Origin of the sequence: Bradyrhizobium sp. NDS-1 (assembly GCF_032918005.1) — a bacterium.
GTDB classification, from domain to species: domain Bacteria; phylum Pseudomonadota; class Alphaproteobacteria; order Rhizobiales; family Xanthobacteraceae; genus Bradyrhizobium; species Bradyrhizobium tunisiense.
Window position 1 is genome coordinate 395,567 of record NZ_CP136628.1, and the last position, 56,700, is coordinate 452,266.

General features: G+C 65.1%; 51 protein-coding genes and 1 tRNA gene (2 of these 52 only partly in view). 23 read left to right on the forward strand and 29 right to left on the reverse strand.

Going from position 1 to position 56,700, the window contains the following annotated elements:
* The 8 genes from sucC to RX330_RS01935 all read left to right on the forward strand — a co-directional run.
* Positions 1-707 carry the 3' portion of an ADP-forming succinate--CoA ligase subunit beta gene (gene sucC / locus RX330_RS01900; RefSeq protein WP_212082061.1) on the forward strand. The gene continues 493 nt to the left of window position 1, outside the view, so the window shows 707 of its 1,200 coding nt (coding positions 494-1,200); the start codon falls outside the window, past its left edge; its stop codon occupies positions 705-707.
* Positions 708-711: 4 nt separating this feature from the next.
* Positions 712-1,191: a DUF1579 family protein gene (locus RX330_RS01905; protein ID WP_212082053.1), complete on the forward strand. Its 480-nt coding sequence runs from the start codon at positions 712-714 to the stop codon at positions 1,189-1,191.
* Positions 1,192-1,224: 33 nt separating this feature from the next.
* On the forward strand, positions 1,225-2,109 hold the full coding sequence (gene sucD, locus RX330_RS01910; protein WP_212082051.1) for a succinate--CoA ligase subunit alpha: 885 nt from the start codon (positions 1,225-1,227) through the stop codon (positions 2,107-2,109).
* Positions 2,110-2,246: 137 nt separating this feature from the next.
* Entirely contained in the window at positions 2,247-5,204 is a 2,958-nt protein-coding gene (locus RX330_RS01915; protein WP_212082049.1) for a 2-oxoglutarate dehydrogenase E1 component, read from the forward strand.
* A gap of 179 nt (positions 5,205-5,383) precedes the next feature.
* Entirely contained in the window at positions 5,384-6,622 is a 1,239-nt protein-coding gene (gene odhB / locus RX330_RS01920; protein WP_212082047.1) for a 2-oxoglutarate dehydrogenase complex dihydrolipoyllysine-residue succinyltransferase, read from the forward strand.
* A 52-nt stretch (positions 6,623-6,674) separates the two neighbouring features.
* Complete coding sequence (locus tag RX330_RS01925; RefSeq protein WP_317241888.1) at positions 6,675-7,436, forward strand: SDR family oxidoreductase; 762 nt, start codon at positions 6,675-6,677, stop codon at positions 7,434-7,436.
* A 56-nt stretch (positions 7,437-7,492) separates the two neighbouring features.
* Positions 7,493-8,893: a dihydrolipoyl dehydrogenase gene (lpdA, locus tag RX330_RS01930; RefSeq protein WP_317241889.1), complete on the forward strand. Its 1,401-nt coding sequence runs from the start codon at positions 7,493-7,495 to the stop codon at positions 8,891-8,893.
* A 35-nt stretch (positions 8,894-8,928) separates the two neighbouring features.
* Entirely contained in the window at positions 8,929-9,459 is a 531-nt protein-coding gene (locus RX330_RS01935; protein WP_317241890.1) for a hypothetical protein, read from the forward strand.
* Positions 9,460-9,628: 169 nt separating this feature from the next.
* Here RX330_RS01935 and RX330_RS01940 read toward each other — a convergent pair whose 3' ends face one another.
* From RX330_RS01940 to RX330_RS01960, 5 genes are all read right to left on the reverse strand, one after another.
* Positions 9,629-10,222, reverse strand: a complete 594-nt coding sequence (locus RX330_RS01940; RefSeq protein ID WP_212082035.1) for a DUF4337 domain-containing protein — start codon at positions 10,220-10,222, stop codon at positions 9,629-9,631.
* A gap of 139 nt (positions 10,223-10,361) precedes the next feature.
* Positions 10,362-11,900 carry a sulfatase-like hydrolase/transferase gene (locus RX330_RS01945; protein WP_317241891.1) on the reverse strand — a complete coding sequence of 513 codons (1,539 nt, stop codon included), beginning with the start codon at positions 11,898-11,900 and terminating at the stop codon, positions 10,362-10,364.
* 1 nt (position 11,901) lies between these two features.
* Positions 11,902-13,311 (reverse strand): class I SAM-dependent methyltransferase, encoded by a 1,410-nt coding sequence (locus RX330_RS01950; RefSeq protein WP_317241892.1) that lies wholly within the window; start codon positions 13,309-13,311, stop codon positions 11,902-11,904.
* On the reverse strand, positions 13,304-13,552 hold the full coding sequence (locus RX330_RS01955) for a hypothetical protein (RefSeq protein WP_317241893.1): 249 nt from the start codon (positions 13,550-13,552) through the stop codon (positions 13,304-13,306). Before RX330_RS01955 ends, RX330_RS01950 begins: the two co-directional genes overlap by 8 nt.
* Positions 13,553-13,709: 157 nt before the next feature.
* Positions 13,710-14,675, reverse strand: a complete 966-nt coding sequence (locus RX330_RS01960; RefSeq protein WP_212082024.1) for a tyrosine recombinase XerC — start codon at positions 14,673-14,675, stop codon at positions 13,710-13,712.
* 111 nt (positions 14,676-14,786) lie between these two features.
* Here RX330_RS01960 and RX330_RS01965 point away from each other — a divergent pair, with 111 nt between their 5' ends.
* Positions 14,787-16,997 carry a primosomal protein N' gene (locus tag RX330_RS01965; RefSeq protein WP_317241894.1) on the forward strand — a complete coding sequence of 737 codons (2,211 nt, stop codon included), beginning with the start codon at positions 14,787-14,789 and terminating at the stop codon, positions 16,995-16,997.
* Positions 16,998-17,245: 248 nt separating this feature from the next.
* On the opposite strand, the gene RX330_RS01970 is transcribed toward RX330_RS01965, so the two are convergent.
* The gene (locus tag RX330_RS01970; protein ID WP_317241895.1) at positions 17,246-17,749 is read right to left on the reverse strand and encodes a septal ring lytic transglycosylase RlpA family protein; all 504 of its coding nucleotides are present in this window, start codon (positions 17,747-17,749) and stop codon (positions 17,246-17,248) included.
* 707 nt (positions 17,750-18,456) lie between these two features.
* Between RX330_RS01970 and RX330_RS01975 the strand changes: the two genes are divergently transcribed.
* The 5 genes from RX330_RS01975 (at position 18,457) to RX330_RS01995 (ending at position 23,586) form a co-directional block, all read left to right on the forward strand.
* Positions 18,457-19,017: a F0F1 ATP synthase subunit delta gene (locus RX330_RS01975; protein WP_212082011.1), complete on the forward strand. Its 561-nt coding sequence runs from the start codon at positions 18,457-18,459 to the stop codon at positions 19,015-19,017.
* On the forward strand, positions 19,017-20,546 hold the full coding sequence (atpA, locus tag RX330_RS01980) for a F0F1 ATP synthase subunit alpha (protein WP_212082009.1): 1,530 nt from the start codon (positions 19,017-19,019) through the stop codon (positions 20,544-20,546). Before RX330_RS01975 ends, atpA begins: the two co-directional genes overlap by 1 nt.
* A 172-nt stretch (positions 20,547-20,718) precedes the next feature.
* Positions 20,719-21,594, forward strand: coding sequence for a F0F1 ATP synthase subunit gamma (locus RX330_RS01985; RefSeq protein ID WP_212082007.1), 876 nt, complete (start codon positions 20,719-20,721; stop codon positions 21,592-21,594).
* Between the two features lie 51 nt (positions 21,595-21,645).
* On the forward strand, positions 21,646-23,091 hold the full coding sequence (gene atpD, locus RX330_RS01990) for a F0F1 ATP synthase subunit beta (protein ID WP_212082005.1): 1,446 nt from the start codon (positions 21,646-21,648) through the stop codon (positions 23,089-23,091).
* 87 nt (positions 23,092-23,178) lie between these two features.
* Positions 23,179-23,586, forward strand: a complete 408-nt coding sequence (locus tag RX330_RS01995; protein WP_212082003.1) for a F0F1 ATP synthase subunit epsilon — start codon at positions 23,179-23,181, stop codon at positions 23,584-23,586.
* A gap of 259 nt (positions 23,587-23,845) precedes the next feature.
* Here RX330_RS01995 and RX330_RS02000 read toward each other — a convergent pair whose 3' ends face one another.
* The 10 genes from RX330_RS02000 to proB all read right to left on the reverse strand — a co-directional run bounded on the left by RX330_RS02000 (position 23,846) and on the right by proB (position 33,478).
* Positions 23,846-24,346 (reverse strand): RNA pyrophosphohydrolase, encoded by a 501-nt coding sequence (locus RX330_RS02000; protein ID WP_317241896.1) that lies wholly within the window; start codon positions 24,344-24,346, stop codon positions 23,846-23,848.
* A gap of 60 nt (positions 24,347-24,406) precedes the next feature.
* Positions 24,407-24,913, reverse strand: a complete 507-nt coding sequence (locus tag RX330_RS02005; protein WP_212081999.1) for an RNA pyrophosphohydrolase — start codon at positions 24,911-24,913, stop codon at positions 24,407-24,409.
* A gap of 73 nt (positions 24,914-24,986) precedes the next feature.
* On the reverse strand, positions 24,987-26,213 hold the full coding sequence (locus tag RX330_RS02010) for a divergent polysaccharide deacetylase family protein (protein ID WP_317241897.1): 1,227 nt from the start codon (positions 26,211-26,213) through the stop codon (positions 24,987-24,989).
* Positions 26,214-26,375: 162 nt separating this feature from the next.
* Positions 26,376-27,734 carry a S41 family peptidase gene (locus RX330_RS02015; RefSeq protein WP_212081995.1) on the reverse strand — a complete coding sequence of 453 codons (1,359 nt, stop codon included), beginning with the start codon at positions 27,732-27,734 and terminating at the stop codon, positions 26,376-26,378.
* The gene (locus RX330_RS02020; protein WP_317241898.1) at positions 27,731-29,077 is read right to left on the reverse strand and encodes a murein hydrolase activator EnvC family protein; all 1,347 of its coding nucleotides are present in this window, start codon (positions 29,075-29,077) and stop codon (positions 27,731-27,733) included. The genes RX330_RS02015 and RX330_RS02020 overlap by 4 nt, the downstream gene beginning before the upstream one ends.
* Before the next feature lie 30 nt (positions 29,078-29,107).
* Entirely contained in the window at positions 29,108-29,590 is a 483-nt protein-coding gene (rlmH, locus tag RX330_RS02025; RefSeq protein ID WP_317241899.1) for a 23S rRNA (pseudouridine(1915)-N(3))-methyltransferase RlmH, read from the reverse strand.
* Between the two features lie 94 nt (positions 29,591-29,684).
* Positions 29,685-30,041: a ribosome silencing factor gene (gene rsfS, locus RX330_RS02030; protein WP_317241900.1), complete on the reverse strand. Its 357-nt coding sequence runs from the start codon at positions 30,039-30,041 to the stop codon at positions 29,685-29,687.
* A 213-nt stretch (positions 30,042-30,254) separates the two neighbouring features.
* On the reverse strand, positions 30,255-30,899 hold the full coding sequence (locus RX330_RS02035; protein WP_212081989.1) for a nicotinate-nucleotide adenylyltransferase: 645 nt from the start codon (positions 30,897-30,899) through the stop codon (positions 30,255-30,257).
* A 19-nt stretch (positions 30,900-30,918) separates the two neighbouring features.
* Positions 30,919-32,214, reverse strand: coding sequence for a glutamate-5-semialdehyde dehydrogenase (locus RX330_RS02040; RefSeq protein ID WP_317241901.1), 1,296 nt, complete (start codon positions 32,212-32,214; stop codon positions 30,919-30,921).
* A 142-nt stretch (positions 32,215-32,356) separates the two neighbouring features.
* Positions 32,357-33,478: a glutamate 5-kinase gene (proB, locus tag RX330_RS02045; RefSeq protein ID WP_212081984.1), complete on the reverse strand. Its 1,122-nt coding sequence runs from the start codon at positions 33,476-33,478 to the stop codon at positions 32,357-32,359.
* A 192-nt stretch (positions 33,479-33,670) separates the two neighbouring features.
* On the opposite strand from proB, the gene RX330_RS02050 reads away from it, so the two are divergent.
* Positions 33,671-34,660, forward strand: a complete 990-nt coding sequence (locus RX330_RS02050; protein ID WP_317241902.1) for a Bug family tripartite tricarboxylate transporter substrate binding protein — start codon at positions 33,671-33,673, stop codon at positions 34,658-34,660.
* Positions 34,661-34,909: 249 nt separating this feature from the next.
* Here the strand turns inward: RX330_RS02050 and RX330_RS02055 are convergent, their stop codons facing one another.
* From RX330_RS02055 to RX330_RS02065, 3 genes are all read right to left on the reverse strand, one after another.
* Positions 34,910-36,544, reverse strand: a complete 1,635-nt coding sequence (locus RX330_RS02055) for an alkaline phosphatase family protein (protein ID WP_317241903.1) — start codon at positions 36,542-36,544, stop codon at positions 34,910-34,912.
* Between the two features lie 224 nt (positions 36,545-36,768).
* Complete coding sequence (gene obgE, locus RX330_RS02060) at positions 36,769-37,809, reverse strand: GTPase ObgE (RefSeq protein WP_317241904.1); 1,041 nt, start codon at positions 37,807-37,809, stop codon at positions 36,769-36,771.
* An 85-nt stretch (positions 37,810-37,894) separates the two neighbouring features.
* Complete coding sequence (locus RX330_RS02065; RefSeq protein ID WP_212081969.1) at positions 37,895-38,377, reverse strand: MaoC family dehydratase; 483 nt, start codon at positions 38,375-38,377, stop codon at positions 37,895-37,897.
* Between the two features lie 255 nt (positions 38,378-38,632).
* On the opposite strand from RX330_RS02065, the gene RX330_RS02070 reads away from it, so the two are divergent.
* Positions 38,633-39,547 carry a DMT family transporter gene (locus RX330_RS02070; protein WP_317241905.1) on the forward strand — a complete coding sequence of 305 codons (915 nt, stop codon included), beginning with the start codon at positions 38,633-38,635 and terminating at the stop codon, positions 39,545-39,547.
* 170 nt (positions 39,548-39,717) lie between these two features.
* Here RX330_RS02070 and RX330_RS02075 read toward each other — a convergent pair whose 3' ends face one another.
* The 3 genes from RX330_RS02075 to rplU form a co-directional block, all read right to left on the reverse strand.
* Positions 39,718-40,311, reverse strand: a complete 594-nt coding sequence (locus tag RX330_RS02075; RefSeq protein ID WP_317241906.1) for a GNAT family N-acetyltransferase — start codon at positions 40,309-40,311, stop codon at positions 39,718-39,720.
* Positions 40,312-40,459: 148 nt separating this feature from the next.
* Positions 40,460-40,729, reverse strand: a complete 270-nt coding sequence (gene rpmA / locus RX330_RS02080) for a 50S ribosomal protein L27 (RefSeq protein ID WP_011083253.1) — start codon at positions 40,727-40,729, stop codon at positions 40,460-40,462.
* Between the two features lie 103 nt (positions 40,730-40,832).
* On the reverse strand, positions 40,833-41,219 hold the full coding sequence (gene rplU, locus RX330_RS02085; protein WP_317241907.1) for a 50S ribosomal protein L21: 387 nt from the start codon (positions 41,217-41,219) through the stop codon (positions 40,833-40,835).
* Between the two features lie 322 nt (positions 41,220-41,541).
* On the opposite strand from rplU, the gene RX330_RS02090 reads away from it, so the two are divergent.
* Together RX330_RS02090 and RX330_RS02095 are read left to right on the forward strand one after the other, a co-directional pair.
* Positions 41,542-42,675: an ROK family protein gene (locus RX330_RS02090; protein WP_317241908.1), complete on the forward strand. Its 1,134-nt coding sequence runs from the start codon at positions 41,542-41,544 to the stop codon at positions 42,673-42,675.
* A 716-nt stretch (positions 42,676-43,391) separates the two neighbouring features.
* Positions 43,392-43,481 (forward strand) — tRNA-Ser (locus RX330_RS02095).
* Positions 43,482-43,574: 93 nt separating this feature from the next.
* On the opposite strand, the gene RX330_RS02100 is transcribed toward RX330_RS02095, so the two are convergent.
* The 5 genes from RX330_RS02100 to RX330_RS02120 all read right to left on the reverse strand — a co-directional run bounded on the left by RX330_RS02100 (position 43,575) and on the right by RX330_RS02120 (position 48,909).
* Positions 43,575-45,848: a xanthine dehydrogenase family protein molybdopterin-binding subunit gene (locus tag RX330_RS02100; RefSeq protein WP_375848035.1), complete on the reverse strand. Its 2,274-nt coding sequence runs from the start codon at positions 45,846-45,848 to the stop codon at positions 43,575-43,577.
* A 41-nt stretch (positions 45,849-45,889) separates the two neighbouring features.
* A complete protein-coding gene (locus RX330_RS02105) occupies positions 45,890-46,876 on the reverse strand; it encodes an FAD binding domain-containing protein (protein WP_317241910.1) in 987 nt (328 codons plus the stop codon).
* Positions 46,873-47,382: a (2Fe-2S)-binding protein gene (locus RX330_RS02110; protein ID WP_317241911.1), complete on the reverse strand. Its 510-nt coding sequence runs from the start codon at positions 47,380-47,382 to the stop codon at positions 46,873-46,875. Before RX330_RS02110 ends, RX330_RS02105 begins: the two co-directional genes overlap by 4 nt.
* A 75-nt stretch (positions 47,383-47,457) precedes the next feature.
* Positions 47,458-47,820 (reverse strand): MarR family winged helix-turn-helix transcriptional regulator, encoded by a 363-nt coding sequence (locus tag RX330_RS02115; protein WP_317241912.1) that lies wholly within the window; start codon positions 47,818-47,820, stop codon positions 47,458-47,460.
* A 186-nt stretch (positions 47,821-48,006) separates the two neighbouring features.
* Entirely contained in the window at positions 48,007-48,909 is a 903-nt protein-coding gene (locus tag RX330_RS02120; RefSeq protein WP_317241913.1) for a LysR family transcriptional regulator, read from the reverse strand.
* Positions 48,910-49,001: 92 nt separating this feature from the next.
* Between RX330_RS02120 and RX330_RS02125 the strand changes: the two genes are divergently transcribed.
* From RX330_RS02125 to RX330_RS02145, 5 genes are all read left to right on the forward strand, one after another.
* Positions 49,002-50,063, forward strand: coding sequence for an aldo/keto reductase (locus tag RX330_RS02125; RefSeq protein ID WP_317241914.1), 1,062 nt, complete (start codon positions 49,002-49,004; stop codon positions 50,061-50,063).
* 89 nt (positions 50,064-50,152) lie between these two features.
* Positions 50,153-50,668, forward strand: a complete 516-nt coding sequence (locus RX330_RS02130; protein ID WP_317241915.1) for a nuclear transport factor 2 family protein — start codon at positions 50,153-50,155, stop codon at positions 50,666-50,668.
* A 280-nt stretch (positions 50,669-50,948) separates the two neighbouring features.
* Positions 50,949-52,220, forward strand: a complete 1,272-nt coding sequence (locus RX330_RS02135; RefSeq protein WP_317241916.1) for a DUF2157 domain-containing protein — start codon at positions 50,949-50,951, stop codon at positions 52,218-52,220.
* Entirely contained in the window at positions 52,217-52,813 is a 597-nt protein-coding gene (locus tag RX330_RS02140; RefSeq protein ID WP_317241917.1) for a GDYXXLXY domain-containing protein, read from the forward strand. The genes RX330_RS02135 and RX330_RS02140 overlap by 4 nt, the downstream gene beginning before the upstream one ends.
* Positions 52,814-52,919: 106 nt before the next feature.
* Positions 52,920-53,780, forward strand: coding sequence for a DMT family transporter (locus tag RX330_RS02145; protein ID WP_317241918.1), 861 nt, complete (start codon positions 52,920-52,922; stop codon positions 53,778-53,780).
* A gap of 10 nt (positions 53,781-53,790) precedes the next feature.
* On the opposite strand, the gene RX330_RS02150 is transcribed toward RX330_RS02145, so the two are convergent.
* Entirely contained in the window at positions 53,791-55,005 is a 1,215-nt protein-coding gene (locus tag RX330_RS02150) for an EAL domain-containing response regulator (protein ID WP_317241919.1), read from the reverse strand.
* A 625-nt stretch (positions 55,006-55,630) separates the two neighbouring features.
* Positions 55,631-56,700: the 3' portion of a hypothetical protein gene (locus RX330_RS02155; protein WP_317241920.1), read on the reverse strand. It continues 94 nt past the right edge of the window; 1,070 of the gene's 1,164 nt are visible here — the last part of the coding sequence; its start codon lies off the right edge, out of view; its stop codon occupies positions 55,631-55,633.

Sequence of the window (56,700 nt, forward strand, 5' to 3'; positions counted from 1 at the left end):
TCATGGGCCATCACGGCCGCACCGTTGCGAAGGCGCTGAACCTGTCGGGCGACCTTGCCAAGCAGGCCGAGAAGCTCACCGCGCAGCTCTACTCCGCCTTCGTCGCCAAGGACATGTCGATGCTGGAGATCAATCCGCTCGTCGTCACCAAGGAGGGCGAGCTCCGCGTCCTCGACGCCAAGGTGTCGTTCGATGACAACGCCCTGTTCCGCCATCCCGAGATCGCGGTGTCGTTGCGCGATCTGACCGAGGAAGACGCCAAGGAAATCGAGGCGTCGAAATACGATCTCAACTACGTCACCCTCGACGGCAATATCGGCTGCATGGTCAACGGCGCCGGTCTTGCGATGGCGACGATGGACATCATCAAGCTCTACGGCATGTCGCCCGCCAACTTCCTCGACGTCGGCGGCAGCGCCAGCAAGGAGAAGGTCGCAGCCGCCTTCAAGATCATCACCGCCGATCCCAACGTGAAGGGCATCCTCGTCAACATCTTCGGCGGCATCATGAAGTGCGACGTGATCGCCGAGGGCGTCACGGCCGCCGTGCGCGAAGTCGGCCTCAGCGTGCCGCTGGTGGTCCGCCTCGAAGGCACCAATGTCGAGCTCGGCAAGAAGATCATCCGTGAGTCCGGCCTGAACGTGGTGCCGGCCGACAATCTCGACGACGCCGCGCAGAAGATCGTGAAGGCCGTCAAGGGAGGCTAAGGCCATGGCCCAGGACCATCTTGCCGCATCATCTCCGCTCGCCGAGCACGCGCGTCTTTCCGCGTTCGCCGGCGAATGGGATGGCGAAGAGGTGGTTTTCCCGTCGCGCTGGAATGCGGGCGGGCCGGCCACCTCGCGCACTGTCGCGCGCATGGATCTCAATGGATTTTACTTGATCCAGGACAGCGTCCAGATGCGCGACGGCAAGCAGATCTTCGCCACCCACGGCATCTTCACCTTCGATCGCGACGACCGGACCTACAAACTGTTCTGGTACGATTCGCTCGGTTACACGCCACCCTCGCCCGCTTCCGGCGGGTGGGTCGGCAAGACCCTGACGCTGGTGCGCGGCTCGCTCCGCGGCAATGCGCGCCACGTCTACGAAATCATCAATGAGGATTCCTACTCGTTGAAGATCCAGTTCTCGCCGGACGCGGAAGGCTGGGCCGACGTGCTCACCGGCGTCTACCGCCGCATCCACTGACCTCTCACTCGTTAGTTCGCGAAAGCAGACCTCATGTCCATCCTGATCGACAAGAACACCAAGGTCATCTGCCAGGGCTTCACCGGCAAGAACGGCACCTTCCACTCGGAGGCCGCGATCGCCTATGGCACCAAGATGGTCGGCGGCACCTCGCCGGGCAAAGGCGGCTCGACGCATCTGGGCCTGCCGGTGTTCGACACCGTGCGCGATGCGCGTGAGAAGACCGGCGCCGACGCGTCGGTGATCTACGTGCCGCCGCCGGGCGCGGCGGACGCGATCTGCGAAGCCATCGACGCCGAGATCCCGCTGATCGTCTGCATCACCGAGGGCATTCCCGTCATCGACATGGTGCGTGTGAAGCGCTCACTGGCCGGCTCCAAGTCGCGCCTGATCGGGCCGAACTGCCCGGGCGTCATGACCGCCGGCGAGTGCAAGATCGGCATCATGCCCGCCAACATCTTCAAGACCGGCTCGGTCGGCATCGTCTCCCGCTCCGGCACGCTGACCTATGAAGCCGTGTTCCAGACCTCCCAGGAAGGCCTCGGCCAGACCACCGCGGTCGGCATCGGCGGCGACCCGGTCAAGGGAACCGAGTTCATCGACGTGCTGGAAATGCTGCTCGCCGACCCCAAGACCGAATCCATCATCATGATCGGCGAGATCGGCGGTTCCGCCGAGGAGGACGCCGCCCAGTTCCTTAAGGACGAGGCGAAGCGCGGCCGCAAGAAGCCGATGGTCGGCTTCATCGCCGGCGTCACTGCGCCTCCCGGCCGCCGCATGGGCCATGCCGGCGCGATCATTTCGGGCGGCAAAGGCGATGCCGGTTCCAAGACCGAGGCGATGAAATCGGCAGGGATTACAGTGTCACCCTCGCCGGCGCGGCTCGGCCATACGCTTGCCGAAAAGTTGAAAAGCTAATTCACTTCTTCGTACTTTTCCGGGCGAAGTTTCGCAGCAAATAGGGTAAAGGGTGCCTGTCGCGCCGAGCCTCTGCCGGGGAGCTCGGCGTCAGCGCCGTTTGATATGCGCGAACCGAAATCGCCAGGAACTCCAGTATGTCTCGCCAGGACGCGAACGCAGCCTTTGCCTTGTCTTCCTTTTTGCAGGGCACCAACGCCACCTACATCGACGAAATCTACGCCCGCTACGAGAAGGACCCGTCCTCGGTCGACGCCGAGTGGCAGGAGTTCTTCAAGAGCCTCAACGACCAGCCGGCCGACGTCCGGAAGAACGCCGAGGGCCCGTCCTGGGAGCGCGACAACTGGCCGCTGACCCCGAAGGATGACCTGACCTCCGCCCTCGACGGTAATTGGGCTGAAGTCGAGAAGGCGGTCGGCGGCAAGATCGCCGCCAAGGCACAAGCCAAGGGCGCCGACATCTCCTCGGCCGACCTGCTCCAGGCCACGCGCGACTCCGTCCGTGCCCTGATGCTGATCCGCTCCTACCGCATGCGTGGTCACTTCCACGCCAAGCTCGATCCGCTCGGCATCGAAGCCCAGCGCAACCGCGAAGAGCTCGACCCGCGCACTTACGGCTTCAGCGAAGCCGATTTCGACCGCAAGATCTTCCTCGACCACGTGCTCGGCCTCGAATACGGCAGCTTGCGCGAGATCACCGCGATCTGCGAGCGCACCTACTGCCAGACGCTCGGCGTCGAGTTCATGCACATCAGCAACGCCGCGCAGAAGGCCTGGATCCAGGAGCGCATCGAGGGACCCGACAAGGAGATCTCGTTCACCCCTGAAGGTCGCAGAGCCATCCTGATGAAGCTGGTCGAAGCCGAAGGCTTCGAAAAGTTCTGCGACACCAAGTTCACCGGCACCAAGCGCTTCGGCCTCGACGGCGGCGAAGCCCTGATCCCCGCGCTCGAGCAGATCATCAAGCGCGGCGGCAATCTCGGCGTGAAGGAAATCGTGCTGGGCATGCCGCATCGCGGCCGCCTCAACGTGCTGACGCAGGTCATGGGCAAGGCGCACCGCGCGCTGTTCCACGAGTTCAAGGGTGGTTCGGCCAACCCGGACGCGGTCGAAGGCTCCGGCGACGTCAAGTATCACCTCGGCGCGTCCTCGGACCGCGAGTTCGACGGCAATCGCATCCATCTGTCGCTGACCGCGAACCCCTCGCATCTCGAGATCGTCGATCCCGTCGTGCTCGGCAAGGTGCGCGCCAAGCAGGATCAGCACGGCGATCCGCCCGACATGCGCATCTCGGTGATGCCTCTCTTGATGCATGGCGACGCAGCGTTCGCCGGCCAGGGCGTCGTCGCGGAATGTTTCGGCCTGTCCGACCTGAAGGGCTACCGCACCGGCGGATCCGTGCACTTCATCGTCAACAACCAGATCGGCTTCACCACCTATCCGCGCTACTCGCGTTCCTCGCCCTATCCGTCGGATGTGGCGAAGATGATCGATGCGCCGATCTTCCACGTCAACGGCGACGATCCGGAAGCCGTCGTGTTCGCGGCCAAGGTCGCGACCGAGTTCCGGCAGAAATTCCACAAGCCCGTCGTCATCGACATGTGGTGCTATCGCCGCTACGGCCACAACGAAGGCGACGAGCCGGCTTTCACCCAGCCTGTGATGTACAAGCGGATCGCAGCCCATCCCTCGACGCTGACGCTCTACTCCAAGCGCCTGATCGCCGAAGGCGTGGTCACCGAGGGCGAGGTCGACAAGCTGAAGGCCGACTGGCGCGCCCGGCTCGATGCCGAGTTCGAGGCCGGCACCTCCTACAAGCCTAACAAGGCCGACTGGCTCGACGGCAAGTGGTCCGGCTTCAAGATCGCCGATCAGGAAGAGGACGCCCGTCGCGGCGTCACCGGCGTCGATCTGCCTGTTCTGAAGGACATCGGCCGCAAGATCACCAAGGTGCCGGATGGTTTTCGCGTCCACCGTACCATCCAGCGCTTCCTCGACAATCGCGCCAAGGCGATCGACACCGGTGCCGGCATCGACTGGGCAACCGGCGAAGCGCTGGCGTTCTGCACGTTGCTGCAGGAAAACCACCATGTCCGTCTGTCCGGGCAGGATTCCGAGCGCGGCACCTTCTCGCAGCGCCATTCGGTCCTGATCGATCAGGAGACCGAGAATCGCTACACGCCGTTCAATCATCTCGGCAACGAGCAGGGACATTACGAGGTCATCAACTCGCTGCTGTCGGAAGAAGCCGTGCTCGGCTTCGAATACGGCTACTCGCTCGCCGAGCCGAACACGCTGACGCTGTGGGAAGCCCAGTTCGGCGACTTCGCCAACGGCGCGCAGGTCGTGTTCGACCAGTTCATCTCTTCGGGTGAGCGCAAATGGCTGCGCATGTCCGGCCTCGTCTGCCTCCTGCCGCACGGCTATGAGGGCCAGGGACCGGAGCATTCCTCGGCGCGTCTGGAGCGTTTCCTGCAGATGAGCGCCGAAGACAACATGCAGGTGGTCTACCCGACCACGCCGGCGAACTATTTCCACGCGTTGCGCCGGCAGCTCCACCGCGAGATTCGCAAGCCGCTGATCATGATGACGCCGAAATCGCTGCTGCGCCACAAGCGGGCGGTCTCGCGTCTCGAGGAGCTGGCGAAGGGCACGACGTTCCACCGCATCCTCTATGATGACGCCCAGATGCTGCCGAACGAGCCCATCAAGCTCGTTCCGGACGAGAAGGTCCGCCGCATCGTGCTGTGCTCCGGCAAGGTCTATTACGACCTCTACGAGGAGCGCGAGAAGCGCGGCATCGACGACATCTATCTGATGCGCGTCGAGCAGCTCTATCCGGTGCCGCTGAAGGCGCTGGTGGCCGAGCTGTCGCGCTTCAAGAAGGCCGAAGTGGTGTGGTGCCAGGAAGAGCCCCGCAACATGGGTGCCTGGCACTTCATCGAGCCCTATCTGGAATGGGTGCTGAACCAGGTGAACGGTGCGAGCCGGCGTCCGCGTTATGTCGGCCGCGCCGCTTCCGCTGCGACCGCCACGGGTCTGATGTCCAAGCATCAGGCGCAGTTGAAGGCGTTCCTGGACGAAGCACTGAGCTGAATTTCTTGAACTGCGTCAGGCCCCGCCTTCGTGTGCAACCAGCGCACTGGAGCGGGGCATCCAACACGCCGTGACGTCCGTGCCCCGTACGAGCTCCCGGTTTGCTGGATGGCTTGCTTTTCGCAGGCGATGGCATCCGCACTTATGACCGCATTGGCGATCCCTAAGGACAAAAGACCATGACTGAAATTCGTGTGCCGACGCTCGGCGAATCCGTCACCGAGGCCACCATCGGCCGCTGGTTCAAGAAGGCCGGCGATCCTGTCGCCGTCGACGAGCCCTTGGTGGAGCTCGAGACCGACAAGGTCACCATCGAAGTCCCGGCGCCGTCCGCCGGCACGCTGAGCGAGATCATCGCCGCCGATGGCGCGACCGTCGCGGTCGGCGCGCTACTCGGCCAGATCACCGACGGTGTCGGCGCTGCCAAGCCGGCCGCTGCGCCGGCCAAGCCTGCTGCAGCCGCTCCCGCGGCAGCAGCTGCTGCACCGGCTCCGGCTGCGAAGGCGCCGCCGGCCGACGCCCCGCTCGCGCCTTCCGTGCGGAAACTGTCGGCCGAGAGCGGCGTCGATGCCTCGACCGTTCCGGGCTCCGGCAAGGACGGCCGCGTTACCAAGGGCGACATGCTCGCCGCGATCGAGCGTGCGGCCTCCGCGCCGACCCCGGTCAACCAGCCCGCCGCCGCCGTGCAGGTGCGCGCGCCCTCGCCGGCCGATGACGCCGCCCGCGAAGAGCGCGTCAAGATGACCCGCCTGCGCCAGACCATCGCGCGCCGCCTCAAGGACGTGCAGAACACCGCGGCCATGCTCACGACCTTCAACGAGGTCGACATGACCAACGTGATGGCACTGCGCGCGCACTACAAGGATGCGTTCGAGAAGAAGCACGGCAGCAAGCTCGGCTTCATGGGCTTCTTCACCAAGGCCGTCGTGCAGGCGCTGAAGGACATCCCGGCCGTCAACGCCGAGATCGACGGCACCGATCTGATCTACAAGAACTATTACCACATCGGAGTCGCCGTCGGCACCGACAAGGGCCTCGTCGTGCCCGTGGTGCGCGACTGCGACCACAAGTCGATCGCCGACATCGAGAAGGGCATCGCCGATTTCGGCCGCCGCGCCCGTGACGGCCAGCTCAAGATCGACGAGATGCAGGGCGGCACCTTCACCATCACCAATGGTGGCATCTACGGCTCGCTGATGTCGACCCCGATCCTGAACGCGCCGCAGTCCGGCATCCTCGGCATGCACAAGATCCAGGAGCGGCCGATGGTCGTCGGCGGCAAGATCGAGGTCCGCCCGATGATGTACCTGGCACTGTCCTACGATCACCGCGTCATCGACGGCAAGGAAGCCGTCACCTTCCTGGTTCGGGTCAAGGAGAGCCTGGAAGATCCGGCGCGCCTCGTGCTCGATCTCTGATCCCTGATGCTCTGCGAGCGCCGCCGCCATTCGCGACGGCGCATGTCGAACCATGGAGGCGCGCGTGACGGATAAGGTCGTTGTCATCACCGGCGGCAGCCGCGGCATCGGGCGGGCGACCGCGATTGCCGCGGCCGCGCGCGGCTATCGGGTCGTGGTTGGCTACGCCAGCAACAAGAGGGCCGCCGACGAGGTGGTCGCGCAGATCGCGGCCAGCAACGGCAAGGCCATCGCGGTGAAGTGCGATGTCGCCGAGGAACGCGACATCGTCGACCTCTTCAAGGAAGCCGACAAGTTCGGCACGCTCGGCGCCCTCGTCAACAACGGCGGCATCGTCGGCACGAGCGGCGTGCGCGTCGACGAGATGTCGGCCGAGCGCATCCAGCGCGTGATGGCGGTCAACGTCACCGGCTCGATCCTTTGCGCGCGCGAGGCTGTGAAGCGGATGTCGACCAGGCATGGCGGCAAGGGCGGCGTCATCGTCAATCTGTCGTCGGTGGCGGCCAAGCTCGGCGCGCCCAACACCTATGTCGATTATGCCGCTTCTAAAGGCGCGATCGATTCCTTCACCACCGGCCTCGGCTACGAGGTCGCCGGCGAAGGCATTCGTGTCGCGGGCATTCGCCCCGGCCTGATCGATACCGAAATTCACGCCTCCGGCGGCGAGCCCGACCGGCATCATCGTCTGGCCCACATGGTGCCGATGAAGCGCGTCGGCACCGCCGATGAAATCGCCAACGCCATCGTCTGGCTGATGTCGGACGAGGCCTCCTACGTCACCGCAGCCACTCTCGATGTGTCCGGCGGACGCTGACGCGCCGCGCGGACGCTGACGCATCCCATCACGCTAAACTCACGGGACTTCCTCTCATGGCTACCTACGATCTCGTCGTCATCGGCACCGGACCTGGCGGTTATGTCTGCGCGGTGCGCGCAGCCCAGCTCGGCATGAAGGTCGCCGTGGTCGAAAAGAACGCCACCCTCGGCGGCACCTGCCTCAATGTCGGCTGCATGCCGTCGAAGGCGCTGCTGCACGCCTCCGAGATGTTCGAGGAAGCCGGGCACTCCTTCGCCAAGATGGGCATATCGGTGTCGTCGCCGAAGCTCGATCTCCCCGCGATGATGAACTTCAAGCAGCAGGGCATCGACGGCAACGTCAAGGGCGTCGAGTTCCTGATGAAGAAGAACAAGATCGACGTGCTCAAGGGCACCGGCAAGATCCTGGGGACCGGCAAGGTGGAAGTCTCCGCCGACGGCAAGTCGCAAGTTGTCGAGACCAAGAACATCGTGATCGCCACCGGCTCGGACATCGCGCGTCTGAAGGGCATCGAGATCGACGAGAAGCGCATCGTGTCCTCGACCGGCGCGTTGTCGCTGGACAAGGTCCCCGGCAAGCTGCTGATCGTCGGCGCCGGCGTGATCGGCCTCGAGCTCGGCTCGGTCTGGCATCGTCTCGGTGCCGAAGTCGTCGTCGTCGAATTCCTCGACCGTATCCTGCCCGGCATGGACGGCGAGATCGCCAAGCAATTCCAGCGCATCCTGGAAAAACAGGGCTTTGCGTTCAAGCTCGGCGCCAAGGTCACCGCGGTCGACAGCTCCGGCAAGACGCTGAAGGCGACGATCGAGCCCGCCGCCGGCGGCGCCGCCGAGACGCTGGAAGCCGACGTCGTGCTGGTCTGCATCGGCCGCGTGCCCTACACCGACGCGCTCGGCCTGAAGGAGGCCGGCGTTGCGCTCGATCCCCGCGGCCGCGTCCAGATCGATCCGCATTTCGCCACCAGCCTGAAGGGCGTCTATGCCATCGGCGACGTCGTTGCAGGCCCGATGCTTGCGCACAAGGCCGAGGACGAGGGCGTTGCGGTCGCGGAGATCATCGCAGGCCAGGCCGGCCACGTGAACTACGACGTGATCCCGGGCGTCGTGTATACGACGCCGGAAGTGTCCTCCGTCGGCAAGACCGAGGAGGAGCTGAAGCAGGCGGGCGTGGCTTATACGGTCGGAAAATTTCCCTTCACCGCCAATGGCCGCTCCAAGGTCAATCAGACCACCGACGGCTTCGTGAAGATTCTCGCGGATGCGAAGACCGATCGTGTGCTCGGCGTGCACATCATCGGCATTGAGGCCGGCGAGATGATCCATGAGGCGGCCGTTCTGATGGAGTTTGGCGGCAGCGCGGAAGATCTCGCGCGCACCTGCCACGCCCATCCGACCCGCTCGGAAGCCGTCAAGGAGGCCGCGCTTGCAGTGGGCAAGCGGGCCATCCATATGTAGCCACGCGCCCAGGAACCGAAACGGGCGGGAAACACATGCTGCGCCGCCTTCTTCAACCGGTCTGGGTCCTGCTTGCGATCGTCTTCCTGATCGAAGCCTGGCTGTGGGACCATCTCGAGCCGATCGTCGCGCGGATTGTGGCGGCCGTTCCGCTGGCGCGCTTCAAGCAGTGGCTGACGGATCGCGTCGATGCGCTGTCGCCGGCGATGACGCTGCTCGTGTTCGCGGTCCCCGTCATTCCGCTGTTTCCGCTCAAGCTGGTCGGCCTGTGGCTGCTCGCGCACGAATACTGGATCAGCGCGTTCTTCACGATCGTATTCGGCAAGTTGGTCGGCGTCGGCGTCACCGCCTTCGTGTTCGACGTGACGCGCGCCAAGCTCCTGGAGATGCGCTGGTTCGAGCGGATCTACGATCTCGTGCTGAAGGTGCGCGCCAAGGCGGCGGAGCTTGTCAACCCGATCAAGCAGCGCATTCGCGAGCTGATCGCCGGCGATGGCGAGGGCTGGTCGTCACGCACGCTGCGTATGATCCAGCGGTTCAGGAAGAGCGTGCACCAGGCGCGGTAGTCCCGCCGCTTGTACATACTCGCTGTCATTGCCCGCGAAGGCGGGCAATCCAGAATTCCAGAGACGGCGAGCTAGAACCGAGGTGCCGTGGAGTACTGGATGCCCCGGTCAAGCCGGGGCATGACACTGTCTGTGTGGTTTCAAGCGTGCGCAGCAGCGCCCGAATCCCTCAATGCAGATGCAGCAGATGCGGCCACCACAGGCCGAGCGCGGTCATGAGGAGGCCGGCGATCGTCAGCGCACCGCTGACATAGGCGAGCACGAGCATGCCGGTGATGATCGTCGCCGACGCCAGCACGATGCCGATCTGGAACGCGGCCGAGGCCAATTCGAAATGGTGGTATTTCGCGGTCGCCTCGTCGCGGGCGTGCTCGGCGTGCTTGGCTTTCTCCGCGAGTTGCTCGGTACCTTCGCCGGTCTCGGGCTCGGAGCGATAGCGCTGCGCGGTCTTGGTCCAATCGTCGATCTGCTTCTGCACGGTCGGCTTCATGGCCGCATCGTCGGCCAGCGAGCCCAGCGTCAGCTTGCCTTGCTCGGCCGCCGTGATCACCACGGTGCGGCGGATGCTCTTGGCCTGGAAGAACGCCCAGAGATTGGATGCCTCGACATTCTTGCTGATCGATTCGGTCTGGGCGCCTTTGCCCAGCGTCTCCGAGATCGCCAGGAAAAGCGCCAGAACGGCGATCAGGAGCGCGATCTTCTTGTTCGAGCCGGACGCGTGTTCGGCGTGCTCGGCATGCTCCATGCTTTCATGTGCGCCCATAAATCTCTCCTGCCTCGGTTCCGCAACGAATGACCGAACCGCGTGCGCCGCGCAAGAGGCACGAGAGCTATGACGAGAGTGTGTCAGTCTGTCGGCTGCGGAGCCTGCTGGGCAGGCGCGCGAGCGACACGTCGATCGTTCACCGCACCCGCTCCGCCGGAAATTCGACCGCATCCCCGAAGTCGGGCATGTCGTCATACGGCGTGACGAAGAAGCGCGGATGACGCGGTTCGAACGCGCTGCCGGTCAGGCAGGCAAAGACCAGCGGAAAGGTGTCGATCAAGGTGATGTCGTCCGGAGCGGCCGCGCGGCATTGCTTCGGCAGCCGTATAGCATCCAGAACGCCGAATCGTTCGTGGAGATCGGCATCCGACCAGGTCGAGGGCGAACGCTTGGTCTGGCCGCGGAAGTCCGTGCCATGATCCGACTGCAGGATGATCAGTGCGCCCGGATCTGACGACACGATCTTGTCGACAAGCGTCAGCGCCTGCGCGTTGGTGCAGCGGAGCTGGTCGAGGAAGGCCGGGCGGCTCGCGGGGTCCCAGCGCTGGAGGTCCGGGGCGGCCGGGCGCAAACCGCAGTCCGCCGTGAAGCGGAACGGTACATGCGGCACCAGGATGTGCGCGTACAGGAAGAACGGCGATGGAGTCGCCTGGACCTCATTCAGCAGATGGGTCAGGTCATCCACGCCGCCCCACGCAAACGGCGATTGCCGCCGACCGATGATCAAGTCGACGACCGGTGTGTTGGAGAGGATGGCGACGTCCGTTTCGTCCAGTCCGACGTTTCCGCGCAGGCATCGCGGCGCGTCGAACGCGCATTTGGTCAGGTTGTCATAGCCGTTTTCGAAGTGGACATAGCTGTATCCGGCCGAGGTGAGCCGGGCCACCGTCCGGTTCTTGCCTCGCACGATCGGATACAGCCGCTGCACCGGGAAAGCCTTGAGGTCCTTGCCTTCGCCATCGACGGTATAGTCGGCGTTGGCCGTGCTCGATATCGAATTGGCCGTCGCCTGAAAATTCGAGCGCGCGTTGCGAAATACCGTAAAGTCCTTTGCGCCGAGCGACGCGAGGAAGCCGCTGTTGTCGAATGAAAAATCTTCCTTGAGGACGTCCTGCCTTGGATAGGCGTCGAGCACGATCCAATAGATGTTGGGAGACATCGTGAGCTTCATCGCAGGTTCGCCGGCGTCCGGGACCGGGCGCGGCGCGCGCTGCTCCTTCACAAGCGCGGTCGCGATGCGGGTGACGGGCTGGGCGGCAAACGCCAACGACGCCACCAGTGCGATTGTCACGAGTGCCGGATGGCGGATGACGATCAGGGCGCCGATGCCGGTGGCGACGGCCATCATGGTCCAGGCAATCGCGGCCCAGTCGCCGAAGCGGCCCTTCATCTCGTATTCGACCAGCTCGACGCGATAGGCGAAGAAGACGAAGATCGTCAGCCCGACCGCAAGAACGATGCGCCATGGCGGGACCTTGCGCAGCAGCAATGCGAGGCACACCGAGAGGACTGCGGCGATCGCCACGATGCCGGCCGCGTATTGCAGAACACGCGACGGGTTCGCCAGCACGCTCATGTTTGCCGCGTAGAAATTGAGCAGGGCCATCGTGGACAGAAGCACGGCCGATGCGACCGCGCGGAGGAGGACGAATCTGTCGTTGGATCGGAGCGGCATTTCAGTCTCGACCGGCATGTCTTGTAAATTCATACAGGGTGCGGCCACCCGGGGTGAGCTCGAGCCGCCGCACGATCGTTGCATGGCGGGTCAACGCGCGCTCGAATTGGTCGCCGTCATAGCCATCGAAAACGTCGCGCCTCAATCGCAGCATGCGCTGGATCATCGGGTCGGACTTCGGAACGAACTCGATCACGCCGCGTGGCGCCAGTCCGACGAGCCAATCCAGCACCGACGGCAGCGGAATGTTCCGGCCGATGGCGAGATGGTGCACGATCGCGAGCGCGATGACGGCGTCAGCGTTGCTGCGCGAATGCAGCCCTGAACGCTCGGTCTCCGCCCAGCCCTGACCGGGGCTTGGATTTGCCGCATCGCTGAACAGCGGGAGAAAGTCCAGATTGTCCGCGGTCGCGCGCGCCACCGCAATGTCGAGCGCGTTGAGATCGGCGTCGAACCCGATCACGGACCGGACCCGGTTTTGCAGAAGCGCTTGCGAATATCGACCGGTGTTGCATCCGATGTCCCACGCGCAGGCCAAGGTAATGTTCTGTGCAAAGCGGCTGACGAACTCTTCCTTCCTGCTTTCCTCGGTGTCGGAATATGAAAGATTGCCGCGCTCATATTGCTGCCATTCGGTCGGTCCGGCGTCTTTCGGCGCGAGATTGGAGATCCAGCGCCGCAAGCGGCGCAACATCATCTGAAGCGCGGCGACGGGGAGCGGCTTTGGCGCGCGCGAGGGCTGATCCGGTGCGCGGCGCGCCCGTCGCTGAAAGCGGTCCGGAAGCGTGATGTTGGTCAGGATGTCCGGGGAGAACCACCGTTTGGGCCATCCGACCAGCGCCGCCATGTCGGCGGTCGGAATGCCCTCCAGCGCGCCGCGGTACCAGGCGTTGTGCGCGACACCGAGCAGGGCGCGCATCAGCAAGGGATTCACGAACTGCTCGACGAATTGCCGGTGGCCGTCCCAATAGTCGCCGTTGCGGTACGGCACGAACGAGGAAATGTCGATGAAGACCGGTCGGATTCCGATGAACTGAATATTGTACGCGGTCGCATCCGACAGCGTCAGGCCGTAGTCGAGCGCGAGCAGATGGACATCGAGATGGAGCAGGGCGGCGCGCTTGAGCAGCTCGAACGGCCATTCATACGGGTAGGAGATGAACGGGAGCCTTGGATGCTCCAGAACTTTCCGTCGACCCGATTCGGCATGAATCAGAGTCTGCGTCGCTTCGTCGGAGCCTGCATCCTCCGCGGCGACGATCCATCCTCTATCGATCAGCGCCTCGTAGGCGCCCGACGATTTCAGCAGCAGGAAGTTGCGATAGGCGTCGTCGTCGACCGCGCGAAAGATTCGGCCTGCATGGGTGAAGACGTAGCCCGAGGGATCGCGGAACGATCCGGGATCACGCATCGCGGTCCGGTATCGATCTGTTGGTGGCGACGTCCGGCGACGATTTCGGGCGCCGGAAGAAGCCCATCACCCGCTTTCCGTAAGCGCGAATGGCGATCAGGCCGCCGGCGATGGCGGCAAGCAGCGCTTGCACGGCGAAGGCGCCGCTCCCCGGATCCAGATAGGCATAGGCACTGGTCGGCATCAGCACGGCGATTCCGGCCAGCGCCGCCACAGTCATTCCCGAAGAAATCTTGTTCATTTTCCACATACCGTAGACGATAGTCGCGGGTTACACGGGCCGCCTATAGGTCTTTTGTACCATCCACCTACGCGCGTAAACCGAAATCCGCTCCATTCCGCCGGCCGTCAACGGTCTGTCTGCCGCTGCGCTGCGCATGGCCGACAGGTTCGCAGCCTCAGCGCCGCGGATGCGCGCTGGCATAGACTTCCAGCAGGCGCTCGGAATCGATGCCGGTATAGATCTGCGTGGTCGAGAGCGAGGAATGGCCGAGCAGTTCCTGGATGGCGCGCAAGTCCCCGCCGCGCGAGAGCAAATGCGTGGCGAAGGAATGCCGGAGCGCGTGCGGCGTGGCGCTGTCGGGCAGGCCGAGCGCACCCCGCAGCCGTTCCATCGCGAGCTGGATGATGCGCGGGCTCAAGGGGCCGCCGCGTGCGCCAACGAAGATCGGACCTTCGGCAGGCAGCGGATAGGGGCACATCGCGACGTATTCCTGTACCAGTTCCAGCACGTTCTGCAGCACCGGGACCATGCGGGTCTTGTTGCCTTTGCCCGTGACAACGAGCACGTCGCCTTCGCCCGGGCGCGGCACCTCGCGGCGCTTCAACCCCAACGCTTCGGAGATGCGCAGGCCCGATCCGTACAAGAGCGCCATCACCGCGGCATCACGCGCCAGAATCCAGGTCTCGCGATCCTCGCCGGCGCGCTCGTCGGCATCGGCAAGACGCTTGGCGGATGCCATCGGCAGCGGCTTTGGCAGGCTCTTGGCGACTTTCGGCGCGCGAATGGCAGAGAGCGCGCCGACCTTGCCCTTGCCTTCGCGCTCGAGAAAGCGGCCGAACGAGCGCAGGCCCGCAAGCGCGCGCATCAGCGAGCGGCCGGCAATGTCGTCGGCGCGGCGCATCGCCATGAAGGCGCGCACGTCGGTTGCTTCCAGCGCGGCGAAGCGCTCCAGCGTGACGCGCTCGCCCCAGTAAGCACAGAGGAAATCCAGGCATTGCCGCAAGTCGCGGCCATAGGCTTCCAGCGTCTTCGGCGACAGCCGCCGCTCGGCGCCGAGATGCGACAGCCAGCGCGTCATCTCCTGCGCGATCGAGGGATCGGCGCTGGCGAGCTCGATCTGTGGGGCGGCCGCTTTGCTCATGCGCTCTGGACGTGGTGATTCCCGACAGTATATCGCATCACACTCGTTTATCGTTCGCTAAGGCCGCCCCAGGGCGCTAGCCTTGAAGCCCCGGGTTCCGATTCTCCGTTCATGGATCATTCCTTGCGCAGCACGACCGCCCCCACCAACGCGACCGGCATGGTCGACGTGCTGGTGCCGGTCGCGCTCGACCAGACCTATTCCTACAAGGTGCCGCGCGGCATGGAGCTGAAGGCCGGCGATCTCGTCGGTGTACCGCTCGGGCCGCGCGAGGTGCTCGCGGTGGTCTGGGGGGAAAACGCCAATCCCGATCCGCGCCTGCACAACCGTCTCAAGGAGGTCAGCGAGAAGCTCGACATTCCGCCGCTCAAGCCCGAGCTGCGGTCGGTGGTCGACTGGGTCGCCAATTACACGCTGAGCCCGCGCGGCATGGTGCTGCGCATGTGCCTGCGGATGGGCGAAAATCTCGGCCCCGAGCGGGTCCGCCCCGGCGTGCGCCTAGTCGGCGATCCGCCGCGACGGCTGACGCCGGCACGGGCGCGCGTGATCGAGGTGTTGTCGGACCGGCTGCTGCACGGCAAGTCGGAGGCCGCCAAGGCGGCAGGTGTGTCGGCCGGCGTGATCGATGGCCTCGTCGATGAAGGCACGCTCACGGTCGAACCGATGCCGCCGCCGGCGCCACCGCCCGTGCCCGATCCGGACTTCGGCCGGCCGGATTTCTCGCCGCTGCAGCGTGCCGGCGTGGATGCAATGCGTGCGCTCGCGGCCAACGGCACCTTTCACGTCGCGCTGCTCGACGGCGTCACCGGCTCGGGCAAGACCGAGGTGTATTTCGAGGCCGTTGCTGAAACGATCCGCCGCGGCAGGCAATCGCTGATCCTGATGCCGGAGATCGCGCTCACCGGCCAGTTCCTCGACCGCTTCGCGCAGCGTTTCGGCGTGCGGCCGATCGAATGGCACTCCGAGCTCACTCCGCGCACCCGCGCGCGCAATTGGGCGGCGATCTCAGGGGGCACCGCGCCGGTCGTGGTCGGCGCGCGCTCGGCGCTGTTCCTGCCCTACGCCGATCTCGGCCTCATCGTCGTCGATGAAGAGCACGACCAGGCCTACAAGCAGGACGAGGGCGTGCATTATCACGCCCGGGACATGGCGGTGGTGCGCGCGCATATCGCCAAGATCCCGGTCGTGCTGGCGTCGGCGACGCCCTCGGTCGAATCCGAGGTCAATGCGCGCAAGAACCGCTATCAGCGCATCGCGCTGCCTTCGCGCTTCGGCGGCCAGCACATGCCGCATATCGAAGCCATCGACATGCGCCGCGAGCCGCCCGCGCGCGGCCGCTTCATCTCGCCGCGGCTCGCCGGGGAGATCAGAGGTGCGATCGAAAGGCGCGAGCAGGCGCTGCTGTTCCTCAATCGCCGCGGCTATGCGCCGCTGACCCTGTGCCGTGCTTGCGGTCATCGCTTCGCCTGCACCATCTGCGATGCCTGGCTGGTCGATCATCGCTTCCGTCAGCGCCTGGTTTGTCATCATTGCGGCTTCTCGATGCCGCGCCCGCATCTCTGCCCGAACTGTTCGGCGGAGGAATCGCTGGTTGCCGTCGGGCCCGGCGTCGAGCGCTTGCAGGAGGAGGCGGCGGCGCTGTTTCCGGAGGCGCGCACCATGGTGCTGTCGAGCGATCTCATTACCTCGATCGAGACGATGCGGAGCGAGCTCGCCGAGATCGCGGAGGGGCGCGTCGACATCATCATCGGAACGCAGCTCGTCGCCAAGGGCCACAACTTCCCGCGGCTCAATCTGGTCGGCGTGGTCGATGCGGATCTCGGTCTCAGCAACGGCGACCCGCGCGCGGCGGAGCGCACCTGGCAATTGCTCAACCAGGTGATCGGCCGCGCCGGACGCGAGCAGGGCCGCGGCGTCGGCTATCTCCAGACCCACCAGCCCGACCATCCCGTGATGAAAGCGCTGATCGCCTGCGACCGGGAGGCCTTCTACGACAGCGAGATCGAGCTGCGCGAGAAGACGCTCTATCCGCCGTTCGGCCGGCTCGCGAGCCTCATCATCTCCGCCGGCGATCGCCCGAGCGCCGAAGGCCTTGGCCGGCGTCTCGTCGCGCTCGCGCCGCGTGACGAGCGCGTCGTGGTGCTCGGGCCGGCGGAGGCGCCGCTCGCCGTGATCAAGGGCCGCTACCGATTCCGCATCCTGGTGAAATCGGCGCGCGGCTTCGATCTGTCGGACTATTTACGCAACTGGCTCGCCGTCTGCCCAAAGCCGACGGGCAATCAGAAGCTCGAAGTCGACGTCGATCCGCAGAGTTTTCTGTAGGAAATGGTTGCGTGCCCCGGACGCAGCGCAGCGTCCCTTGGACGGTGCGCTGCAGAGCCGGGGCCCATGTCGCAGCGGAGTTCGGGGCTCCTGGGTCCCGGCTCTGCGCCGCAACGCTTGCGCGTTGCAGCTCGTCCGGGACACGACAGCACGTAAAAAAGCCCGCGGTCCCCCAAGACCGCGGGCTTGTTTCATGCACGCATCAAACTGATGAAAACTGCGCGCGTGATCTGAGGCGCCATCGCGCCTTAGGAGACGACTTCCGCGGTGACGCGGCCGACGCCGCGACCGGTGAGGCCGATGGCGCGGGCAGCACCCGTGGAGAGATCGAGCACGCGGCCGCGAATGAAGGGGCCGCGGTCATTGATGGTGACGACGACGCTCTGGCCGCCATGGGTGACGCGCAGCTTGGTGCCGAACGGCAGCGAACGGTGCGCCGCGGTCATGGCGTTCTGGTTGAAGCGCTGGCCCGAGGCGGTCTTGCTGCCGGACTCGTTGCCGTAAAAGGACGCGACGCCGGAGAAGCTGCGGCCGGTGCCGGAGGTCGGCGTCATCGACGCATTGGCGTTGCGCCAATCGGCGGTCGCGTTGGTGTCGGTCTGGGCGTGGTGGCGGTGATGATGATGATGCCGGTGATGCCGGGATTTGGCGGAAGCTTCGGTGGCAGTTCCACCGATGAGGAGAGTTGCGGCAACGAAAGCAATCGCCGTACGCGGCCGGGTGACAGAGCCCAGCGTCTTCAAAGACAGCATTTAGTGGTCCCTAAGCTAGTATTGCCACATATGTGGCTAGTGGAGCCCCCATCAGTTTGTGAGCGAATTGGCGTTTCGATTCCTAATGAGGCGTGAATTGGGCAGTAAATCCATTGTGTGTCGTCATGAAATATCTTGTTACCGCCACCGGATATTCATCTGATGTTCCGTAATCTTCGCCTTTAACGATTTGTTAACCTCTCGATTACACACGAATACTGTAAAACGAAGTCATCGCCTTCAGCGTTTAGAATTGGGTAAGTAATCGGCGAGTGAAACGGAGGACGCCAGAATCTCGCCTCAGCGATCCGTGTTCATGGCCGCTATGCGCTGAGGGCAGGAACCAACGAGGAGGCTCGCGGCGAGGCTTCGTGACAATTCCGTGGCGGCAGCTCGCCACCGGTCCTTGCAGGTCGCCACCAGTCCTTGATTGACTAGGGCTTGCCTTATTGATCGGAGGTCCTTGCACCGATCGATGTGTGGCAGCGTGCGACGAACTGGCGACAGAACCTCGTGCCTTTAATTTGGCGTCATGTTGCACCTGCGCGCCTGCTATGTTAGCAAAGCCGCGATTTTAACGAGCCCGGCACGTCCCGTGCTGGTCGAAAATCGAAGTCCCGCTTGAATTCCAAGGGCTTGGATCGCTTGGCGCCGCTTCGTGGCGACGGTTTTTCCCTTGCGAGTTTGACAGCAAAAAGAGCGCGTCTGTGGCTGCAGAAGATACGTCCGTTTCAGGTGTGTCCGGTCGTTATGCAACGGCCTTGTTTGAACTGGCCCGCGACCAGAAAGTGGTCGACGAGGTCAAAGCCGATCTCGAGAAATTCGAGGCCATGCTGAACGAGAGCGCCGATCTGAAGCGCCTCGTCCGCAGCCCGGTTTTCGCGGCCGATGCCCAGTCCAAGGCCCTGTCGGCCGTCCTGGCCAAGGCCGGGATCGCCGGCATCTCCGCCAATTTCCTGAAAGTCCTGACCGCCAATCGCCGCCTGTTCGTGGTGGCCGACGTCATCCGCGGCTACCGCGCCCTGGTCGCCCGGTTCAAGGGCGAGGTGACGGCTGACGTCACCGTGGCGGAAACGCTTTCGGACAAGAATCTCGACGCCCTCAAGGTTGCCCTGAAGTCGGTGACCGGCAAGGACGTCGCGCTCAACGTGAATGTCGATCCCTCGATCATCGGTGGCCTCGTCGTCAAGCTCGGCAGCCGCATGATCGATAGTTCGCTTCGCACCAAACTCAATTCGATCAAGCACGCGATGAAAGAGGCAGGCTGATGGACATCCGCGCCGCGGAAATTTCCGCGATCCTCAAGGACCAGATCAAGAATTTCGGCCAGGAAGCTGAAGTCTCCGAAGTCGGACAGGTGCTGTCCGTCGGCGACGGTATCGCTCGCGTCTATGGTCTGGACAACGTCCAGGCCGGCGAAATGGTCGAGTTCGAGAACGGCACCCGCGGCATGGCGCTGAACCTCGAAACCGACAACGTCGGCGTCGTTATTTTCGGCGCCGACCGTGAGATCAAGGAAGGCCAGACCGTCAAGCGCACCCGCGCCATCGTGGACGCACCGGTCGGCAAGGGCCTGCTCGGCCGCGTCGTCGACGGACTCGGCAACCCGATCGACGGCAAGGGCCCGATCCAGGCCGACAAGCGCATGCGCGTCGACGTCAAGGCGCCCGGCATCATCCCGCGCAAGTCGGTGAACGAGCCGATGGCGACCGGCCTCAAGGCGATCGACGCCCTGATCCCGATCGGCCGCGGCCAGCGCGAACTGATCATCGGCGATCGCCAGACCGGCAAGACCGCGATCGCGCTCGACACCATCCTGAACCAGAAGCCGCTCAACGCGCAGCCCGACGAGAACATCAAGTTGTACTGCGTGTACGTCGCAGTCGGCCAGAAGCGTTCGACCGTCGCCCAGTTCGTGAAGGTGCTGGAAGAGCAGGGCGCACTGGAATACTCGATCGTCGTCGCCGCCACGGCCTCGGATCCGGCGCCCATGCAGTACATCGCGCCGTTCACCGGCTGCACCATGGGCGAGTATTTCCGCGACAACGGCATGCACGCCGTCATCATCTATGACGATCTGTCCAAGCAGGCCGTCGCCTACCGCCAGATGTCGCTGCTGCTGCGCCGCCCGCCGGGCCGCGAAGCCTATCCGGGCGACGTGTTCTATCTGCACTCCCGCCTGCTCGAGCGCGCGGCGAAGCTGAACAAGGACCAGGGCTCGGGCTCGCTGACGGCGCTGCCGGTCATCGAAACCCAGGCCAACGACGTGTCGGCTTACATTCCGACCAACGTCATCTCGATCACCGACGGTCAGATCTTCCTGGAAACCGACCTGTTCTTCCAGGGCATCCGTCCCGCGGTGAACGTCGGTCTGTCGGTGTCGCGCGTCGGATCGTCGGCGCAGACAAAGGCCACCAAGAAGGTCGCCGGCAAGATCAAGGGCGAGCTCGCGCAGTACCGCGAAATGGCGGCGTTCGCGCAGTTCGGCTCCGACCTCGACGCCTCGACCCAGCGCCTGCTGAACCGCGGCTCGCGCCTGACCGAGCTCCTGAAGCAGCCGCAGTTCTCGCCGCTGAAGATGGAAGAGCAGGTCTGCGTGATCTGGGCCGGCACCAACGGCTATCTCGATCCGCTCCCGGTCAGCAAGGTGCGCGCGTTCGAGGACGGTCTGCTCTCGTTGCTGCGCGGCAAGCACGTCGATATCCTCAATTCGATCCGTGACACCCGCGACCTCACCGACGACACCGCTGCCAAGCTGAAGTCGGTTGTCGAAGGTTTTGCGAAGAGCTTCGCGTAAATAGGCCGTCGTGGCCGGGCTAAAGCGCGAAGCGCGTCTTCGCAACTGAAGTCCCGGCCGTCGACGCACCATCGCGTGGAGACGAAGAATTGGATGCCCGGGACGAGCCCGGGCATGACGACAAGACAGGGTCGCGGTCCAGCCACAGGCTGATCGCCGGGGTGAACGAAGAATGGCGTCACTTAAAGACATGCGCGTGCGCATCGCCTCCACCAAGGCGACGCAAAAGATCACCAAGGCCATGCAGATGGTCGCTGCGTCCAGGTTGCGCCGTGCCCAGCAGGCGGCCGAGGCTGCACGTCCCTACGCCGACAAGATGAGCGCGGTGATCTCCAACATTGCCGCCGCTGCCGCCGGTTCGCCCGGCGCGCCGGCACTGCTTGCCGGCACCGGCAAGGACCAGGTCCACCTGCTGCTGGTCTGCACCGGCGAGCGCGGCCTGTCCGGTGCCTTCAATTCCTCGATCGTGCGTCTTGCGCGCGATCGCGCCCAGTCGCTGATGGCGCAGGGCAAGGAGGTCAAATTCTTCTGCGTCGGCCGCAAGGGCTATGAGCAGCTCCGCCGCCTGTTCGACAAGCAGATCGTCGAGCATCTCGACCTGCGCAGCGTTCGTCAGCTCGGCTTCGTCAACGCCGAGGACATCGCCAGGAAGGTGCTGGCCCGTTTCGAGAACGGCGAGTTCGACGTCTGCACGCTGTTCTACGCGCAGTTCAAGTCGGTGATCGCCCAGATCCCGACTGCGCAGCAGATCATTCCGCTGGTCGTGGAAGAGAAGGCGGCGAACGCGCCGTCGACGTCCTACGAATATGAGCCGGAGGAGGACGAACTCCTGTCGGGCCTGTTGCCGCGCAACATCGCGGTGCAGATCTTCCGCGCGCTGCTGGAGAACAACGCCTCGTTCTACGGCGCGCAGATGAGCTCGATGGACAACGCCACCCGCAACGCCGGCGAAATGATCCGCAAGCAAACCCAGATCTACAACCGAACCCGTCAAGCCCAGATCACCAAGGAGCTGATCGAGATCATCTCCGGCGCCGAGGCGGTCTGACGCACGAACCAACGACGGTCGTTCAAGTAAAGAATTTCGAAGGAGAGCTTCATGGCTACAGCAGCTAACCAGGTCGGTCGCGTCACCCAGGTGATGGGCGCCGTCGTCGACGTTCAGTTCGACGGCGGTCACCTCCCGGCCATTCTCAATTCGCTGGAAACCAAGAACGGCAACATCCGCCTCGTGCTGGAGGTTGCGCAGCATCTCGGTGAGTCCACCGTGCGCACGATCGCGATGGACGTGACCGAAGGTCTGGTGCGCGGCCAGGAAGTGACCGACACCGGCCAGCCGATCCGCGTTCCCGTCGGCGAAGGCACGCTCGGCCGCATCATCAACGTCATCGGCGAGCCGATCGACGAAGCCGGCCCGGTCAAGTCCGAAGCGCTGCGCCCGATCCACCAGGACGCGCCGAGCTACACCGACCAGTCGACCGAAGCTGAAATTCTCGTCACCGGCATCAAGGTCGTCGATCTCCTGGCTCCGTATGCGAAGGGCGGCAAGATCGGCCTGTTCGGCGGCGCCGGCGTCGGCAAGACCGTGCTGATTCAGGAGCTGATCAACAACGTCGCGAAGGCGCACGGCGGTTACTCCGTGTTCGCCGGCGTCGGCGAGCGCACCCGCGAGGGCAACGACCTCTATCACGAGTTCATCGAATCCAAGGTCAACGCCGATCCGAAGAATCCGGATCCGAGCGTGAAGTCGAAGTGCGCGCTGGTGTTCGGCCAGATGAACGAGCCGCCGGGCGCCCGCGCCCGCGTCGCGCTCACGGGTCTGACCATCGCGGAAGACTTCCGCGACAAGGGCCAGGACGTGCTGTTCTTCGTCGACAACATCTTCCGCTTCACCCAGGCCGGCTCGGAAGTGTCGGCGCTGCTCGGCCGTATTCCGTCGGCGGTGGGTTATCAGCCGACGCTCGCGACCGACATGGGCGCGCTGCAGGAGCGCATCACCACCACGCAGAAGGGTTCGATCACCTCGGTGCAGGCCATCTACGTTCCGGCCGACGACTTGACCGACCCGGCGCCCGCGACCTCGTTCGCGCATCTTGACGCGACCACCACGCTGTCGCGCTCGATCGCCGAAAAGGGCATCTACCCCGCGGTGGATCCGCTCGACTCGACCTCGCGCATGCTCTCCCCGCTGGTCGTCGGCGAGGAGCACTATGCGGTTGCCCGTCAGGTCCAGCAGGTGCTGCAGCGCTACAAGGCGCTCCAGGACATCATCGCCATTCTCGGCATGGACGAGCTTTCGGAAGAGGACAAGCTGACGGTGGCCCGCGCCCGCAAGGTCGAGCGCTTCATGTCGCAGCCGTTCCACGTCGCCGAAATCTTCACGGGATCGCCGGGCAAGTTCGTCGAGCTCGCCGACACCATCAAGGGCTTCAAGGGCCTGGTCGAAGGCAAGTACGACCACCTGCCGGAAGCCGCCTTCTACATGGTCGGCACCATCGAAGAAGCCGTCGAGAAGGGCAAGAAGCTGGCGGCGGAAGCCGCCTAAGCGGGCGAATAGCGAATAGGGAGTGGCGAATAGCTGCTCCCTGTTTCAACCGCTCGCCATTCGCCACTCACCATTCGCAGGTTTCTTATGGCCACCTTCCATTTCGATCTCGTCTCTCCGGAAAAGCTCGCCTTCTCGGGCGAGGTCGATCAGGTCGACATCCCCGGCGTCGAGGGTGATTTCGGCGTGCTGGCCGGACATGCGCCGGTCGTGGCCGCGATCCGGCCCGGCATTCTCACCATCACCACCGGCGGCCGTCACGAGAAGATCATCGTGCTCGGCGGTCTCGCCGAAGTCTCCGAAAAGGGCCTGACCGTGCTCGCCGACGTCGCGACGTCGCTGGCCGAGCTCGACCGCATCCAGTTCGCCGCGACCGTCGCGGAGATGGAAGAGGGCTTGAAGGAGCACGAAGGCAGCGAGCTCGATCAGGCGATCGAGCGGCTCGACCACTTCAAGAGCATCCAGCAGCAGCTCACCTCGACGGCTATGCACTAAGCCCCGGGGCACCGCTCCGGGGCTTTGGGCCTATCAATTGCCGAACAAGTTCAGCGCTCGTCACCGACCGTGACGGGCGCTGAAACTTTGTTGCACCACGCATGGGATAGCGGCAGGCTCCCTTGCGGATTTTGTTCCCGGGGCGCGCCCAGCAAGGGGAGGGAATGCGAAATGGTGCGTCCCTCGAGCGCAAATCTCCGACGAAAATCCTCAAATGATTTCAGCCCCATTCTACTGTGCATGGGGTTGTTTTCGCAGGTCAGTTTCCGAAGTCCGCAAACTCTCGCGCCACGGCCTGATAGACCTCACGCCGGAACGGCACCACGATGTCCGCTATGCGGTCGAGACGTTCCCAGCGCCAGGCGTCGAACTCCGCGGGCTGGTCGTTGCGCGGCGTCAGCGGGTCGATCTCGTCATCCTTGCCGGTGAAGCGCAGCGCGAACCATTTCTGGCGCTGCCCGCGAAACTTCGCCAGCCGGTGCGTCTGCGGGCCGTCGTAAGGCGGGAATTCGTAGGTCAGCCAGTCGGTCTCGCCGAGATAGTCGGCGCTGACGACGCTGGTCTCTTCCCACAGCTCGCGCATCGCGGCGTCGCGCAGATTCTCGCCCTCGTCGACGCCGCCCTGCGGCATCTGCCAGTCGAGCCCCGGAAGGATGATCTCGGGGCCGTCGCCCTTGAAGCGGTGGCCGACCAGCACTCGGCCATCGGCATTGAAGAGGGCAATCCCCACGTTGGGGCGGTAGGGTTTTTCGTTCGTCACGCGAGTATCCTCATCGTCATTCCGGAGATGCTTAGCATCGAACCCGGAGCGACGATTGATTCATTGGTCCGCCAGCGCGGAAAACTCCTCGACCACGCGCTCATAGACCGGGCGCTTGAAGGGAATGATCAGCCCGGTCAGATTCTGCATCGGCTCCCAGCGCCAGCTTATGAACTCGGCCTTGTGGCCGCCGCCGCCGGGCCTTTCGACGTTGATCTCGCTGTCCTTGCCGGTGAAGCGCACCGCGTACCATTTCTGGCGCTGGCCGCGGTAGCGGCCCTTCCAGGCGCGCCCGGCGACGGTGCGCGGAATGTCGTAAGTGAGCCAGTCCGGGACCTCGCCGAGCCGCTCGACCGAGCGCACGCTGGTCTCCTCATAGAGCTCGCGCTTGGCGGCCTCCCAGGTGTCTTCGCCGGGATCGACGCCGCCTTGCGGCATCTGCCAGACATGGGTGTCGTCGACATGTTCGATGCCGCCGGCGCGGCGGCCGATGAACACCAGGCCTTTCGGGTTGATCAGCATCACGCCGACGCAGGTCCGGTAGGGCAGATCCTCGTAACGCGCCATTCCGCCAGACCTCTCGCATGCTGTCGGTAGCCAATGGCCCCGCGAGGACCCGTGCCCTACCAATCCGTTGATTTTAGCTGGATTTTGATTTCAGCATCGCGGTTGTCAATGGCACCAAAAGAATACCCCGGTCGGCCAACGTCTTGGTCCAGGCGGCGATGCGCTCGATCGAGACGGGCAGGGCGGAGGCCGTCCCGACCGCCGCGCCGCGTTCGCGTGCCGCGGATTCGAGCTTGTTCAGGGCGCGGTCGATCTCGGTGGGGGTCGGCACCACGTCGATCGCGATGTCGCCCTTGCCGAACGGCATGGCCTGGTTCGCCGCGGCCTGGGGCGCGATGCTGCGGGGCGAGGAACCGTCGTCGAAGAAGCCGAGGCCGCGCTTGGCCGCCTCGCGGATGATCGGCTGCATCGCCGGCTCCGTCGCGATGAAGCGGGCGCCCATGAAATTGGCGATGCCGGCATAGCCCTGCATCCGGCTCAAATGCCAGTACAGGCGGTCCATGTTCTGGTCGGCGCTGAGCGAGGTCAGCAGCGTCTGCGGTCCCGGATCGTTGTCGGGGAAGTCGTAGGGCTCCATCGGGATCTGCAGGAAGATCTCGTGGCGCTGCGCGCGGGCCCGCTCGGCGAGCTTGCCGGGATCGGCGCCGTAGGGCGTGAAGGCCAGCGTCACCGCCGGCGGCAGCTTCATGATAGCGTCCGTGGTCTTGGCGGCGCCGACGCCGAGGCCGCCGATCACGATGGCGACCACCGGCATCTTCGCGGCTTTGGCGCGGTCGGCGTCTGCCGCGTAGACGTTGAACGGCTTCAAGTCGCCGGCGACCACCGGGATCATGCCGTAGCGTGACTTCTCCAGCAGTTTTGGATTGATCCCGGCCATGACGGGCGGCGGCGCCGACGCCGCGGCATCGCCCTTGTCGGCGGCTTCGCCACCGATGACCACGTCGTGGCGGGCGCCGGTGGAGCCGTCGATCATGGTGATGGTCTTCTGCTCGCCGGCAGGGGCCTGCTTCGTCGCTTCGCTGGTCTCGTGCTTGCCCTCTGGCTTGGTGTCCGACCCGTGGCCTGCGGCGGCGGGTTTCTCGTCCGCTGCCTTGTCCGTCTGCTTGATGGCGATCCGCGTCATCGGCTCGCCGCCAAGTGGATCCTTGTTGAAGATCGCGAAGCCGGCAAAGGTAACCAGGAACAGGCCGAACAGGACGGCGAGCAGCTGCATGGCCGTGAACGGCAGCCGTAGCCGGCGTTTCCGGCGCGGCTTGTCCTGTCCGAGCGGGGCGCTCAGATCATCGGCCGTTTCAGTCATGCGCGATCCCGAATCACTCGCGATGACGATACCACGCCGAGGTCAAGCGACGGCAGGCCGGGATAGGCCGGGGATGCCGGGAGTTCGAAGCAACCAGGAGTTCCAAGCAAAAAGGGCGGCTCCAGGAGCCGCCCTTCTCGTCAGATCTAACGACGCCAGGACCTAGTTCGCCGCCTTGGGCTTGTCGGTCGTGGCCTTGTTGTCGCCACCAGGGGCCGGCGCGGCCGATGCGCTGTTCTTGATACCGTGCAGCAGGTCGCCGGCGAGCTTGAGCGCCTTGTCGTCCTTGGCGTCCGGCGGGACGTAGGACTGCGAGCCGGTCTTCTCGTCGCCGTCGTTCTTGAGATGGCCGCGCAGCGAAGCTTCGCCCTTGGTGTCGGTGCGCGACTTCAACTCGTCCGGCACGTCCTGCAGCACTTCGATGTCGGGCACGATGCCCTTGGCCTGGATCGACTTGCCCGACGGCGTGTAATAGCGCGCGGTGGTCAGACGCAGCGCCCCGTTGCCGCTTCCGAGCGGAATGATGGTCTGCACTGAACCCTTGCCGAACGAGCGCGTGCCGACGATGGTTGCGCGCTTGTGGTCCTGCAGCGCGCCGGCGACGATTTCCGACGCCGAAGCCGAGCCGCCATTGACCAGCACGATGACCGGCTTGCCCTTGGTGAGGTCACCCGAATGCGCGGCGCGGCGCTGGGTTTCCTCGGCATTGCGGCCGCGGGTCGAGACGATCTCGCCCTTCTCCAGGAAGGCGTCGGAGACAGTGACCGCTTCCTCGAGCAGGCCGCCCGGATTGTTGCGGAGATCGATGATGTAGCCCTTGAGCTTGTCGCCGATCTGATTCGAGAGGTTGCCGATCTCGCGCTTCAGGCCTTCGGTGGTCTGCTCGTTGAAAGTGGTGACGCGGATATAGGCGATATCGTCCTGCTCGACACGCGCGCGCACCGAGCGGACGCGGATGTTGTCGCGCACCAGCGTGACGTCGATCGGATTGTCCTGGCCCTTGCGGATGATCTTGAGCTTGATCTTGGTGTTGACCGGGCCGCGCATCTTCTCGACCGCCTGGTTCAGGGTCAGGCCCTGCACCGCCTCGTCGTCGAGATTGGTGATGATGTCGTTGGCCATGACACCGGCGCGCGAGGCCGGCGTGTCGTCGATCGGCGAGACCACCTTGATGAGGCCGTCTTCCATCGTGACCTCGATGCCGAGGCCGCCGAATTCACCGCGGGTCTGCACCTGCATGTCGCGGAAGCTCTTGGCGTCCATGTAGCTCGAATGCGGATCGAGGCCGGTGAGCATGCCGCTGATGGCCGATTCGATCAGCTTGGTGTCGTCGGGCTTCTCGACATAGTCGGAGCGCACGCGCTCGAAGACATCGCCGAACAGATTGAGCTGGCGATAGGTATCCGCGGTGGCGGCTCGCGCGCTCGAACCCATGAACACCGCGCGCGGTTGCGTCACGAACAGCGTCAGTGCCGCACCGGTGGCTGCGCTGAGGAGGATTACTGAAGTCTTGCGCATCATCCGCGAACCTTCTCGCCTTCATTTGCGGCCCACCATGGGCCTGGATCGATTGGAGTGCCGTCCTTACGGAACTCGACATACAGCACAGGTTGGCTCGCGTTCGTCGCGAGAATGGAAGCGACCTGAGAGGTCGACCCCATGGTCGCGACCGGCTCCCCCGTGAGCACAAACTGTCCGATGTTGACCGAAATGCGCTCCATCCCGGCGATCAGGACATGATACCCGCCCCCGGCATTGAGGATCAAGAGTTGTCCATAGCTGCGGAACGGGCCGGAATAGACCACCCAGCCGTCACACGGCGTTGTGACCTGGGAGCCGGGCTTGGTCGCCAGCGAAATGCCCTTCTGGACCCCGCCGACCCCGTCGGAACCGCCAAAATCCCTGATCTTGTTACCGTTAACCGGAAGCGGCAGGAGGCCCTTGGCCGAGGCGAAGGCAATCGCCGGGGTGGTCCGGGACCGGTCCTTGAATGCGCCCGGGCCGGATTTGGCGCTGGCGGCCGCCTTGGCCTCTGCCAGCTTTGCCGCCTCGGCGGCTTTCTCGGCCGCCTTGGCGGCGCTTTGCAGGTCCTGCTCCATCTTGGTGATCAGGCCCTGGAGATCGCCGACCTGCTTTGAAAGCATGATCGCGCGCGCGTTCTCGGCGTCGAGATCCTTTTCGCGCCCCGCCTGCTGGCGCTGCCGCTCGTCGACGAGGGCGGTGAGCCGGGTCTGGTCGCTGCGGACCCGGTCGCGGTCAGAGGCGAGCTGGTCGCGCTCGGTGGCGATGGACTTGCGCAAGGCCACGAGCTCGCCGAGCTCGCTTGCGATCTTTTCGGCGCGGCCGCGCAACTCCGGCACCACGGCGCCGAGCAGCATCGCCGTGCGCAGCGATTGCAGCGCATCTTCGGGCCGCACCAGCAGCGCCGGCGGCGTCCGTCGCCCGGCCCGCTGCAGCGCCGCCAGCACCTCCACGATGTCGGCGCGGCGCGAATCCAGCGATGCGCGCATCGCCTGCTCGCGTCCGTTCAGCGCGCGCAGCCGTGCTTCGGTCTCGTCGATCTTGCTCTCCACGCTGCGCACATTGGCGGCAGTGTCGATCAGCTGCTGGTTGAGCTGGGTTCGGTCCTGGCCGAGCGCGGTGATCTCGGCCTTGAGCTTGGCCTGCGCTTCCTCCGCGCTCTTCTGCCTGGCGCGCGCGGCTTCCAGCTCCTGCTCGCGCTGCTTGATGGCATCGGGCGAGACGGCTGCGGCTTGCTGTGCCGGATTTGCCGTCTGAGCTTGCGCGAGGCTTGTATACGCTTGCGCGAGGCTTGCGCCGGCGACGCTCGTGATCAGCAACAGGTTGAGGAGCGGCGCTCGCATCGTGTCGGCAAGGTGCTCGTTATGCGCGCATCACGCGCGGTGATAGGGGTGGCCGGCCAGAATGGTGGCGGCCCGGTAAAGCTGTTCCAGAAGCATGACGCGGACTATTTGGTGCGGCCAGGTCGCAGAGCCGAACGCGATCGCAAGCTTGGCCTTACGGCGCAATTCGGGCGAAAGTCCGTCCGCCCCTCCGATCACGAAGATAGTATGTGCGGTACCTTCATCGCGCCAGCGGCCGAGATGCCGTGCGAATACGGTGGACTCGAGATTCTGGCCGCGCTCGTCGAGCGCCACCAGGATCGATTTTTCCGGAATATGAACCGAGATTGCCGCGGCCTCCTCAGCCATCCGCGTCGCGGTGTCGCGCGCGCGGCTCTCGGGGATTTCGTGGACCAGGAGCTCGCGGAATCCGAGCTTGCGGCCGGCCTCGTCGAACCGCTCGAAATAGCGGTCGGCAAGCTCCCGTTCGGGGCCCTGCTTCAGCCGGCCCACCGCAATGACAGCCACACGCATGGATTCTTCGGAGCCGTGTTTCAAGACCGCGCGCGATAAGCGCGCGCACGACGCTAGCATGCGCGTCAGCCGATTCGAAATCGGCCCGATGAGCCTAGATCGCCTTCGCCGCCCCTGGGCCCTGCGTGTACAATCGCTCGAGATTGTAGAACTCGCGGACTTCGGGTCGGAATATGTGCACGATCACGTCGCCGGAATCGATCAACACCCAGTCGCAATTGGGCAAGCCCTCGACGTGGATGTTCTTGATGCCGTTCTCCTTGAGGCCCTTGGCGACGTTTTCCGCGATCGCGCCGACGTGCCGGTTCACCCGGCCGGTGGTGACGATCATGTAGTCGGAGTACGCCGATTTGCCGCGAAGGTCGATGGTGACCGTCTCTTCCGCCTTCATGTCGTCGAGGCGGGAGAGGATCAGGCTCAGCGTCTTGTCGGCGTCGGGTTGCGCCTTCAAGGCCGCAGCTTTGGTCGATGTTTTACGCGCCGGCTTGGCAACCTTGGGTAAAACAGACTCTGTCTTGGACAATACAGATGTGGTCAGGGACCATTCCTTTCACTGTATCGCGAACGCCGAATCCGGCGCTCACTGGTTACACTACATCATGTGGGGTTAAGGGTTTCAATATGCCAGAGAGCCCCGGGGCCCCCCATGTCCGCACGGTCTGACTCACTTCGTACCTTTCCAGCTTCCGTCCGGGTTCCGTAAGCCGGTTGAAGAGAGATTTAGCTTCATTCCTGTCAGGAAGATCCAGGCCGGCGCCGGTCGATCCGCAAGCAGCGCTGCCTCGTTCTCCGGCAGGCGGTACCGCCGGAGTGCCTGGGCGGCCGGGGAGGCGAGGGCGCGAAAGCTCTGCGGCGGGCGGTCGATGACCGCCATCGGCACCTGGCCGGCGATGCGCCGCCAGTGCTGCCAACGATGGAATTGAGCGAGGTTGTCGGCGCCCATGATCCAGACAAAGCGCAAGCCCGAGAGGCGGCGGCGCAAGGTGGTGATCGTGTCGATAGTATAGCGGGTACGAATGACGGATTCGAGACAGCTGACCTCGATCCGCGGGTCCTCGGCAATTTCGCGCGCCGCCTGCATGCGTTCGCCGAGCTCATGCAGCGTGCCGTTCTCCTTCAGCGGATTGCCTGGCGTCACCAACCACCACACGCGATCGAGCTGAAGGCGCTTCAGCGCGAACTGGCTGATGGCGCGATGGGCCTGGTGCGGCGGATTGAACGAGCCGCCGAGCAGGCCGATGCGCATGCCCGAGGTGTGGGTTGGTATGGCCTGCGCGAAGAAACGTGGCGCGACGAAATTGTTGCTCAATGCCCCGCGCCCCGCGACTTTACGGCCGCGTCTGCCCGGTGCCGCGAACGCGATATTTAAAGCTCGTCAATTGCTCGGCGCCGACAGGGCCGCGGGCGTGGAAACGGCCGGTGGCGATGCCGATCTCGGCGCCGAAGCCGAACTCGCCGCCATCGGCGAACTGCGTCGAGGCGTTGTGCAGCACGATCGCGGAATCGACCTCGCTCAGGAATTTGTTCGCCGCCGCCTCATCCGCGCTCACGATCGCATCGGTATGGTGCGAGCCATGGTTCTGGATGTGCACGATCGCGCCATCGACACCGTCCACCACCTTCGCCGCGATGATCGCGTCGAGATATTCGGTGTCCCAATCATCTTCGCTGGCAGGCTTTACGCGAGCATCGATCTTCTGCACGGCATCGTCGCCGCGCACCTCGCAGCCGGCCTCGATCAGCATCTGGACCAGCGGCTTCAGATTCTTGCCGGCAGCGGCGCGATCGACCAGCAGCGTCTCGGCCGCGCCGCAGACGCCGGTGCGGCGCATTTTCGCGTTGAGCACGATCGACTTCGCCATGGCGAGGTCGGCACTGGCATCGACATAGACGTGATTGACGCCTTCGAGATGCGCGAACACGGGCACGCGCGCTTCCTGCTCGACGCGTGCGACGAGGCTTTTTCCGCCGCGGGGCACGATCACGTCGACGGCGCCGTTCAATCCCGACAGCATCATGCCGACCGCCGCGCGGTCGCGCGTCGGGACCAGTGTGATCGCGGCTTCAGGCAGGCCGGCTTCGCGCAGGCCCTGCACCAGGCATTCATGGATGGCGCGGCACGAGCGGAAGCTGTCGGAGCCGCCGCGCAGGATCACGGCGTTGCCCGACTTCAGGCACAGCACGCCGGCATCCGCCGCGACATTGGGCCTGCTCTCGAAGATCACGCCGACGACGCCGAGCGGCACGCGCACGCGCTCGATCGTCATGCCGTTCGGCCGCTGCCAGCTCTCGGTGACGATGCCGATCGGGTCGGCAATGCCGCGCACGATGCCGATGCCTTCGGCCATGCCATCGACCCGCGCCGGCGTCAGCGTCAGGCGGTCGATGAAGGAGGAGGTGGCGTTACCGGAGGCGCGCGCCTCCGCGACGTCCTCGGCATTGGCGGCGAGAATCGCCGCAGCGTTCGCGCGGATCGCCCGCTCCATGGCCTCGAGCGCCCGGTTCTTCTGCTCCGGCGGCGCCAGCGCCAGCACGCGCGCGGCAGCGCGGGCACGGGTTCCGAGATCGGACATCAGGGCCTGGAGATCGGCAGTGCCGTCAACGGCTTTGAGGGGGGCGGCCATGGGAGTTTCAACCTTCTGCTAAGGCGGTGTCCTAGCACGGAAATCCCGCATTTGCGAAGGGCGGGGAGGGTATGGCAGGGGCCCGGTCGGGTAGGACGAGCCCGGACGACAGACCGGCCCCGGCGTCACGGAGGCGGGCGCCTTACCCGCCCACCACCAGATCATCGCGGTGGATCATCTCCGACCGCCCGCTGATGCCGAGGATGGCCATCACGTCCGGGGAGGAGCGGCCCTTGATCCGCTCGGCGACCTCGGCGTCATAAGCGATCAGGCCGCGGCCGATCTCGCTGCCGTCGGGGCCGCGCACGATCACGGCATCGCCGCGGGCGAACTGGCCTTCGACCTTGATCACCCCGGCCGGCAGCAGGCTGGCGCCGGCGCGCAGCGCCGTCACGGCGCCGGCATCGATCGTCAAGGTGCCCTTCGGCTCCAGCGTGCCCGCGATCCAGCGTTTTCGCGAGGTGATGGGGTTGGCCGGCGTCAGGAACCAGGTGCAGCGACCGCCATCGGCGATCGCCTGCAGGGGATGCTCGATCTTGCCGGAGGCGATCAGCATATGCGTGCCGCCTGTCGTCGCGATCTTGGCGGCCTCGACCTTGGTGCGCATGCCGCCGCGCGACAGTTCGGACTCGGCATCGCCCGCCACGGCCTCGATCTCCGAGGAGATGCTCTCGACCACCGGAATCAGCTTGGCGTCCGGGTTGTTCTTCGGCGGAGCATCGTAGAGCCCGTCGATGTCGGACAGCAGCACCAGCAGGTCGGCGCTCGCCATGGTGGCGACGCGCGCGGCGAGGCGATCGTTGTCGCCGTAGCGGATCTCGTTGGTCGCCACCGTATCGTTTTCGTTGATCACGGGGATGGCGCGCCACTCCAGCAGCTTGCCGATGGTGGAGCGGGCGTTGAGATAGCGGCGGCGCTCCTCGGTGTCCTGCAGCGTCACCAGGATCTGGCCGGCGCCGATGCCGTGGGCGCCGAGCACCTCCGACCAGATCCTCGCCAGCGCGATCTGGCCGACCGCGGCAGCGGCCTGGCTCTCTTCCAGCTTCAGCGGGCCGCGTGGCAATTTAAGCCGGCTGCGGCCGAGTGCGATCGAGCCGGAGGAGACGACGAGGACGTCGCGGCCCTCGCGGTGCAGCTTGGCCATGTCGTCGGCCAGCGCCGCCAGCCAGGACGCCCGTACCTCGCCTCTGTCGGAATCGACCAGCAGCGCTGAGCCGACCTTGACGACGATGCGGCGGAATTGACTGAGTTCGGGGCTGGCCATAGTGCGCCTGGACGATCTGCTCTGCATTGGAAACGGCGGAGCGAGACAGCGGCGCCGATAGGCCCGCTTTTGCAGCAGGACGATGGCCGGCGCAAGGCGGGCCGGATGGTAAACGGCGAATGTGGGCCTTGTCGTGGACGCGGCTCTGGTTCTAATTGATGCCAACCAAAAATGGGCCAAAGGGGGAAACGAATGGATCGCCGCAAATTCATGACCGGATGTCTTGGAGGCTCTCTTGCGGGATCTCTTGGCCTGCCGCTGCTGGCGCAAACGGGTGAGGCGCAAGCGCAGGCGGGACTGAGCAAAATGATCTTCCCGTTCGCGGCCGGCGCGGGCGGCGACACGTTGTGTCGGTTGATTGCGCAGGAGATGGCGCCAGCGCTGCAGCGGACCATCGTGGTCGAGAACCGCACCGGCGGTGACGGCCTGATCGGCATCAAGGCGGTGAAGGGCGCAAGCCCCGATGGCAGCATGGTGCTGGTGACGACGGGGCCGACCATGTATCTGCTGCCGATGGTGGAGACGACGCCGAGCTTCGACACGGCCAAGGACTTCATGCCGGTATCGCTGCTGGCGCGGTTCGAATTTGCCGTCGTGATCGGCCCGGCGATCGACGCCACGGATTTCAAGGGATTTGTCGCCTGGTTGAAGGCGCATCCGGACAAGACCTCGTTCGGGGTGCCGAGCAACGGCACCATTCCGCACTTCATGGGCTCCAAGCTCGAGAAGGATCTCGGCATCCCCCTGACCCGCGTGCCCTATCGCGGCAGCGCGCCGATCCTCAACGACCTCATCGGCGGCCATCTCTCGTTCGGCATCGTGACATTGGCGGATGCACTGCCTCAGCATCGCGCCAAGGGCGTCAGGATCGTCGGGGTCAGCAGTGCGGAACGTTCGCCGTTCGCACCCGAGGTCCCGACGCTGAAGGAGAGCGGCATCGATCTCGTTGCCGATGCCTGGTACGGCATGTGGCTCCCCGCCGGCAGCCCGCCGGAGTTTGCGAGCAAGCTCGGCGCGGCCGCGAGCGCCGCGCTCGCCAAGCCCGAGGTGAAGGAGAAGCTGACGGCGATCGGACTCATTCCGGTCGGCTCGACGCCGGACGGATTGACCAAGGAGCTCGCCGCGAACATCGCGCTGTGGCAGCCGATCGTGAAGGCGACGGGCTACAAGATCACGAATTGAGTCGCCGCCCGCGCGTCATGCTCCGCCGTCACGGCCGGGCCTGACCCGGCCATCCACGCGCTTCAGCGATCGACGCAAGACGTGGATGCCCGGGTCAAGCCCGGGCATGACGAGCTGAGAGAGCCGCGCTCGCTCTTCTTCCTCATCCTGAGGAGCCGCGTAGCGGCGTCTCGAAGGATGAAAGGCCCGGCTGCCGCAGCGGCCCGCATGGTTCGAGACGGCGCTGGCGCGCCTCCTCACCATGAGGGTCTACATCTTCGCGCGCTGCGTGATCCCGTCCTTGATCGCCGCGAGCTCTTTCTCATCCCAGATGCCGATCAGGACGCCGTTCTTCACCTGGAGCTGGTTGTCCGCATAAGCCGCGATCTTCTCGCGCGGCGTGGTGATGTGGCCGCTCGGATGCAGCGCCCAGTCGAACAGCTCGGCCTGGAGCCGCGCGATGATGCCGGCGCATTCGGGATCGTCGCCGCGATCCAGATACTCTTCCGGGTCGTTCTCGAGATCGTACAGCATCGGCCGGAAGCCGGAGGCGTGGATGTACTTCCAGCGGCCGTCGAACACCATGAACAGGCGGCAGCGCTCGATCGGCTGGTTCAGCTTCAGCCGCACGTCCTGCATGGCGTAGTCGTATTCGGAGAACGCGACCTTGCGCCAGTCCGGCGGTGTGGAGCCGCGCAGCAGCGGCAGCAGCGAGCGTCCCTCGAGGATGTGGCCCGGTACCTTGCCGCCGAAATAATCGACGAAGGTCGGCGCAAGATCGATCGCCTCGACCAGCGCATCGCTGCGCGTGCCGCGCGTGGCGTCGGCTTCCCCGGAGGGGTCGATGATGATCAGCGGGATCTTCGCCGACTGTTCGTGGAACAAATCCTTCTCGCCCATCCAGTGATCGCCGAGATAATCGCCATGATCGGAGGTGAACACGATCATCGTGCTGTCCAGCAGGCCGCGCGCCTCCAGGAATTTCATCAGCACGCCCATCTGGTCGTCGATCTGCGTGATCAGGCCCATATAGGTCGGGATCACCTTCTCGCGGGCCTCATCGCGCGCCATGTTGCGGGAGTAGCGCATGTCCATGTACGCGCCGAACACCGGATGCGGATTCCGCCGCTCGCGCATCGAGCGGATCACCGGAATCATGTCATTGGTGGAATACATGCTGGCGTAAGGCTCTGGCGCGATATAGGGCCAATGCGGCTTGATGTAGGACAGATGCAGGCACCACGGCCGGCCGTCGGTGTCGGCTTCGCTGATGAAGTCCATGGCGCGCCGCGTCATATAGGGCGTCTCGGAATGCTCGTCCGGCACGCGCGCGGCCTTGTCGGCATGCACCAGCAGCCAGCCGTTCTGCAGGGAGCCGTCGTCGGCCGCGCCGGAATTGGCCCAATGCTCCCAGGGATTGGTGGCGTCAAAACCGTGCTTACGCAGATACTCGTCGTATTTCGGCCGGGGCCGGCCGGTCGGATGCAGGCCGTCGTCGCGCTCGTAAGGTTCAAAGCCGCATTCGGCGACGTGCACGCCGATGACGGATTCCGGGGGAATGCCGAGCGCCTTCATGCCTTCGATATCGGGGGCCATGTGGGTCTTGCCGACCAGCACGTTGCGCACGCCGATCTTCTTGAGGTGATCGCCGAGCGTGGGCTCGCCGACGCGCAGCGGCCAGCCGTTCCAGTGCGAGCCGTGCGAGCGCATATAGCGGCCGGTGTAGAACGACATCCGCGACGGCCCGCAGATCGGCGATTGCACATAGGCCTTGCTGAACAGCACGCCGCGCTTGGCCATGGCGTCGATGTTCGGCGTCTTCAGCGTGGGATGGCCGGTGCAGCCGAGATAATCATAGCGAAGCTGGTCGCACATGATCCAGAGAACGTTCTTCGCGCGCGCCATGCGTCATCCCTGCATTTTCTTGATTGTTTGATGCTGCGATATCGAAGGCGCGAAGGCAAGTGATGCGAGTGTCGTCCGCTCCACGCTCGACTGTCGTCCCCGCGAACGCGGGGACCCATAACCCTAGGGAGTAGTTTGGCGCAGATTCGTAGTTCGGTACTGCGATCATCCGCAAATCGAGAGATCTCGCGGTATGGGTCCCTGCGTTCGCAGGGACAATGAGACTACGCCGACCAGGGCTCCGCCTCGGCCGCGCTCTTCGCCTTGGCCGACACCGGGGCCTCGCCGATCACCGCGACGAGCGCGCGCAAGGCTTCCTTGACGCCATCGCCGGTGATGCCGGACAGCAGCAGCGGCGTCTTCTTGGCCGCACGCTTCAGCCGCTCCTTCTGCTTCTTCAATTCGTCCGGCTCGACCGCGTCGATCTTGTTCAGCGCGACGATCTCGATCTTGTCGGTCAAGAGCCCGCCATAGGCATCGAGCTCCTTGCGCACCGTCTTGTAGGCCTTCCCCGCATGCTCGCAGGTGGCGTCGACGAGATGCAGCAGCACGCGGCAGCGCTCGACATGGCCGAGGAAGCGATCGCCGAGGCCGGTGCCTTCATGCGCGCCCTCGATCAGACCGGGAATATCGGCGAGCACGAACTCGCGGCCGTCGGCGTTCACGACGCCGAGCTGCGGATGCAGCGTGGTGAAGGGATAGTCGGCGATCTTCGGCCGTGCCGCACTGACCTTGGACAGGAAGGTCGACTTGCCGGCATTGGGCATGCCGACGAGGCCGGCGTCGGCAATCAGCTTCAGCCTCAGCCAGATCCAGCGCTCTTCGCCGGTCTGGCCGGGATTGGCGTTGCGCGGCGCGCGGTTGGTCGAGGTCTTGAAATGCGCGTTGCCGAAGCCGCCATTGCCGCCCTCGGCCAGCACGAACTTCTCGCCGACCTCAGTGAAGTCGTGGATCAGCGTCTCGCGGTCCTCGTCGAAGATCTGCGTGCCCAAGGGAACCTTCAGCACGATGTTCTTGCCGTTGGCGCCGTGGCGGTCCGAGCCTGAGCCGTTCTCGCCCTTCTGGGCCTTGAAGTGCTGCTGGTAGCGGTAGTCGATCAGCGTGTTGAGGCCGTCGGCGACCTCGATGATGACGTTGCCGCCGCGGCCGCCATTGCCGCCGGACGGGCCGCCGAATTCGATGAACTTCTCGCGGCGGAACGCCACGCAGCCGTTCCCGCCGTCACCGGAGCGGATATAGACCTTTGCTTCGTCGAGGAATTTCATGGGCCATAGGTAGGCCAGCCGTCCCCGCGCGGCAACCCGGATGGACCCGCAAATCGGCCGAATTTCTCGCGATTTCGTCCGTTGCTTAACCTTCCGGCCGCCGCCGGATCAGGAATTTCTGCAGGCCGTCCAGCACCAGCTCCCTGCGCTGGTTGAATATCGTGCTGCCCAGCGTCACCACGCCGGTGGTACGGCCCGGCACCAGCTCGGTGACCTCGAGCGCGGGATAGAGGGTGTCGTCGGCGAAAACAGGTTTGAGAAACCGGCTCGATTGCTCGAGGAAGCCGACCAGCGACTCCTCGACCATGAACGGAAACAGGCCGGCGCCGGGCGCGGTGTGGATCAGGGTCTGGAAGCCGTGGGCGAGCAAATGCGGCATGCCGCGGCTGCGGCAATATTCCAGATCGTAGTGCACGGGATGGGTATCGCCGCTCGCGGTCTGGAACGCCGCGAAGATCGCCGAGGTCTGGGTCCGGCTCGGCAGCACGAAGCGTTCGCCGACGACGAAATCCTCAAACCAGCGTTGCGTGGGGATCATGCGGTGCCGGGCCGGATCGAAATCAGTCATGTCAAAAGCTCTTTTGTCGGTGCGGCTCTATCGCTACCGCGATGCGAAGAGTGCGACAATCCGTTCAATTCGGCGTTGCGGGCTTGTCCAGCGCGCCCACGTCATTAAAACGGCCGCTAGCGACTCGATTTGCCGGTTTCCTGACGCTCTCTCTGCCGTCATTGCGAGCACAGCGAAGCAATCCAGACTGCCGCCGCGGAAAGAGTCTGGATTGCTTCGCTGCGCTCGCAACGACGACCCCCGACAGTGCAATCAATGCCCTTCTTCAAATCTCTCTCCGCCTATGACGATCGCTCCGCGCGCCTGGCCGGCATCGGGCTCATGGTGCTGTCGATCTTCATGTTCTCGTTCGGCGACGCCATGGGCAAATTCCTGGTCGGGACCTATTCGGTGGGACAGCTCCTGTTTCTGCGCGCCTGGGCGGCGCTGCTGCTGCTGTCGCCGCTGATCTGGAAGCAGCGTCACCAGTTCCTGCATCTGGAGCGGCCGCGCCTGCAATTCGTTCGCGTCGTGCTCTCGACGCTGGAAGTGGCGGCCTTCTTCCTTGCGACCGTTTACCTGCCGCTGGCCGACGTCATCACCTATTATCTCGCCGGGCCCATCTTCGTCACCGCGATGTCGGCGATCTTCCTGGGCGAGAAGGTCGGCTGGCGGCGCTGGACCGCGATCCTGATCGGCTTCTGCGGCGTCTTGATCGCGCTGCGGCCGTCGGCGCAGACCGTCAGCCTGCCGGCCCTGATCGCGCTCGGCGGCAGCCTGTCATTCGCGACGTTGATGCTGATCACGCGCAGCCTGCGCAAGACGCCCGACATCGTGATGGCGTCCTCGCAATTCGTCGGAACGTTTTCGCTGGGTGCGGTGCTGTCGGCGTTTCACTGGGTGCCGCCGACATCGGGCAGCCTCGTGATCTTCGCCGCCGCAGGGCTCGTTTCCGTCACGGCGTTGTTCTGCGTCAACCGGTCGCTGAAGCTCGCGCCGGCGAGCGTGGTGGTGCCCTATCAATATTCGATGATCGTCTGGGCCGTGATCTTCGGCTTCGTCGTGTTCGGCGACGTGCCGTCCATGGCGACGCTGATCGGCGCCGCCATCATCATCGGCGCCGGGTTCTACATCTATCTGCGCGAGCGGGATTTGGGGCGCGCGCCTGCGGACGTGAATCCGCCGGCGTAGCCCCACCCCCGCTGTCGTCCCGGACAAGCGAAGCGCAGATCCGGGACCCATACCCACAGGGAGAGGTTTTGCGAAGACTCGGGGTGGGAGTTTTGCCTCACACGCCGCCCTGTGGTTATGGGTCCCTGCGTTCGCAGGGACGACAGTTGTGAATGTCGCGGCGCCTTCGCCTACCGCACCCGCCGCGCGCTGCTCCAGCTCTTCAGCGAGGCCCACACCCCGCGCGACAGGCGGAAGCAGTCGACCGGCGTCGACGAGCCCAGCGCCAGGAAGCGGTGCAGCTGCACGCCGCTCCACTGGAAGCCGCACTTCTCCAGCACCTTGCGCGAGGCCGGGTTGGTGACGCGCGCGCCGGCATGGAGATGCTCGTCCTCGAACTCCTCGAAGAAGAAGTCGATCGCGCCGCGCGCGGCCTCGGTGGCGAAGCCCTGGCCCCAATGCTCGACGCCGAGCCAATAGCCGAGCTCGGCATCGCCGGGCCTTGAGCAGTCGATGCCGACCATGCCGACCGGCCCGGTGTCGTGCTCGATCAGGAACACGGTTTCGCTGCCGAGCGCGGCGGTGGCGCGGACGAATTCGACGGCGTCGTCCTGCGAATAGGGATGCGGCAGGCGGCGGGTGTTTTCCGCGACGCGGCGGTCGTTGGCGAGCCGGGCGATGGTCCTGACGTCGGCAAGCGTCGGCCGCCGCAAGGTCAGCCGCTCCGTGGCGACGACGCTGGGTCTCGCCTCGGCCAAGGTCACGCTCGAGAAATCCTGCAACATGTCCGGCTCCGTGAAAGTCACTAAGTCAAAGTGAGCAAGTCAAAAGAAAAGGGGAGGCCGGTTTCCCGCCTCCCCTGGAGCCTTCGATCTCGATGATCTGGACTCCGCCGGTTCAGTGGGACCGGCGGACTCCAATTTGATCCACCGTCTATTCAGCAGCCTCTGCGATCGGGAGTACCGATACGAAAGTGCGGCCGTTGGCTTTGGCCTGGAACGTGACACGACCCTCGATCTTGGCGAACAGAGTGTGGTCCGTGCCCATGCCGACATTAAGGCCGGGGTGCCAGGTGGTGCCGCGCTGACGCGCAATGATGTTGCCGGGAATCACAACTTCCCCGCCGAACGCCTTGATACCGAGGCGCTTGCCCTTGGAATCGCGTCCGTTGCGCGATGAACCGCCTGCTTTTTTGTGAGCCATGGCCCGTCTCCGAAATCCTGCGTATGTCTAGATCAATTCCTTGACGGAATCATTTCAAAATTTCTCACGCATCAATTCGTGAATTGGCGTGATCGATTTTGCGTTACTCGGCGGCTTCCGCTGCCGGCTCCTTCGCCACCTTCTCCCGCTTCGGACGCGGTCCCTTGGTGGGCTTGGCGCCGTCGGTCAGGATCTCGCTGATGCGCAAGACCGTGATCTCGTCGCGATAGCCGCGCTTGCGGCGCGAATTCTTGCGGCGGCGCTTCTTGAACGCGATGACCTTGGGGCCGCGCTTGTGATCGAGCACCTCGACCGCGACGGACGCGCCTGCGACCGTCGGAACGCCCAGCACCGGCGTGTCGCCGCCGACCACCAGCACGTCATTCAACTGCATGATCGAGCCGACTTCGCCTTCGATCTTGCCTACTTCGAGAACATCATCCGGCTCGACGCGGTATTGCTTGCCGCCGGTTTTGATGACTGCGAACATCGTTTTTTCTCCGTGTTCAATCCCGGCCTCGCGACTGTCATGTCGGGGCCGGCTTTTTGCCAGTCGCTATGGGTTTATGCGAGTTTTGTGCGGGCGGGAGTTATCCCATTGAAAACCCACGCAAAAACAAGCGGCGCGAGAAACGCCCCGCGCCGGCTGTGGGACTTATAGCCGCCGCCCGCGCCAAGTCAAGGAAAACTGCCGGAATTTGAAGGATTTGGCCCGTCTTCCGGCCCGCAGCCAAATCTCTGACGGCTTTGCAACAAACCGGTTCCCAGCCCGTTGTCAGGGCCGGAACAGGTCAGCGGGCAAGGGCTCTTCAATGGCAACGGACGAACTGGTCAAGACGACGACGGGCATCGCTCATCACGGCGCCGAGCGGCTGCCGTCGGTGGACGTCGACGGCTTCAACATCGAGATAAAGGACGAGGACGGCTTCCTCGGCGATCGCGCCAGCAGGGGCGCCTTCCGCGACATCCTCGACCGCTGGCGCAAGCCGCTGCGCAAAACAGGCGAGGACCCGTTCGGCAAGGAGCCCTCGGAGAGCATCAGCAAGAAGACGCTGGACGCCATCCTCATCGGCGACGACGTCGAGGCCTCCGCGGTGGTGCACAGCGCCATCGAGGACTTTGCGCAGGAGCTTGCTTACGTCACCCGGCGCTTCCTCAAGACAAAGGCCTGGGCCAAGACCGAGCGCATCGTCGTCGGCGGTGGCTTTCGCGATTCCCGGCTCGGCGAGCTCGCGATCGCGCGCACCGAGATCATCCTGAAATCCGAAGATTTCAAGATCGACCTGCAGCCGATCCGCCATCATCCGGATGAAGCCGGCCTGGTCGGCGCGCTGCATCTGGCGCCCTCCTGGATCTTCGAGGCCCATGACAGCATCTTGGCCGTCGACATCGGCGGCACCAACATCCGCTGCGGCCTGGTGGAAACCGGCTGGAAGAAGGCAAAAGACCTGTCGAAAGCCAAGGTCGTGAATTCGGAATTGTGGCGTCATGCCGACGACGAGCCGACGCGCGAAGGCGCGGTGAAGCGTCTGATCAAGATGCTGAAGGGGCTGATCACGGAGGCGGAAAAAGAGGGCTACAAGCTCGCACCCTTCATTGGCATCGCCTGCCCGGGCGTGATCAATGCGGACGGCTCGATCGAGAAGGGCGCGCAGAATCTTCCCGGCAATTGGGAGAGCAGCAAGTTCAACCTGCCGGCGAGCCTGCTCGAGGGCATTCCGCAGATCGGCGATCATGACACCGCGATCCTGATGCACAATGACGGCGTGGTTCAGGGGCTGTCCGAAGTGCCGTTCATGCAGGACGTCGATCGCTGGGGCGTGCTCACCATCGGCACCGGCCTCGGCAATGCCCGCTTCACCAACCGCCGCAAGGAGAACGGCAAGGACAAGGACTCGGCGGACAACGGGAAGAAAAAGGACAAGGACAGCAAGAAGGGCGACTGAAGCGGCCAAGCCGAACGAGGGTCGCGGCGGCCGTTCACCTCTCCCGACGGGAGAGGCCGAATGGCATCGAGAGATGCCGTTCGGGTGAGGGGTTGCGGTCCCCAGCTCGTTATGCCCTCCGGTGTAACCGGAGCGGGCGCCCGAGTAACCTTGACCGGTTAGGTTAAGGACCGGATTGCGTTGCGGGCCGCCCGCCGCACGCTAGGGTCGAATCGTCGCCTCACCTGGCCTGCGAAGCCGCCCTTCCTGGTCAGCGTTTCAATGAGCGGCACGGGACCGCCAGTATTTACCGCGTCTGGCGGTCCCACCCCGTTTTTCGGTGCTCGAGCGGGCTCCTCAGCAAGACCCCATCGCTTCAGCAAACCATCGCGCAACGACCCGAGCCCCTCATCCTGAGGCCCCGCCGCAGGCGGGCGTCTCGAAGGATGGCCGCGAGGCGAATGTCCCGCTCCATGAGCCGCAGGCGTCGCGCTCCTTCACCCGGGGAGGCCAGAGATGATTCGGCTCGGGGCGCAGCGCCTCATCCCCCACATCCCAGCCGCGAGGCCCGGCACAAATCGCGCGAAATGCAGCCGAAACCTGCCGCTCCAGCGGCTGAGGCCATAGGCCCGGCCGAAAACGGAGGTGATTTTCGCCCTCCCAGCCTTGTCTGGCCCGCCATCCTCGCCTATTAACGCCCCCAACCACAGGGGCCCTGCCTCTACATGGCGCCTTCAGGAGAGGTGGCAGAGTGGTTGAATGCACCGCACTCGAAATGCGGCATAGGTGCAAGCCTATCGGGGGTTCGAATCCCTCCCTCTCCGCCAGCAAAATTGAAAATCGCCGATAAGCACGGTGCCCTTTGATCCGAAAGGATATTTGGTGCTTTCCGAGGCCGCCGGCATTCGACCCCTGCGAGCTCAAGCCAACAGCAGCTTGTCCGGCGTCAGGGGCAGATCGGGGATGCGCTTGCCGGTGGCGTTGAACGCGGCATTCGCGATCGCCGCGGCGACGCCGGCGATGCCGATCTCGCCGATGCCGCGCGCGCCCATCGGCGTGCGGGGATCGGGAATATCGGTCCACAGCACGTCGATGTCGGGCACGTCGAGATGGGCCGGGATGTGATAGTCCGCGATGGACGCACTGATGATCCGACCGCTGCGCTCATCGAGCAGGGTCTCTTCCGTCAGCGCCATGCCTATTCCCATGATCATGCCGCCGCGAAACTGGCTGGCCGCCGTCTTCGGATTGAGGATGCGACCGCAATCGAACGCCCCGACGAGACGGTCGACGCGCACTTCCCCCGTCACCTCGCTGACGCGCAATTCGCAGAAGATCGCGGACCGGCTGTGCATCGAGAATTTCAGCACCTCCAGCGGCGCCGAGCTTTCGCCGACGACGCTGATGTCGTTGCGCGCCGCCCGCTTGAGGATCGATGCGAAGCTTTCATGTCGCAACGGATCGCCGATCTTGCGCAAGCCTGCATCGGCGAATTCGATCTCGTTCGCCCGCAGGCCGGCCAGCGGCGTGTCGTTGCCGGCCAGGCGCAGCAGTTCGCCGGCGAGCTTCGTGCTCGCCGCGTTGATCGCTGCGCCGAGCGACGCCGTTTGCGACGAACCGCCCGCAAAGCTGCCGAACGGCAGGCTGGTGTCGCCGATCCGAACGGTGACGCTGTCGAGCGGTAGTCCGAGGCGATCGGCGGCGTGCTGCCGCTGCACGGTTGCCGTGCCCATGCCCATCTCGTGCGCCGCACTCGCCACGGTCGCGCGACCCTCGCCGTCGATCGTGATCCGGGCCGACATGCCCGGCATCCGCACGTAGGGAAACGAGCCTGAGGCGCATCCCAGGCCAACCAACCACTCGCCTTCCTTCCGCGAACGCGGCTTGGGCGGACGCCGCTCCCAGCCGAAGCGTTTTGCCCCGAGCTCGTAGGCCAGCATCAGATCACTCTGCGAATGCGGCGCACCGCTGACCGGATCGGAGCCGGCGATGTTGCGGCGTCTCAATTCGATCGGGTCGATCTGCAGTTCATGCGCCAGCTCGTCCATCGCACTCTCGACCGCGAACGTCCCTGGCGCCTCGCCCGGCGCGCGCATGAACGTGTTGGCGAGCAGATCCAAGTCGATGGTGTGCTGCACGATGTCGAAGCTTCGGGCGGCGTAGAGCGATCGGCTGGTCAGCGTGAACGCCTCGTCGGTCACGCTGTGCGCCGGCTTGACCGAATAGCCGTGATGAAGAATCGCCAGCAGCCGGCCGTCGCGGTCGGCCGCGAGCGCCACGCGTTGCTCGGTCTGCGAACGGCCGCCAACAAGACGCTGCATGCTGGCCCGCGACAGCACCAGCCGGACCGGCCGCTGCGCGAGTTTCGCCGCCGCGGCGCCGAGGATCTGATGATCCCATAGCGCCTTGCCGCCAAAGCCGCCGCCGACGAAGGGCGAGCTGATGAAGACCTGCGTCTCCTTGATGTCGAACACCTTCGCCAGCGATCCGGCCGTGCCGTTCAACATCTGCGTGGCGTCATGCACGATCAGCCGGTCACCGTCCCAACGGATGGTTGCAGCATGGGGTTCGATGGGGCTGTGAGTTTCCCAGGGCGTGCGATAGACGACGTCTATGACCGCGGCTGCTGTCCTGAATGCGGTTTCCGAATCGCCCTTTTTCAGCCGGTTGCGCTCGATCATCAACGAATCCGGCGTGCGGGCATTCGCCTTGCCGGCCTCGAACTCCGTCCGCGCAGCGGCCGCTTCATAGCGGACGACGACCAGCGACGCGGCGAAGTTCGCCTGCTCCTGCGTCTCTGCAAGCACGACGGCCACCGTCTGGCCGTTCCAGCGGATCTCCGCGTCCTGCATCACCGGCAGGATGTTGTTGCCGGCGGCTTTCAGATTCGTCAGGCCGAGCGGCGGCGGCGGCGCCATTTTCGGAGCATTGCGATGGGTCATCACCAGCGCCACGCCCTCCGCCGCCTCGGCGGCTGCGACCTCGAGCTCGGCAATGCGCCCGCGCGCAATCGTGGAGTGGACGAAAGCCGCATAGAGCAGCCCGTCCATGGGAACTTCCGCCGCGAAGCGCGCGGCGCCCTTGACCTTCTCGGGGCCGTCGACGCGTGACTGCTGTGTCCCGAGGTTGACGCGCTTGTCGATCAGCGGATCCGGCGTGCCGCCCGGCAACCAGCTGCCGGGAACGTAGCCCATCGCGGCGCGGACGCCGCCGACGATCGCATTCTGCAGCTTGCTCATGCGTCCGCTCCCGTCAGCTGGGCGAGCACGGCTACGATGGTCCGCTTCGCGAGTTCGACCTTGAAGGCGTTGCCGTCGAATGGGCTGGCGGCCGCCAGTTCGGCATCGGCCGCTGCACGAAAGCGATCCGGCGTCGGCGCCTCGCCCAGCAGCATTTTCTCGGCCTGCCGCGCGCGCCACGGCTTGGCGGCGACGCCGCCGAGCGCGATCCGGACATCCCCAATCTTTCCGTCGACGACGTCCACGCCGGCTGCGACCGATATCAGCGCGAAGGCGTAGCTCGAACGATCGCGCACCTTGCGATAGGTGGAATGCGCGGCCGCCGGGCCTGGCGTGAGCTCGATCGCGGTGATCAGTTCGCCGGGATGCAGGATGGTCTCGATCTCAGGCGTCTCGCCCGGCAAGCGATGGAAATCGGTCAGGGGCACGCTGCGCTCGCCTCCACGGCCGGCGAGATGAACCGTCGCATCGAGTGCCGCAAGCGCGACGCACATGTCCGATGGATGGGTCGCGATACAATGCGGCGATGCGCCGAGGATCGCGTGATAGCGGTTGAAGCCGCCGATGGCGTCGCAGCCGGCATGCTGCTCGCGCTTGTTACAGCGCGAGCCCGCCGCGTCGTAGAAATAGGCGCACCGCGTACGCTGAAGGATGTTGCCCCCGACCGTCGCCATGTTGCGGATCTGCGCGGAGGCTCCGGCCAGCAGCGCGCGCGACAGCATCGGATAGCGCGCACGCACGGCGGGATGGGCAGCCAGCGCGCTGTTGCGCACCGCCGCGCCGATCTTGAGGCCGCCGTCCGGTCGTTCGATGATCTCGGCCGGCAGGCGCGAGACATCGACCAGCGCCTGGGGCGCCTCGATATTCTGCCGCATCAGATCGACGAGATTGGTGCCGCCACCGAGGTAGCGGACGGGTGCCGCGGCCGCGGCGGACAGGGCCGCAGCCTGATCGGCGACGCGCTGATAGGCGAAGGTTCTCATGCCGCTTCTCCGTCCATCAGCGTTTCGATGGCATCGATGATTCCGTTGTGAGCGCCGCAGCGGCACAGATTGCCGCTCATGCGCTCGCGAATCTCCTGGCGTCGCGCGCCCGTCGGGCCGTCGGCGAGATCGGCCGTGACGTAGCTGGGATCGCCGCGCCGCAATTCCTCGATCATGGCGATCGCCGAGCAGATCTGGCCCGGCGTGCAATAACCGCACTGGAAGCCGTCGTGCTCGATGAAGGCATGCTGCAGCGGATGCAGCTCTCCGTCTTCAGGGGCGAGACCCTCGATGGTGCGCACCTCGCAGCCGTCGGCCTGAACGGCCAGCGTCAGGCACGACAGCACCCGCTCGCCGTCGATGATGACGGTGCACGCGCCGCAGCCGCCCTGGTTGCAGCCGAGCTTGGTCCCGGTCAGGCCGAGACGCTCCCGGAGCAGGTCGAGCAGGGAAATCCTGGGATCGTCGGGCGGAGGATGTGCGATGCCGTTGACGACGATAGCCATGGACGCCTCCATCTCTGGGCCGAACTTTCCTCAAGCTCTGGCAGCATCACCAAGATAATACGAATTTCGTACTATTCAAGTTTCGTTGTCGGCAATTTTTTCAGTCAGGCGGATCAGTTCGTCCTGTTCGGACGTCTCCAGCGCCCGGAGCATGGTCCGACAAGCCTGCCGGTAGCCCTCGATCTGCTCGTCAACCACCTGGCGCCCCTTTTGGTTCGCGCTCAGGGCGACCGCGCGGCGATTGTCCTCGGGTCGGCGACGCTCGATCAGGTCTTTCTTCACCAGCCGATCGACGGCAGAGGACATCGTCGTCATCGCGACATTGAGATAGCGCGCGACATCGCCCATGCCGCAACCGGGATGCTCGGCGATGAACATCAGGGTCTGGGCATCGAGCGCGTTGAGCGCATTGTCGGCCGCAGCGACTGCCTCGGCCACCTTGAACCGGCGCGTGAAACGTTCGAACGCGCGCGTCAGTTGCTCGACTTGGTCTCGGGTTGGTTCAGGCATGGCCGCAGCAAAACATGTTCGGCAGTTCGGGGCCAGAGATCGATACACCAAACAAGGGTTTGTCGCTGCAGGGGGAGCGCCCGGGCAGAACCTCGGCGATACACCCTTCAGCCGCTAACCCTTCCCGCTCGGCCGATAACGCACGTGGTCAATCAACACCCGCAGCTTCGGCGGAAGATTCCGCCGGTCGGGGAAGTAGAGGAAGAAGCCGCGGAAGAACGGACAGTAGTCCTCCAAGAGAGGGACCAACTCACCTCGCTCGATATAGGGCCGGAACGTGTCCTCCATGCCGAAGGTCAGGCCGCCGCCCGCGCAGGCGGTCCGCACCATGACCCACATGTCGTTCGTCGTGATCCTTGGCTCCACCGCGACGTCGAACTCGCGCCCGTCCTCGGCAAATTCCCAGCGGTAGGGGGCCACGTGCGGCGACGGCCGCCAGCCGATGCAGCAATGCTGCGAAAGTTCGCGCGGGTGAGCGGGGGCCCCAAACTGCTCCAGATAGGCGGGAGCTGCCACGACGAGCTGGCGCTGCTCGGCTGAAACCGGCACGGCGATCATGTCCTGCTCGATCACTTCGCCGAGCCGGACGCCGGCGTCGTAGCCCTCGGCCACGATGTCGAATTCCTCGTCGGTCACGGTGACGTCGATCTGAACGCCGGGATTGGCCTGTGTGAAATCGGCAAGCAACGGGCCGCAAATGAATCGCTCGGCGATCGACGACACCGCGAGACGCAGCTGCCCGGTCGGCTGTGCGTCACGGTCGCGGGCGCCATTGATCGCCTGTTCGACTTCGGCCAGCGCCGGTGCCACGCGCTGATGCAAGCGCAGGCCTGCTTCGGTGAGGCTGACGCTGCGCGTCGTTCGCTGGACGAGCGCCACGCCCATCCGGTCTTCCATGCGCCTGATAGCCTGGCTCACGGCAGACCGCGTCACCCCTAAGCGATCGGCGGCGCCGCGGAAGCTCTTGGCATCCGCGACGGCGATGAAAACGGCGACGAGATTGAGGTCGGCAGTCATTGGTTAGGAAAGCTTACCACCTCGGTCATCATTGGCCAACTTCTCTTATTTGTCGCTGAGGGCTATCTCCTGGCCATCCGATGGAGGCAATGATGACAGCACTTGATCAATACCGCCTGCTTGGCCGCTCCGGTTTGCGCGTCTCGCCGCTCGCCCTGGGCACGATGACCTTCGGGACCGAGTGGGGATGGGGCGCCGATCCCGGCGAGGCACGGCGGATCTTCGATCTCTATGTCGACCGCGGCGGCAATTTCATCGACACGGCGGTGAACTACACCAACGGCGCGTCCGAGCGCCTCGTCGGCCAGTTCGCCCGGGACAAGCGTGATCGTCTCGTGCTGGCGACCAAGTTCACCATGGCGCGCGATCCCGGCAATCCCAATTCAGGCGGCAACCACCGCCTCAACATGATGCGTTCGGTGGAGCAGAGCCTGCGGCAGCTCGACACCGACCGCATCGACCTGCTCTACCTCCACGGCTGGGATGCGACGACGCAGCCGGATGAAGTGATGCGCGGCCTCGACGATCTCGTGCGCAGCGGCAAAGTCCAGTATGTCGGCATCTGCAACACGCCGGCCTGGCGCATCGCGCAGCTGCAGACGCTGGCAGATTGGCGCGGCTGGTCGCCCTTCGTCGCCCTGCAGATCGAATATAATCTGGTCGAGCGCACGGTCGAGCATGAGCTCATTCCGCTGGCGGCCGCTCTCGGCCTCGGCGTGCTGCCGTGGTCGCCCCTCGGCGGCGGCGTGCTGACGGGCAAGTACACGCGGGCCGACCTCAGGGATTCCCAGGAACGGGCCGTCGGAACGACGCGGGCCTCGATCATCGCTTCGTCCGGCCTTCTCAACGAGCGATCGCTGGACGCGGCGGACGTGGTGCGCACCATCGCCGCCGAGCTTGGCGCGACGTCGTCGCAGGTGGCAATCGCGTGGACGCTGGCGAATCCCGCGGTCACCTCGCCGGTGATCGGGGCCCGCACGCTGGACCAGGCGGAAGACAATTTCGGCGCGGTCGGGATATCGCTTTCGCCTGAACAGATGGCACTCCTCGACCAGGCGACCGCGCCCGAGCCGATCTTTCCCGGCCGCTTCCTGCGCCGTCCGATGGTCGAGCAACTCATCTTTGGCGGCGCGACCGTCGCCCGGCGCGGATAGATCCTGAGAAACAAGTCGGCGATGTCTGGCCGACCGCGTGTGCATCACTTCGGGGCAGACGACATTTTGCACCCAAAAGGGAGACACCAATGGCAACCATGTTCAATCGCGCACTTGCGTCGTGCATCTACGCAGTCATCGTGACGGCATCCACCCTGACGACGGCAGCGCCCTGCGGACAGGCCAACTCAGTGGAGGACGACAACAAGCGGATCGTCACCGATGCGTTCGACCGCTGGGCGGCGGGAGGAACGACGTTCTTCAACGACCTGCTGCACGACGACGCGGTCTGGCGCATCAGGGGATCCGGACCAAGCGCCGGCGAATTCCGGGGGCGCGATGTGTTCGTGGATCGCGCGGTGCGCCCGTTCGCGAGCCGGTTGTCGACGCCCGTGCGTCCGACGGCCGTGAGAATCTTTGCCGATGGCGACCACGTCATCGCGCATTGGGAAGGCAGCGGTGTGGCGCGCGACGGCAAGCCTTACGCGAACAGCTATGCGTGGATCATGCGCATGCAGGACGGCAAGGCGGCGGAGGTGACGGCCTATCTCGACCTCGCACCCTACGACGACATCCTGCGGCGCATTCCCTTGCCGGCGCAATAGCGCTGGCTGCCGGCATGAGCGGCGATGCGGCCGCTCCATGTCGAAGGTGCCGCGGGGCTGGACGCGCAGGGGATCGACGACGTGCAGAGGTCCGATTTCTGCCTCCCGTAAGTCCTTGATATCGCGGGCCTCGCCTACTGTGCATGGGGTTGTTTTCACCATTATTGTCATCCGGGCCCTCGGAAAGCCCGCGGCCCACCCGCCTGCTTGAACCCACGTCGCGCACGATCCGACCTAGCAAGGTCCCGCCATCCGGCCGGCGCCAGGTGATCCCACGACGATGTTCGACAAAACCTACCGGCAGCGCCTCGAAGCTGATCTTGCGCGATGGGAGGCCGACGGCGTGATTGCGCCGGCGGCGGCCGTCGCGATCCGCCATGCGTTGCCGCCGCTGCCTGCGGGCATCAACATTGCCGTGGTCGTCGGCATCGTCGGCGGCTTGCTGATCGCGGCCGCGTTTCTCGCCTTCGTCGCCGCGCACTGGACGGAGATCGCGCGGCTGATGCGGTTCGCGATCCTGCTGGCCGGCATGGTCGTCACGGGCAGCCTCGGCGCCTGGTTCGCTGCGCGGGGCCGCGACGTTCTTGCCGATCTCTGCGCCAGCATCGGTGCGATCATCTTCGGCGCGGGCATCGCACTGGTCGGCCAGATGTACCATCTCGGCGAGGATTTTGCCGGCGGCATGCTGCTGTGGTCGATCGGTGCGTTCGTCGCCGCATTGTTGACCGGCGCGCGCGGGGCGCTCGCGGTCGGCCTCGTCGCCGCCAGCATCTGGACCTGCATGCGAATCCACGACGCGCCCGAAATCTTGCATCTTCCGTATCTGGTGGTCTGGCTCATCGCCGCCGGCCTCGCCTTCGCATGGAACTCCCGCGTCGCGGCCCACCTCGTCGCGCTCGCGGTGCTGCCATGGTGGATCGCGACGTCGCTTCGCTTCGAGTTCGAGGGCGCCCAGCCATCCTTCGTGCTCGCGGACGTGGCCGCCTTGTTGTTCGGCGCCGGGCTTGCGATTGCAGCGATGCCCTCGCCGAGGGCGCGCCAGCTTGGGACCGTTCTGTCGACCTACGGCGCGTTTGCGCTGGCCGGTGTCGCTTTCCTCGAAGTGACGACGGTTGACGACATCATCCGCTTTCGGGCCAGCCCGGTGTCCGCCCAGCCGATTTGGGCGATCCTGTGCGGGGTTGCGGGGGTGATCCTCGCGCTCGTCTCCGGCATGCTCACGAAGCGCGCAGGTGAAATCCTTGCAGCCTGCGCGATCGGGCTCGTGCTGATCGCCGCACCGATCTGGCCGGTCTCGACGGCCGGCGAGCCCTGGTTCGCTTACGCCGCGCTGCTGTGCGCCATGCTGTGCCTCGTCGTCTCCGGTGTGCTCGACGAGGTGCGTCCGCGGATCGTTGCCGGCTGGCTCGGGATCGCCGGCGTCATCGCCGGCATCACCTGGGCGGTGAAGGGCTCGCTGCTCGGCCGCTCGGCGTTCCTTGCGGGGGCCGGAATCATTGCCGTGGTCTTTGCAACCGCGCTCAATCGCATGCTGCCGAGGGCTGAACGATGATCGGCACTATCACTGGACTCTGGCAACGCATTCCGAAAGCCGTGCTGTTCGGCGTCGCTGTCCTCATTCAAGGCGTGCTGCTGGTCCTGATGGTCGCCGACCGCGTGCAGATCCTGCGCGAAGGCCGTGAGGTGACCTTGCAGACGCAGCCGGTCGATCCGCGCGATCTCCTGCGCGGCGACTATGTCGTGCTGCGCTACGACATCTCGGAAGTGCCGGCGGGGGCGCTCGCCGGCAAGCCGGCTGACACGCGCAAGCCATTCGTGTTCGTCAAGCTCGCGCCCAATGCCGACGGCCTTTACGCCGCCGTCTCGGTGCATGCCGAGCCTGTGCCGGTCACGGCGCCCGAATTGCTGATCCGCGGCCGCGTCAGCTATTCCTGCGGATCGAATGTCCGCACCTTCTGCGACAAGCTCACGATCAAATACGGTCTCGAAAGCTATTTCGTGCCGGAAGGCGAGGGCCGGAAGCTGGAGCAGGCCCGCAACCAGCAGAAGGTCCGCATCGTGGCTGCCGTGCTGCCCTCGGGCCGCGCCGCCATCAAGCGGCTGCTGCTCGACGGCGAGCCGGTGTACGAGGAACCGCTGTATTGACGGGCAATCATTCCGGCGCCGCCTGCGGTCTTGCCGGATTGTGAAATTGTGACTGGTCTCGTCGTCGCGGAAGCCCCAATGTCGCGACTCAAAAAATGGGACCGACATGCAATCTGCGGGCAGCGGCTGGGGCAACGGGCTTCTCGGCGTCATCATCTTCAGCGGCTCGTTGCCGGCGACACGCGTCGCGGTCGGCGGCTTCTCGGCGCTGTTCCTGACGTCGGCGCGCGCGGTCATCGCGGCACTGATCGCCGTGGCTGTGCTCGGCCTGCTCCGGCAGGCGCGGCCGCAGCGAAAGGATCTCGCCTCCCTCACCATCGTCGCAATCGGCGTCGTGGTCGGCTTTCCGCTGCTGACCGCGCTCGCGCTCCAGCACATCACGTCGGCGCATTCGATCGTCTTCATCGGCCTCTTGCCGCTGTCGACGGCGATCTTCGCCGTGCTGCGTGGCGGCGAGCGGCCGCAGCCGCTGTTCTGGCTTTTCGCTTGTCTCGGCAGCGCCACGGTGGCCGGCTTCGCCCTGTCCGGCGGCGGATCGGCCTCGCTCACCGGCGATCTCCTGATGGTCGCCGCCATCGTGCTGTGCGGGCTCGGCTATGCCGAAGGCGCCGCGTTGTCGCGCCGGCTCGGCGGCTGGCAGGTGATTTCCTGGGCCCTCCTGCTCGCGCTGCCGCTGATGGTGCCGCTCGCGCTATGGACCTGGCCGTCTAGCTGGAGCGGCGTCAGCGTGCCCGCCTGGATCGGGCTCGCTTACGTCTCGATCTTCAGCATGTTCGTCGGCTTCATCTTCTGGTACCGGGGCCTTGCGATCGGCGGCATCGCGCGCGTCGGCCAGTTGCAACAGCTCCAGCCGTTCTTCGGTCTCGCGCTCGCAGGGCTCCTGCTGCACGAGCCGGTCGCCTGGAGCATGATAGCCGCGACCGCGCTCGTGGTTGCCTGCGTGTTCTTCGCGCGCCGGTTTGCGTGAGGCCCTCGCCTCACGCCTGTCCCATCACCGTCCGCGTCAGCGCGCTCCGTGCGAACTTCTTCAGCGGCATCGGCTTGCCGAACAGAAAGCCCTGCACGAGGTCGAAGCCGAGCTCGTTGGCCGCAACGAGATCGGAGCGGCTCTCGACCCCCTGGGCCACGCTGCGCGCGCCATGGCCCTGCGCGAGCTCGACGATGTGGCGGCATACCGTGCGCTTGAGCCGGTCGTTGCCGCTGCCGGTCACGAACTGCCGGTCCGCCTTCAGCTTGACGAAGGGAATCTTGTCCAGGCCCATCAGCGCCGGCCAGTTGGTGCCGAGATTGTCGATCGACAGGCCGATATTGTGCAGGCCGATCTCGCGCGCGACTTCGGTGAGGTTATCGAGATCGCGGATCGCCTCGTCGCTGTCGATCTCGACCGTCAGCCCGCCGAAGGCCGGATGCGTCGGCACGCTGCGGCAGAGATCGCGCACCGCCTGCGGCTCCGTGAGATAGGACGCGGGAAGATTGATCGACAGGTCGACCGGGCTTTGTTGCTCCAGCAGGTAGTGCCAGTCCTGCATGGCGCGCTCGATCACGAACTCCGACAGGTCGCGCAGATGCGGATCGTGCGGCTCCGGAATGAAGTAGGCCGGCGGCACCACGCCCCAGGTCGGATGCCGCATTCGTACCAGCGCCTCGGCACCGCTGCGGACCAGCGTGCGCGCGTCGATCTTGGGCTGGTACCAGAGCTCGAGCCAGCCGGCATGCAGAGCCTCGCCGACATGCACGGCCGGGCTCGGCGCCGGCTCCTCCGGCAGCAACATGGCGACGCGCTCGCGCAGCGTGTCCGCGGCAAAGGGCGTGGTCAGCGGCGGCAGCATGGCAAGACCATATTCCTCGCCGACCTGCCGCACGGCTTTGACGATGATCGACTCGCGGGCGCCCACCGCCAGAACCTTGCCGGCAAAGGCCTCGCGCACCAATATTTCGAGGAATCTCCCCGGCTCGATGCCGTCGGTGGCGACGCCGAGCAGGATCAGGTCCGGCAGGTCGGTGGCGAGCACGGTCTGCAGCTCGTCCGCGCTGGCGCATTCGCTGGTGACGAAGCCGAGATCCTCCAGCACCTCGCTGAGAAAGGCGCGCAGATGCCGCTTGCTGTCGGCCACGCAGGCGCGCGGCGTTACCTTACGTCGTCCGAAGGTCACAGGCCTCCGTCCGACGAGCTCAACCATCCCATCGTTCATCGTATACCACTCCCGTTCCGTGACGGTTTCTTAAACGGCGAGCGTGGGTCCAAATAAGGAGAGCTTCACATCGTTCTTGAATTATCTGAGTAACGTTAAACCCTGCAATTCGAGCTAAATCTTCGACAGTCTGTTCGAAAAGAATTTGCATACTCGAGCACCGCACGCGCAACGACTGCCAGCGCACACGAAATTCCTCTCTTGCGATGCAAGAGGCGAGGGGCTCGCCGACCGGCGGGGGCGGGCGATACGATTGTGTGTCCTTTCGAAGCAACGGCAGATGATCGGAGGATTACGATCAGTGGTTTTTTCGGGGTGCGCGGCGAGTGTTCGGCGACGGTGAACGGGACCGCGTCGTCTTTCCCGCCATGCGCGCATGCGCAGCTTTCGCTCGCGGCGGTTCTGCGACAACGCGGCCGGCCCCGCGGGCGCGAATGTGAAACGCATCACACGTGTATTGCTGCACTTGCGCTATTGCTCGGCTCAGCCGGTGGTGGGCTGGCGAGGATTGCGACAATGACGACGCGGCGGTTGATGTATTGGTGGTTCAGAACCGTGATGTCAGGGCGATTTCTCGATCGCTTCCTGTGCCTGCCGCGCGCACATTGAAGCGCGCCGCGCGATATCAGGTCTGCCCGATCAATTTGCGAAACGCCGCCGCGCCGTCCTGCATCGCGTCGCGCCCCTTCCAGGCCAGATAAGTCAGCTTGCCGCCGAGCGTGTCGTGGCTGCGCAGCCGGCGCGATCCGAGAATGTGGCCGACATTGGAAGGAAAGCGGCTCACCTCGGCGGAGACCAGCGCCGCGATCGCGTCCATCAGTTGCTGGAGCCGGATTCCCCATTCGCAGTTTTCGATCCCGTCGATGCGCACCTTGAGCGCATATTCGGTATCGTAGACCTCGGTGAGCAGGTGGCGGGCGACCAGCACGCGGTTATGCCGGAGCGCGATGCGAAGCGCGAGGCGCTTGTCGTCGAGCCGGTCGAGCACCATGGGAACGACGCAGGCATAGGGCGCGGCGGCGACGTCGGCGGGGCTCTTGCTCGCCGCGGACTTGGTGGCGAGGCGTACCAATTGCCAGGGCGTCGCCAGGCGCCTTGCCACCAGCGTCAGCGCGAAGGGCAGTGCCTCGGGGTGAGCCTTCTTGAAGGCGTCGAGCTGCGCGGTGACCTGGGTAACCTGGCCGTCGTCGAACCTTGCGATTTTTTCCGGCAGTTTTCCGTTGAATTTCGGCAGCGCATCGCCGGCGCGCAGCACGTGCTGCATCTTCCTGACGTCGTCGAAGGCGCTGCGCGAGGCCGTGTACTGCGCGAGCTTGGCGCGCGCGAATTCGGTGCTCTCCGCCGAAGCGAAGGTGCTCTCGAGGACCTTGACGACCTTGATCTGGAAGGTCGACGCGATCTTCAGGACTTCCTTCGGATTGTTGGCGGCTACCTGGTCGCCGATCGCCTTGATGTAGTCGCGCGCCATGGTCGGCAACAGGTCGCGGCAGATCCACTCCCAGATCGGAGTGAGGGTGTTGCGCGAGATCCGCCCCATATTGGCGTGCTCGGGCGCGCCGTCGATCAGGAACAGCTCGAGCGGCGCGAAGAAATAGCGCGAAGGACTGGTGGCGCGCGCCTGGGTCGAGCCGTCCTTGCGAAACTCGGCGCGCAAGCGGGACAGGACGTCGGCCGAGCCCGGCATGTCGATGCCGC

What these genes read in the sequence shown, in the direction of transcription:
- RX330_RS01905 (WP_212082053.1), top strand. Translation starts at nt 712, where the DNA reads ATGGCCCAGGACCATCTTGCCGCATCATCTCCGCTCGCCGAGCACGCG.
- sucD (WP_212082051.1), top strand. Translation starts at nt 1,225, where the DNA reads ATGTCCATCCTGATCGACAAGAACACCAAGGTCATCTGCCAGGGCTTC.
- RX330_RS01915 (WP_212082049.1), top strand. Translation starts at nt 2,247, where the DNA reads ATGTCTCGCCAGGACGCGAACGCAGCCTTTGCCTTGTCTTCCTTTTTG.
- odhB (WP_212082047.1), top strand. Translation starts at nt 5,384, where the DNA reads ATGACTGAAATTCGTGTGCCGACGCTCGGCGAATCCGTCACCGAGGCC.
- RX330_RS01925 (WP_317241888.1), top strand. Translation starts at nt 6,675, where the DNA reads ATGGAGGCGCGCGTGACGGATAAGGTCGTTGTCATCACCGGCGGCAGC.
- lpdA (WP_317241889.1), top strand. Translation starts at nt 7,493, where the DNA reads ATGGCTACCTACGATCTCGTCGTCATCGGCACCGGACCTGGCGGTTAT.
- RX330_RS01935 (WP_317241890.1), top strand. Translation starts at nt 8,929, where the DNA reads ATGCTGCGCCGCCTTCTTCAACCGGTCTGGGTCCTGCTTGCGATCGTC.
- RX330_RS01940 (WP_212082035.1), bottom strand. Translation starts at nt 10,222, where the DNA reads ATGGGCGCACATGAAAGCATGGAGCATGCCGAGCACGCCGAACACGCG.
- RX330_RS01945 (WP_317241891.1), bottom strand. Translation starts at nt 11,900, where the DNA reads ATGCCGCTCCGATCCAACGACAGATTCGTCCTCCTCCGCGCGGTCGCA.
- RX330_RS01950 (WP_317241892.1), bottom strand. Translation starts at nt 13,311, where the DNA reads ATGCGTGATCCCGGATCGTTCCGCGATCCCTCGGGCTACGTCTTCACC.
- RX330_RS01955 (WP_317241893.1), bottom strand. Translation starts at nt 13,552, where the DNA reads ATGAACAAGATTTCTTCGGGAATGACTGTGGCGGCGCTGGCCGGAATC.
- RX330_RS01960 (WP_212082024.1), bottom strand. Translation starts at nt 14,675, where the DNA reads ATGAGCAAAGCGGCCGCCCCACAGATCGAGCTCGCCAGCGCCGATCCC.
- RX330_RS01965 (WP_317241894.1), top strand. Translation starts at nt 14,787, where the DNA reads ATGGATCATTCCTTGCGCAGCACGACCGCCCCCACCAACGCGACCGGC.
- RX330_RS01970 (WP_317241895.1), bottom strand. Translation starts at nt 17,749, where the DNA reads ATGCTGTCTTTGAAGACGCTGGGCTCTGTCACCCGGCCGCGTACGGCG.
- atpA (WP_212082009.1), top strand. Translation starts at nt 19,017, where the DNA reads ATGGACATCCGCGCCGCGGAAATTTCCGCGATCCTCAAGGACCAGATC.
- RX330_RS01985 (WP_212082007.1), top strand. Translation starts at nt 20,719, where the DNA reads ATGGCGTCACTTAAAGACATGCGCGTGCGCATCGCCTCCACCAAGGCG.
- atpD (WP_212082005.1), top strand. Translation starts at nt 21,646, where the DNA reads ATGGCTACAGCAGCTAACCAGGTCGGTCGCGTCACCCAGGTGATGGGC.
- RX330_RS01995 (WP_212082003.1), top strand. Translation starts at nt 23,179, where the DNA reads ATGGCCACCTTCCATTTCGATCTCGTCTCTCCGGAAAAGCTCGCCTTC.
- RX330_RS02005 (WP_212081999.1), bottom strand. Translation starts at nt 24,913, where the DNA reads ATGGCGCGTTACGAGGATCTGCCCTACCGGACCTGCGTCGGCGTGATG.
- RX330_RS02010 (WP_317241897.1), bottom strand. Translation starts at nt 26,213, where the DNA reads ATGACTGAAACGGCCGATGATCTGAGCGCCCCGCTCGGACAGGACAAG.
- RX330_RS02015 (WP_212081995.1), bottom strand. Translation starts at nt 27,734, where the DNA reads ATGATGCGCAAGACTTCAGTAATCCTCCTCAGCGCAGCCACCGGTGCG.
- RX330_RS02020 (WP_317241898.1), bottom strand. Translation starts at nt 29,077, where the DNA reads ATGCGAGCGCCGCTCCTCAACCTGTTGCTGATCACGAGCGTCGCCGGC.
- rlmH (WP_317241899.1), bottom strand. Translation starts at nt 29,590, where the DNA reads ATGCGTGTGGCTGTCATTGCGGTGGGCCGGCTGAAGCAGGGCCCCGAA.
- RX330_RS02040 (WP_317241901.1), bottom strand. Translation starts at nt 32,214, where the DNA reads ATGGCCGCCCCCCTCAAAGCCGTTGACGGCACTGCCGATCTCCAGGCC.
- proB (WP_212081984.1), bottom strand. Translation starts at nt 33,478, where the DNA reads ATGGCCAGCCCCGAACTCAGTCAATTCCGCCGCATCGTCGTCAAGGTC.
- RX330_RS02050 (WP_317241902.1), top strand. Translation starts at nt 33,671, where the DNA reads ATGGATCGCCGCAAATTCATGACCGGATGTCTTGGAGGCTCTCTTGCG.
- RX330_RS02055 (WP_317241903.1), bottom strand. Translation starts at nt 36,544, where the DNA reads ATGGCGCGCGCGAAGAACGTTCTCTGGATCATGTGCGACCAGCTTCGC.
- obgE (WP_317241904.1), bottom strand. Translation starts at nt 37,809, where the DNA reads ATGAAATTCCTCGACGAAGCAAAGGTCTATATCCGCTCCGGTGACGGC.
- RX330_RS02065 (WP_212081969.1), bottom strand. Translation starts at nt 38,377, where the DNA reads ATGACTGATTTCGATCCGGCCCGGCACCGCATGATCCCCACGCAACGC.
- RX330_RS02070 (WP_317241905.1), top strand. Translation starts at nt 38,633, where the DNA reads ATGCCCTTCTTCAAATCTCTCTCCGCCTATGACGATCGCTCCGCGCGC.
- RX330_RS02075 (WP_317241906.1), bottom strand. Translation starts at nt 40,311, where the DNA reads ATGTTGCAGGATTTCTCGAGCGTGACCTTGGCCGAGGCGAGACCCAGC.
- rpmA (WP_011083253.1), bottom strand. Translation starts at nt 40,729, where the DNA reads ATGGCTCACAAAAAAGCAGGCGGTTCATCGCGCAACGGACGCGATTCC.
- rplU (WP_317241907.1), bottom strand. Translation starts at nt 41,219, where the DNA reads ATGTTCGCAGTCATCAAAACCGGCGGCAAGCAATACCGCGTCGAGCCG.
- RX330_RS02090 (WP_317241908.1), top strand. Translation starts at nt 41,542, where the DNA reads ATGGCAACGGACGAACTGGTCAAGACGACGACGGGCATCGCTCATCAC.
- RX330_RS02100 (WP_375848035.1), bottom strand. Translation starts at nt 45,848, where the DNA reads ATGGGCTACGTTCCCGGCAGCTGGTTGCCGGGCGGCACGCCGGATCCG.
- RX330_RS02105 (WP_317241910.1), bottom strand. Translation starts at nt 46,876, where the DNA reads ATGAGAACCTTCGCCTATCAGCGCGTCGCCGATCAGGCTGCGGCCCTG.
- RX330_RS02110 (WP_317241911.1), bottom strand. Translation starts at nt 47,382, where the DNA reads ATGGCTATCGTCGTCAACGGCATCGCACATCCTCCGCCCGACGATCCC.
- RX330_RS02120 (WP_317241913.1), bottom strand. Translation starts at nt 48,909, where the DNA reads ATGACTGCCGACCTCAATCTCGTCGCCGTTTTCATCGCCGTCGCGGAT.
- RX330_RS02125 (WP_317241914.1), top strand. Translation starts at nt 49,002, where the DNA reads ATGACAGCACTTGATCAATACCGCCTGCTTGGCCGCTCCGGTTTGCGC.
- RX330_RS02130 (WP_317241915.1), top strand. Translation starts at nt 50,153, where the DNA reads ATGGCAACCATGTTCAATCGCGCACTTGCGTCGTGCATCTACGCAGTC.
- RX330_RS02135 (WP_317241916.1), top strand. Translation starts at nt 50,949, where the DNA reads ATGTTCGACAAAACCTACCGGCAGCGCCTCGAAGCTGATCTTGCGCGA.
- RX330_RS02140 (WP_317241917.1), top strand. Translation starts at nt 52,217, where the DNA reads ATGATCGGCACTATCACTGGACTCTGGCAACGCATTCCGAAAGCCGTG.
- RX330_RS02145 (WP_317241918.1), top strand. Translation starts at nt 52,920, where the DNA reads ATGCAATCTGCGGGCAGCGGCTGGGGCAACGGGCTTCTCGGCGTCATC.
- RX330_RS02150 (WP_317241919.1), bottom strand. Translation starts at nt 55,005, where the DNA reads ATGAACGATGGGATGGTTGAGCTCGTCGGACGGAGGCCTGTGACCTTC.